We start from the raw sequence: 54546 nt of genomic DNA on the forward strand, positions 1-54546 counted from the left end.
TGGTCCTTGACGCCAGCCAGACCCGCGCCCTGGGGGTGCTTCCGCCGCTCGGGCGCGAGGAACCGGCGTTCGCCTTTACAAGCCGGCGTGCGTTGCTGGCGAAGCTGCACTGCGGCCGCCCGGTGCCGCTGCCGCGGTAGCTCCGTCCAGCCGAAGTCGGGCCTGACGTAGGGCACGCGCGGCCATGTACACGCACGAACTTGCCTACGCGGCCGACCGATACGACAATATGCCCTTCAAGGAACAGTGGCGGGTACGACCATCATCGCCGCACGGCATACAGGTGTGCGCCGGCCGGTGCGGGCAGCGGCATGAGCCAGCGCGGCTGGTGCGCGGTCGCGAGCCGACGTGCCATGGTCGCGGTGCCCGCGCCCATTGCGGACAGATCGCCGTCACAAGCCAGCACGTAGCGGACGTTCCACGCGTCGACGAGCGGACGTCCAGCGTCGCCCGACGGGCCAAGGAAGAAGCGATAGGCGGCGAGATTGCCCGCGTTGTCGCGATGATAGGGAGCCGACACGAGCCGCAGGCGTGTGGCCGCGATCGCCCAGGCGCCCGTGTCGATCGGGGCAAGCAACGTGCCAGGGGGCAGAACCGCGAGCCGGGCGATGACGGCCGGGGCCGAACAGCCGGTGTCGGCCGCTCCGCCCGATGCACGCGTGCCCGCCGCGGCGGCGATCGGGTAGAGCATCCCGGCCGAGGCGAGCCACGTGCCGGCCAGCGCCAGTGCCGATCGCGCCCGCGCGGCGACGATAGCGGCGGCGAGCGCCGGTGCGCCAAGCATCGCGCCCGCATAGGCACCGCGCAGCTGCATCGCCGTCACCAGCAACGTGGCGACCTGCACCGCGAGCAGCGTGGCCCAGGCGCGAGAGGGTGCCGTGCGCACCCGCCAGAGCGTCGCCACGAGCCCGGCGAGCATTACGCCGGCATAGCCGATCGCGGTGGCGATGGGCGCGGCGACCAGCGATTGCGCCTCGCCGACGTGCGACAGCCACAGCCGGACGAGCAGCGGATCGACGGCACCATAGGGCGCGAGGCAGCGCGGCGAGACCGCGACCGCCGCCACAGCCGCGCCGCCGCCGACGAGGATCGTGGCGATCCACCGCAGCCGGAGCGGAACGGGAGGACGCGCGAGCCCAACCGCGCCGAGCACCAACGCGCCCGCCCCGGCCACCGCCGCGGCGCGCCAGGCGTCGAGCGTGAAGCCGTCGCAGGCGGGATAGGCGAAGGCGTCGGGCGCGAACACGACGCGGCCGATCGCCAGCCCGGCGAGCGCGCCGACGGCCCAGCCGACGAGGCGGCGCTCCGCTCCGGTCTCCCCCGACGCCCAGCAGGCCGCCGCGGCGGCGCCCAGCACGCCCAGCAGCGGCGCGGTCTCCAGCCCGACCACCAGGCTCGCCGCCGCGCAGCCGCCCGCGGCGAGGCCGCGCCGCAGCGTCGGCGCGCCGATCGTCGCCAGCAGCGCGCCGAGCAGCAGCGCGAGCTGCAATCCATGGTGGTCGATCCGGCCGGGCAGGAAGATGGTGGTCGCGGGATAGGCGACCGCGGCGACGACGACGGCGGTGCGCGCCGGCCCCGGCCCCGCCACGGTGCGGGCGATGCGTGCGACGAGCGTCAGCGCCAGCGCGAACAGCGCGATCGGCCAGACGATCACCGCGGCAAGCTCGGCGGCGTGACGCCCGGCCAGCGGCATCGCCCCCTCGATCAGCGCGGCGGGGCCGAGGTCGGCAAGGCGCGACCAGTGCATCGGCACGCCTCCGCTTCCCGCTGCGCCAAGCCGATGCTGGGTAAGGTCCGACCAGCGCTGGCCGCCCAACCAGTCGCGCACCTGCTGCAGCCGCATCACGTCGTCGGTGTCGGGCAGGCGGAGCGTGGAGAGCGCCGGCCAATCGCGGATCGTCCAGCCGACGCCCAGCACGGCAGCGAGCGCGACGGCGGCGGCGATGTCGCCCTTGAGGCCGCCAGTCGGTCCGGATGCGCGGGTGCTCACGCGGCCAGGTTATAGCCGCGTGGTTAACGGCGAGTTATGCCCGCCGCCCTATCGCCGTCATCCCAGCGGACGCTGGGATCGCTTCGAGTGGCGGTTCATCCGTCGAACAGACCCCAGCGTCCGCTGGGGTGACGGGTGGGGCGATCGAGGCTCGTCACCGATCCCGCCGCCCCAACAACCGCAGCCGGAGCGCGTTCAGCTTGATGAAGCCGGCCGCGTCGCGCTGGTCGTAGGCGCCCTGGTCGTCCTCGAACGTCACCACCTTCTCCGAATAGAGCGAGTGCGGCGACTTGCGGCCGGTGACGGCGACGTTGCCCTTGTACAGTTTCAGCCGGACGGTACCCGTCACCTTCTCCTGGCTGTGATCGATCGCGGCCTGAAGCATCTCGCGCTCGGGGCTGAACCAGAAACCGTTGTAGATGAGCTCGGCGTAGCGCGGCGCGAGTTCGTCCTTCAGATGCGCGGCGCCGCGGTCGAGCGTCAGCTGCTCGATGCCGCGATGCGCGAGGTGGTAGATGGTGCCACCCGGCGTCTCGTACATGCCACGCGACTTCATGCCGACGAAGCGGTTCTCGACGAGGTCGAGCCGGCCGATGCCATGCTTGCGGCCGAGATCGTTGAGTGCAGCGAGCAGCGTCGCCGGGCTCATCGCCTGTCCGTTCAGCGCCACGCCGTCGCCGCGCTCGAAGTCGATCGTGATCGTCTCAGGGTTGTCGGGCGCGTCCTCCGGGTTCACCGTGCGCGAGAAGACGTAATCCGGCACCTCCTCCCACGGATCCTCGAGCACGCGGCCTTCGGACGAGGTGTGGAGTAGATTGGAGTCGACCGAGAAGGGCGATTCACCGCGCTTGTCCTTCGCGATCGGGATCTGGTGCGCCTCGGCGAACTCGATCAGCTTGGTGCGGCTCGTCAGGTCCCATTCGCGCCACGGCGCGATCACCTTGATGTCGGGAGCGAGCGCGTAATAGCCGAGCTCGAACCGCACCTGGTCGTTGCCCTTGCCGGTCGCGCCGTGGCTGACCGCGTCGGCGCCCACCTGGCGCGCGATCTCGACCTGGCGCTTGGCGATCAACGGCCGCGCGATCGACGTGCCGAGCAGGTACAGCCCTTCATACAGCGCGTTGGCGCGCATCATCGGGAAGACGTAGTCGGCCACGAACTCCTCGCGCAGATCCTCGATGAAGATGTTCTCAGGTCGGATGCCCAGCAGCTCCGCCTTATGGCGCGCGGGCTCCAGCTCCTCGCCCTGGCCGAGGTCGGCGGTAAAGGTGACGACCTCGCAGCCGTAATTCTGCTGCAGCCATTTCAGGATCACGCTGGTGTCGAGCCCGCCTGAATAGGCGAGGACAACCTTGGAGATGCCGCCGGCAGCGGAGAAATAGGGCATGGTCTGGGTATCGGGCATGCGGGCGCGCTTACGGCTCGCCCCCGCCGGACGCAACTCCGGCGCGAGCGTGGAGGCAGAACGGCCTCCAGCGATGTTCAGCGGGCGTGCAGCCTCCCGGCGGTAGCGGCCGGGCATGACGATCCGCATTCCTCCCGCGCTGGCGCTGGCCGGCCTATCTGCGCTCGCGCTGGCCGGCACCGTCCTCGCGCTGCCCGCCGCCGCACAGAACAACCGCGCCGGAGCGCTCGCCCTGGTGCGCAGCGAGTTCGCCGCGACCGACCTCGACCATGACGGGTCGCTCAGCCGGGCCGAGGTCGAGGCGCGGTTCGACCACATGAAGACGGCCAGCGCGACCCATCCGCTGACCCGTCAGCAGGCGCGCCAGCTGACCGACCTGTGGTTCCGCAGCACCGACACCAACCACGACGGCCGCATCTCGCTGGCCGAGTCGGAGGCGATGATGATGCAGACGTTCGATCGCTACGACACCAACCACGACGGCGTCATCAGCCCGGCCGAGCGCGCCGCGGCGGCGAAACACGGACCGACGCCGCCTACGGCGAGGCGGTAGACTGGCCGTCATTCCCGCCTACGTGGAGATGACGGGAGGAGCACCCATCAGCCGCGCCTCGTCCGCCGTCATGTAATCGCGCACGATCGGCAATGCGGTGCGGCTGCGGGAATATTGCAGTTGGTAGTTGCAGAGCGAGCCGTTCTCGAACGCGCAGGCCGCGCCGGCGAGGTACCAGGTCCACATGCGGTAGAAGCGCTCGTCGTACAGCGCGACGATCTGCTCCTTCGCCGCGACGGTGCGACGGTACCATTCGCGCAGCGTGTAGGCGTAATGCAGCCGCAGCACCTCGACGTCGGTCAGGAACAGCCGCGTCGGCTCGCTCGCGCGCACGATCTCCGACAGCGCGGGGTTGTAGCCGCCGGGGAAGATGTACTTGGCGGTATAGTCGTCAGTGACGCCCGGGCCGCCCAGCCGGCCGATCGTGTGCAGCAGCATGACGCCGTCGGGTGTCAGCAGCTTGCGGCACTGGCGGAAGAAGGTGCGGTATTGCGGCGGCCCGACATGCTCGAACATGCCGACCGAGACGATGCGGTCGAACGTGCCCTCCACCTTGCGGTAGTCGATCAGCTCGAACCGCACCTTGTCGGCGACGCCCGCCGCCTCCGCGCGGGCGCGCGCGACCTTCAGTTGCTCCTGCGACAGGGTGATGCCCAGCACCTCGGCGCCCGTATGCCGGTGCAGGTACAGCGCCATGCCGCCCCAGCCGCAGCCGATGTCGAGCACCCGCATGCCCGGCCGGATCGCCAGCTTGGCGGCGATGTGCGCCTTCTTGGCGCTCTGCGCCTCCTCCAGCGTATCGTCGGGGGAGCGGAAATAGGCGCAGCTATATTGCCGGTCCTCGTCGAGGAACAACGAATAGAGCCGGTCGGACAGGTCGTAATGATGCGCGACGTTGCGGTGCGATCGCCGTTCCATGTTGATCCGGCCGAGCCGGTGCCGCACCGCGCCCAGCATCCGCCAGCCGAGCGACGAGCTCAGATTGTCGGTGCCGCCCTCCCATGGGTCGTTGGCGGTCAGCAGGCGGACGAGGTCCATCGCCTCGCCGCCCTCCACGATCATCCGCCCGTTCATGTACAGCTCGCCCGCCGAAAGGCTTGGATTGCGTACGATCGCGCCGGCTACCCCTGTGTCGGCGAAGCGCAGCGTGACGTCGGGGAAGGCCGCGTCGGGGGTGCCGAACGTCACGGTCGCCGCGTTCGGGCGGAGGAGGGTCAGCGTGCCGCGCTTCACTGCGCGGCGCAGGAAAACATCGATCAGCGCCATGCGGGCGTCTGCTACCGTCCGTCGCGCGTTCGCGCTAGTCGAAGCCTCTCGCAATCGGAAAATCAGCATGATCAATTGGCACAGCTACGAGCCGTCGAGCGGCCACCGGCTGGCGCACGACCCGCTGAACGCGATCGTCGCGCCGCGCCCGATCGGCTGGATCAGCACGCTGTCGACAGATGGCGTCGCCAACCTCGCGCCGTACAGTTTCTTCAACCTGTTCAACTATCGCCCGCCGATCATCGGTTTCGCCTCGTCGGGCGGCAAGGACTCGCTCACCAACGCGCAGGCGACGGGTGAGTTCGTGTGGAACCTGGTGACGCGCGAGCTCGCCGAACCGATGAACGACAGTTCGGCAATGCTCGGCCCGGAAGTGGACGAGTTCGCCCTGACCGGGCTCGAACGCCTGCCCTCAACGCTCGTCGCGCCCGCCCGCGTCGCACGCAGCCCGGTGCAGTTCGAGTGCCGGGTGACGCAGGTGGTACAGCTCCACGCCGCCGACGGCCGCGGACTAGACCAGCACATGGTGCTGGGCGAGGCTGTGATGATCCACATCGACCCGGCGATGCTGGAGGACGGCGTGTACCAGACCGCACGCCCGCGCCCGATCACGCGCGGTGGCGGCCCGGCCGACTATTTCGAGGTCACGGCCGAGAGCCTCTTCAAGCTGCGCCGGCCGGGTTGATCGGCATCGGTGAGGCGGCACCGGCCCGCTCCCCCGCCCCGCCTCCCAAGACATTATCCTGACTGGGAGGTGGGGCGGGGGAGCGGGCCGGTGCCGCCTCAAACAGCGCCTCGGCGATCGCGACGGCGGTGGCGTGTGCATCGCCGGCTTCGGCCACGGTCACCGCCGGTTCGTCCGCCCCCGGCCGCTCCAGCGTCGCGAGCTGGCTGTCGAGCAGGCTGACGGGCATGAAATGGCCCGGCCGATGGATCATCCGGTCGCGCAGCGCCGCCTCGGGCACGTCGAGCATGACGAAACGGGTCGCGGGCGCCAGCGCCAGGATGCGGTCGCGATAGACGCGGCGGAGCGCGGAGCAGGTCGCGATCCCTTCCGGGTTGGCCGCCAGCCACGCGCCCACCTTGTCGAGCCACGGCCAGCGATCCTCGTCGGTCAGCGCGATGCCGGCGCTCATCTTGGCGATGTTGGCGGGCGGGTGCAGCGCGTCGCCCTCGCAGAAGGGCCGGTCCAGCAGCTTGGCGAGCGCGGTCGCCACCTGAGTCTTGCCGGCGCCGGACACGCCCATCACCACGATCGATCCCATCGCGCCGCCTTGCCACGGATCGTTCCGCCGAGCCAAGCACTCGGACGAACAGGGAGATATGCATGGCGCTCGCCGAACTCGGCCGCTTCGACCGCATGGCCGCGCACATCGTCGTCGGCCGGCTCGACAGCGAAGGCATCCCGGCGATCGCCTTCGACGGCGAATCGTCGGTGGGCGACGGCAGTTGGCTGCTCGTGCCGGTCAGGGTGATGGTGGACGCGGACGACCTGCCGGCGGCGCGGGCGGTCCTGGCCGCGCCGCCGCCGCCGGACTGGCCCGCGCCGCCCGAGTGAGTGCCCGATCGGCGCGCATGTGCGCCTCGTCTGCCCGAAAATCGGGCGTTCCGCATGCCGGGCGCTGCGATGTTGCCGATCGTGCCGAGACGTACTGCATGGCACGGGCTTTGCTGATACAGATCAGGGCATGAAGGGGATGGCATGAAGCTGGTGATGGCGATCATCAAGCCGTTCAAGCTGGACGAGGTGCGCGAGGCGCTCACCGCGATCGGCGTGGCGGGGATGACGGTGACGGAAGTGAAGGGATTCGGGCGACAGAAGGGGCAGACGGAGATCTACCGCGGCGCCGAATATTCGACCAATATGGTGCCCAAGATCAAGATCGAGGCCGTCTGCGACGCCGCCGTCGCGGAGCGGGTGGTGGAGGCGATCCAGGCGGCCGCGCACACCGGATCGATCGGCGACGGCAAGATCTTCGTCCTCGACGTCCACCAGGCCGTGCGCATCCGCACCGGCGAAACCGACGCGAGCGCGCTGTGAGGGCGGGTCGGATGCTGTCCGCCCGCCTGTTGCCCGTGCTGGGCCTCGGCGCCCTCGCGCTGCTCGCCGCCCATCCCGCGCTCGCGCAGACGCCGGGGGGCGCGGTCGGCGCTCAGATAGGGGGGCAGATCCCCAAGGCCAGCGTCGACAAGGGCGACGTCGCCTGGATGCTGGTGTCCACGCTTCTGGTGCTCATGATGTCGGTTCCCGGCCTCGCGCTGTTCTACGGCGGGCTGGTGCGCACCAAGAACATGCTGAGCGTGCTGACGCAGGTGCTGATGATCGTCTGCCTCGTCGCGGTGATCTGGGTCACCTGGGGCTATTCGGAAAGCTTCACCGCCGGGCCGACCTCGCTATGGGGCGGCTTGTCCAAGGTCTTCCTCAAGGGCGTCGACGCGAACAGCCAGGCGGCGACCTTCTCCAACGGCGTCTACATCCCCGAATACGTCTACATCTGTTTCCAGATGACGTTCGCCTGCATCACGCCGGCGCTGTTCGTGGGCAGCATCGCGGAGCGGGTGCGCTTCTCGCCGCTGATGCTTTTCGTGGCATTGTGGGTGACGTTGGTCTATTTCCCGATCGCGCACATGGTCTGGTATTGGGAAGGGCCTGACGCGGTCGCCAGTGCCGCGCTGAAGGGCGCCGCCGCGCTGGACGCGGCGAATGCGGATGCGGGCTGGCTGTTCCAGAAGGGCGCGCTCGATTTCGCGGGCGGCACGGTGGTCCACGTCAACGCCGGCATCACGGGCCTCGTGCTCGCGATCCTGATGGGCCGCCGGGCGGGCTTCCCGCGCGAGCCGATGCCGCCGCATTCGCTGACCATGACGATGATCGGCGCGTCGCTGCTGTGGGTCGGCTGGTTCGGGTTCAACGCGGGGTCAAACCTCGAGGCGAACGGAGTCACGGCCGTCGCGTTCATCAACACCTTCGTCGCTACCGCCGCGGCGGGACTGTCGTGGCTGCTCGTCGAGCAGGTGGTGCGCGGCAAGCCGTCGCTGCTCGGCGCGGCGTCGGGCGTCGTCGCGGGGCTCGTCGCCATCACGCCGGCGTCGGGCTATGCCGGGCCGATGGGATCGGTGGTGCTGGGGCTGCTCGTCTCGCCGATCTGCTTCTTCTTCGTCTCTACGGTGAAGACGCGGTTCGGCTATGACGACAGCCTGGACGTGTTCGGCGTCCACTGCATCGGCGGCATCACCGGCGCGATCTTGACGGGCGTGCTCGCCGCGCCCAAGCTGGGCGGGCAGGGCATCGCCGACTATGCGAGCAAGCCCGGCACGCTCGTCCCCGGCGCCTATCACATGGGCGCGCAGGTGTGGATCCAGTGCCAGGCCGTCATCGTGACGCTCGCCTGGTCGGCGATCGGCGCGACGATCCTCTATCTCGCCATCGACAAATTGTGGGGGTTCCGGGCGAGCCTGGATACCGAGCACGAGGGCCTCGACATCGCCGAACATGGCGAGCGGGCCTATCATTACTGACTGATCGGCGGGGGCGGCGTCACGCCGCTCGCCGCCCACCGACGTTCCTCCTGCGGAACCCTCTGGCCCGGTGCGGCGACGCACCGGGTCCTTTTTCGCCTGACGGATTCGATTTTGATCCGCTCGCGCGGAAGCGGCACTGGCCCGCTCCCCCGCCCGGCCTCCCACAGCGTATCCTGAATGGGAGGCCGGGCGGGGGAGCGGGCCGGTGCCGTGCTGGTCCGGTTTCGCCGGACCAGCCTAAAGACGCACGACCTCGCTGATGTCGGGTGGCGGCGCGAGGCCCTCCGCGATGGCGATCGCCTCGGGCGAGGCGGCGGGCGCGAGGCGGCGGACGTCGAGCGCGTCGACGCCGACGATCGGCACGCGGCCGCCTTTCCCACCGGTCTCGACGACGATGCCGGCGGGCGTGGCGCGGACCGCGCCCCAGTCGATCTCGCGCGCCACCAGCCGATTGCCGTTCGCCCGGACCAGCGCCAGCCGCGCCCCGTTGCCGCCCCCACCGCCGCCGACCAGCGCCGCCGCGCCGTCGTGGCCGACCACCGCCGCTTGGGGGGCAAAGCCGGGCAGGGCGGCGGCCGCGCCGTCCATCGCCGCCGCCTCGTCGTCCAGCCGCGCACCCCGCCGCCCACGCCGCAGCAGGCCCGCCGCCGCGACGATGGCGCTGAACAACCCCCCGCCGATCGCGAAAAACTCGACCGGGATGCCGGCTACGTCGACCGTCATCCCGCGGCCAGCGCGTCGAGCGTCGGGCGAATGCCGCCGAGGTCGTAGCCCGCCGCCGCGCCCTGTGCGACCAGCCCGGTCGGGTCCGCTCCCGCCTTGGCACGGGCCAGCGCCCATAGGTTGCACGATCGCGTGCCCGAACGGCAGAAGGCGAGCACCGGGCCGTCGGCCTCCGCCAACACCCGCGCCATCGCGTCGAGCTGCGGGTGCGAGAAGCCCGCGTGCGTCACCGGAATTTCGGCGTAGGACAGCCCCGCCGCCTCCGCCGCCGCGCGCACCGCCGCGCCCGACGGCTGGCCCGGCTCCTCGTCGTCCGGCCGGTTGTTGACGATGCCGACGAAGCCCGCCGCCTTCACCGCGGCGATCATCGCGGGCGTCACCTGCGGCGCGACCGAGATGCGGTCGTCGATACGCCTGATGTCGGGGAGCCTGATGTCGGATATGTCAGTCATGCCGCCTCGCGGATCACCTGCAGGAACGCGTCGCCATAGGCGTCGAGCTTGCGCTCGCCCACCCCCGCAATGCGCGCCAGCGTGCCGCGGTCGCCCGGCCGCGCGGTCGCCATCTCGCGCAGCACCGAGTCGTGGAAGATGACATAGGGCGGTACGCCCGCCTCCTGCGCCAACTCGCGCCGCCGGGTGCGCAGCGCCTCGAACAGCGGATCGCCGACCGGATTGTCGGGCGAGGCACCCGCGCCGCGCCGCCGCCGCTCGCGCTTGGGCTGCTCGACAAGCGCCAGGCTGTCCTCCCCCTTCAGGATCGCGCGCGCGCCGGGACCGAACTCCAGCCCGCCATGCTCGTTGGCGCGCAACGCGTCGCGCAGCAGCAGCGCGCGCGCGACCGGCTTGATGAGCGCCGCCTCCGCAGGGCTGCTCGCGATGCCGAACACGCCCAGCGCCTCGTGCCCGTTCATCAGCGACCGCTCGGTCGACTGTCCGGTGAGGATCGCCTCCACATATCCGACGCCAAAGCTCTGCCCCGTGCGAAACACCGCGGAGAGGACCTTCCTCGCCACCTCCGTCGCATCCAGCGACCGCGGCGGGTTGAGGCAGTTGTCGCAATTGCCGCAGGTCGCCGGCGCGTCGTCGCCGAAATGCGCGAGCAGCACGCGGCGCCGGCAGCCGGGCGTCTCGGCCAGCCCGGCCAGCGCGGCCAGCCGCGTCCGCTCGCCCGCCTGCCGCTCGGGCTCGAGCTCCGCCACGCGGCTGCGCGCGCGCGCGAAATCGTCCGCGCCCCAGAACAGGTGCGCCACCGCCGGATCGCCGTCGCGTCCGGCGCGGCCGGTCTCCTGGTAATAGGCCTCGATCGACTTCGGGAGCCCGGCGTGGGCGACGAACCGCACGTCGGGCTTGTCGATCCCCATGCCGAAGGCGACGGTCGCGCACATCACCATGTCCTCCGACGCGACGAACGCGGCCTGGTTGCGCGCGCGGACGGCGGGATCGAGCCCGGCGTGATAGGCCCGCGTCGGCCGGCCGGTGGCGGCGAGCGCAGCAGCCATCTTCTCCGTGCCCGCGCGGCTTTGGACATAGACGATGCCCGCGCCCGGCGTGGCGGCGATCACGTCCGCGATCTGGCGGGTCGTATTGTCCTTTGGGCTGATCCGGTACTGGATGTTGGGCCGATCGAAGCCCGAGACGATCAGGCCGTCCTGCGGAATGCCGAGCTGGTCGAGGATGTCGGCACGGGTATGCGCGTCGGCGGTGGCCGTGAGCGCCAGCCGCGGCACGTCGCCGAAATGGTCGAGCAGCGGGCGCAACAGGCGATAGTCGGGGCGGAAATCATGGCCCCATTCGCTGACGCAATGCGCCTCGTCGATCGCGAACAGGCTGAGCCTCGCCTGCCCCAGCATGTCGCGGAACGAGGCGTTCGACGCGCGTTCGGGCGCGACGTACAGCAGGTCGAGCTCGCCGGCACGAAAGCGCGCGCGCGTCTCGGCCTGGTTCTCGTCGACGCTCGTCAGCGTCGCGGCCCGGATGCCCACCGCCTCGGCGGCGCGCAACTGGTCGTGCATCAGCGCGATCAGCGGCGAGACGACCACGCACGTCCCGTCCAGCATCGTGGCCGGCAACTGGTAGCAGAGCGACTTGCCTGCCCCGGTCGGCATCACCGCCAGCGTGCGGTTCCCGGCGAGGACGCGGTCCACCACCTGCCGCTGGACGCCGCGGAAGTCGGAGAAGCCGAAGACGCGCTGGAGAGTGGGAAGGGGGTCCATCGTTCCCGTACCTAGGGGTTAAGGTCTCGAAGCGGAAGCGAAACGGGACTTGTTCTTCTCTGAATGTTAGCCTATTAGCTAACAGACTAAGGATTTTGCATGGACTCCGTTTTCGACGCCCTGGCGCATCCCACGCGCCGCCGCATCCTGGAGCTGCTGAAGCGCGGCGGCCGGAGCGCGGGCGATCTGGCGGATGCTTTCGCCGTCTCCAAGCCGACGATGTCCGGCCACTTCGCCAAGCTGCGCGCCGCAGGGCTGATCCAGGCCGAGCAGCGCGGCGCGAGCACGATCTACACACTCAACCTCTCCGCGCTGGAGGAGGTGATGATGGGGTTCATGGGCCGGCTGCGGGTCGGCGAGGCGGATCCGGGCGAGGCGATCGAGGGGAGGAAGGCATGAGCTATCGTGGCATGAGGATCGCGTCGGTGGTGGTGGTGGCCGGGATGGCCGCGGTCGCGGCGGCGGCGCTTCAGCGGCTGCCATCGGGTGCGCAACTGCCGGTGCACTGGGACCTTGCCGGGAATGTCGACCGGACGGAGGATGCGGCGTACGCGCTGTTCCTGCCCGTCGGGCTGACGGCGTTGGTCGGCGGGCTGATGGCCGCGCTGCCTGTGCTCGAACCGATGCAGCGGCAGCTCGCGCAGAGCGCGCCGCTATATCGGACCGCCTGGGCCGCGGTGCTGGCTGTTCTCGCGCTGACCGAGGTCGCGATCGCCGCGCCGGCGTTCGGGCTGGCGCGGCCGACGATGCTGCCGCTGGCGGGGGCGGGGCTGGCGCTGGTCGCGATCGGCAACATGCTGCCCAAGTCGCGGCCCGGCTTCTTCGTGGGCATCCGCACGCCGTGGACGCTGACCGATCCGGAGAACTGGATCGCGACTCACCGGTTGGGCGCGCGCACGATGATGGCCGCCGGTGTGCTGACGATGGCCGCGGCGGTCGCGCCGGCGACGATGCGGGCGCCGCTGGTCGTCGGCGCGGTCGCGCTGTGCCTGGCGCCCGTGCCTTATTCGTGGTGGCGATGGCGCCGGTCCGCTCGGGCCTGAGCCAGACCTCCATCAGGTCACGTGCATTTTGCTGGAATGCGCAAGACCGGAAACGGAACAACGGGTGGACGATGGGTCGGGAACCATGGTCAGGATGAAGGCGAGAGGCATCGGGGTCGAGACGCCCGCTTGTCCTTCCGGCCAGATCGACGCAGTCTCGCGCCGATCACGGGGGAAGGCGACATGAGGCGGATGATCGGGCTGGCGGCGCTGCTGCTGGCGGGCCAGTCGACCGCGCAAAGTGCGGCGGCGCCCGGCGCTCCCCTGCGTCCCGGTGAGATCGCGCTGCACATCGTCGCCCGCGGCGAGGTGACGACGCGCGCCGACCGGATCACGCTGTCCGTGTCTGTGAACGGTGGTGGCCGCACGCTACCCGAAGCGCGCGCCTCTGCCGATGCAGGCGTCGCCCGGCTGACGGCAGCGCTGATCTCCGTGGGCGTCGATCGCGCGTCGATCGTCGCGCCGGTCGGGACAAGGCTTAGCTTCGACGATCCGATAGAACGAAGCGCGGCGATGGTGCAGGCTCTCGCGGACGGAAACATCAGCGGCGGTCGCGTGGCTCAACGAACGACGGCGACGACCTTACGCGTGACGGTGCCCGACCGCGCGACGCTCGACCGAGCGATGCAGGTCATGGCCGCTCAGGAGGGCGTAAGCTCGCCAACGCCCAAGCCGATGCTGCGCGACGAGGCGGCGGCGCGCCACGCCGCGGTGGCGGCAGCGATGGCACGCGCGCGGCACGACGCGGACGATTATGCCGAGCCGCTGGGCCTGAAGGTCACGCGGATTACGGCCGTCGCGAACTCGACCGGGCTGGTCGACGGCGGGGAGGTGTTCACCAGGATAGTGAACGAGTTCCAGGACAAAACCGCGGAACCCGACGCGGTGACGACGCGCGCGACCGCGGCGGTCGACTTCGTGCTCGCCCCGCGCTGATCCATCGCGGACCGCCGCGCGAGCCGGCGCGTTCATCCGGCCAGAGGAGACCGGCGATGCGCCCAACTGCCCGAGACGTCCGCGACGATCCCGCCGAGCAGCGCTATGAGCTCGCGGTGGGCAGCGGCGATACCGCCTATGCCGCCTACGACCTGGCGGGCGACACGATCACCTTCACCCACACGGCCGTGCCCGCCGACCGGCAGGGCGAGGGGCTGGGCACGGTGCTGATCCAGGGCGCGCTGGACGACGCGCGCCGGCGCGGGCTGGGGGTGATCCCGCAATGCCCGTTCGTCGCCGCCTATATGAACGGGCACCCCGAGACGCAGGATTTACTGGTGACCGGGGACTGACCCGCTCCCTCCGTCACCCCAGCGAACGCTGGGGTCGCTCCCTAATGAAGCGATGCCAGCCTGCGCTGGCATGACGGATGAGAGGACCCCGGATTATGCCTCCGCCGTCTCCAGCGCCGGATAGTCGATGTAGCCTTCCGGTCCCTGGCTGTACCAGGTCGGCATGTCATCCTTCGCCAACGCTGCCCCGCTGCGCAGGCGTTCCGGCAGGTCGGGGTTGGCGATGAACGGTCGACCGAAGCTGATCGCGTCCGCCACGCCCGAGTCGAGCGCCGCCTGCGCATTGTCGTCGTGATAGTCCGAGTTCAGCACCAGCGGCCCGGTGAACGCCTCGCGGATGCGGGGGCTGAGCTTGGGCACGTCCGTCTTGCCGAAAGTGCCGTTCGGGCCCGGCTCGCGCAGTTCCAGGAAGCCGATGCCGATCGCTTCCAGTGCCTTTACCGCCGGGATGAACACGGCCTCCGGGTCGCTGTCGTCCACGCCTTGCGAGTCGCCGTTGGGGGACAGGCGGATTGACGTGCGGTCCGCGCCCGCGACCTGTGCGACGCGCTCCACCACTTCGCGCATCAGGCGGATGCGGTTCTCCGGGCTGCCGCCGTACTGGTCGATGCGCTTGTTCGCGTTGTCGCGCAGGAACTGGTCGATCAGATAGCCATTGGCGCCATGGACCTGCACGCCATCGAAGCCGGCGGCGATCGCGTTGCGGGTAGCGCGTGCGTAATCGTCGAGGAGGCGCGGGATCTCGGCGGTGTCGAGCGGGCGGGCGGTCTCGAACTCCTGCTTGCCCTCGTAGGTGTGCGCTTGGCCGGCGGTGCGCGTTGCGGAGGATGAGACGGGCTGGCCTCCGATGACGGACGAGTGGACCTGGCGGCCCATGTGCCACAATTGCGCGACGATGCGCCCGCCGGCGCCATGGACCGCCTGGATCACCGGCTTCCACGCCTCGACCTGCTCGTCCATCCAGAGTCCCGGCGCATAGGGCCAGCCGAGCCCTTCCCGACTGATCCCGGTCGCCTCCGAGATGATGAGCCCGGCGCCGGCGCGCTGGCTGTAGTAATCGGCCATGATCGGCGTCGGCACATGCGCGCGGGTCGAGCGCCCGCGGGTGAGCGGCGCCATCAGGATGCGGTTGGGCGCATGGATCGCGCCGAGCTGGATGGGATCGAACAGGCTGGGCATCGCCGAGGGAACTCCAGTGATTGCGGACGCCAGATGGGACCGATCGCGGTCCGGTGCGAGCGTCGCGACGGGCAAGAAAAGCTGTCGCGCGCACAACCTACCGCAAGGCCCAGGGTTGCGCCCGGTGATGACGTGGGCCGGGACAGCGCCCGCCTGGTGGAGTAAGGAACTGCCATGATCGATTTCGCCCCCGCCCCGCTGCCCGCCGACCCGACGTTGGAAGAAGTGCGCGCCGCGCTCGCCCCCGGCATTGCCGCCAACGCGGCGTTCGACGGCTGGGGCGCGGCGGCGCGGGAGATGGCGGCGGATGGCCTTGGCGTCGACCGCGACGTCGCGCGGCTCGCGCTGCCCGACGCGCTGGTGATGATCGAGGCGTGGTTCGGCCACATCGACGTCGGCATGGCGGCGGCGTTGCCGGCCGAGGCGCTGGCCGGCATGAAGATACGCGAGCGGATCACCGCGCAGATCGAGGCCCGCCTCGCAATCGCCGCGCCCGACCGCGAGGCGCTGCGCCGCGCGCTGGCGATCCTGGCGCTGCCGACCAACGTGGCCCGCGCAACGCGGCTCGGCTGGCGCACCGCCGACCTGATGTGGCGCCGCGCGGGCGACACCGCGACCGACCTCAACCACTATACCAAGCGCGCGACCCTGCTGGCGATCTATGCCGCGACGGTGGCGGTGTTCGTGGGCGACGACAGCGAGGGGCAGGCGGACACGCGCGGTTTCCTGGCGCGACGGATCGACGGGCTGATGCGGTTCGAAAAGGCCAAGGCGAGTTTCCGGGCGCGGACGGAGCACCAGCCGAGCCTGTCGCGGTTCGTGGGACGGCTGCGGTATCCGGTGGGGTAGGAGAGTTCTGATCGTAAGACGTAATCAGGGCGAATGGATCGGCCACGTGGGAAGTCGGCTTGCGCTCAGTTGCAGACACATCGGCAGCAAAGCAGTTATCCCGAAAGCAGCCGTTGAGTTTGATAGCGAGGCTGCCATGAATGATTCGTCTGCTTGGGACATCAACTGATGCTAGTTATTGCTGTTCTGGCCCTCGCCGCAACAAAAAGCTGTCGGGTCGAGGACTCGCTCTATGCCCTGCGCCACAAGTCTGCGGTCACTGCAACATTTCGTCGTGTCGACAGCGGCCCGGATTGGCCAGCCGGGGTCGCGCTCGCCATCCGTTTTGGCGATACAGGTAGAACTTATTGGTGGCTGCCTTGGGCAGGGGGAACAGACGATAAACAAAACATCGCATCTACGACCGACGTGACTCAACCAAACTGGCGACCGCCGTCCCCCGGTGGTGGACCTCGCCCGCTGGGAGACATGGAATATGTTGGTACAAACGCAAGTTATGACGTGATCGACAACATTCCGCGACGCGGCGATATCGCTCCTGCACACATGCTGTTCACGTCGTTAGGCGATACCGCATGGCATTGGAGCACGACGCAGCGTGATAGTGCACCTAAGCAGTTCTTTGACCTTGTTGGGTGCAAGTCCGACTCGAAGCGCGGCGGATCGACGTCGGCTAACCGCGTCGTTAGACCATAAGCTGCTGTTCTGCTCGTCACCAAAGCACGGCATCCGTTTGCTCGTGCCTCCCATTGCGACCCGCTCGCAAGAAAGTGCTGGCGTCGGCTTGTCGCGAGTGATAATCGCTCGCAGATGGATATGTCCGCTCGCATCGTCGCCGATATCGTGCTCAGCCCCTCCTCGCTGAGCCTGGAGTCGTTGCCGCGCCACCAGCGTGCGACGGTGGCGGATATCGACTGGGCGCGGCTCGCCGAGCCGGAGGCCAAGCGTCTGCGCGAGTTCGGGTTCGACGCCGGTGTCGCGGTCGAGGTGCTCCACCGTGCGCGGCTGGGTGGCGGGCCGATCGCGTGCCGCATCGGCCGCATGACGGTAGCGCTTCGCCGCGCGGTCGCGGGCGCGATCCACGTCGCCCCGCTGGCCGCCTGACATTGCCCGGCGCATGTACCTCTTTCCGTTCGGGCTGAGCCTGTCGAAGCCCTGCCCTTGTTCAGTCCGCCGGGAAACAGAGGCAGCGCTTCGACAAGCTCAGCGCGAACGGGCTTAGGGTCGCCATGAACCACGCGCCGCTCGTCGCGCTCGTCGGCAATCCCAATGCCGGCAAGAGCGCGCTCTTCAACGCGTTGACCGGCGCGCGGCAGAAGGTGGGCAATTATCCGGGCGTCACCGTTGAGCGCAAGGCGGGCCGCTTCGCGCTGGACGACGGCCGCCCGGTCGAGCTGGTCGACCTGCCCGGCGCCTACAGCCTCGATCCCGCGAGCCCCGACGAGCGGGTGACGCGCAACGTCGTGCTGGGCTCCCAAGCGGGCGAGCGGCGGCCGGACGCGATCGTGTGCGTGGTGGACGCGTCCAACCTCGACAACCACCTGCGCTTCACGCTGCAGCTCATTGCGCTGGGGCTGCCCGTGGTGGTGGCGCTCAACATGATCGACCTCGCCGAGCGCGACGGGCTGGTGCTTTCCCCCGACGTGCTGGCGCGCGAGCTCGGCGTGCCGGTGATCCCGACGGTGGCGGTGCGGCGGCGCGGGCTGGACGCGTTGCGCGAAGCATTGGGGCAGGCGCTGGCCCGCAAGCCGGTGGCGGCGACCACTGCCGCGCCGGACGACATCGCGCTGCTCCAGCGGCAGGCGCGGCGGCTGTCGCAGGCGGCGACCGTGTCGGAGACGCCGGTGCGCCGCTGGGGCCATGCGTTCGACCGTGTGGCGCTTCACCCGGTGTTCGGGCTGATCCTGCTGGCCGTCATCCTGTTCGTCATGTTCCAGTCGGTGTTCACCTGGGCACAGGTGCCGATGGACGCGATCACCGCCGGCTTCGCCGCGCTGACAAGGGGCGTCGACGCGGTGATGCCCGATTCGGTATTGCGCTCGCTGTTGACCGACGGCGTGATCGCGGGCGTCGGCGCGGTGATCGTGTTCCTGCCGCAGATCCTGATCCTGTTCGCGTTCATCCTGCTGCTGGAGGCGTCCGGCTACATGGTGCGCGCGGCGTTCCTGATGGACCGGATCATGGCCGCGGTCGGGCTTTCGGGGCGCGCATTCATCCCGCTGCTGTCGTCCTTCGCCTGCGCGGTGCCGGGCATCATGTCGACCCGCACGATCGAGGACGAGAAGGACCGGCTGACGACGATCCTGATCGCGCCGCTGATGACGTGCTCCGCGCGGCTGCCCGTCTATACGCTGGTGATCGGCGCGTTCATCCCCGCCCGGCAGGTCGCGCCGCTGGTGGGGCTGCAGGGGCTGGTGATGTTCGGCCTGTACGTGCTGGGCATCGTCGGCGCGTTCGTGGTCGCGCTGGTGCTGCGGCGGACGGTGACGAAGGGGCAGTCGTCGGGTTTCATGATGGAGCTGCCCAAATACCAGATGCCGCGCCCGCGCGACGTCGGGCTGGGGCTGTGGAGCCGCGCGGTGATCTTCCTGAAGCGCGCGGGCACGACCATCGCCTTCACGACGATCATCCTGTGGGCGCTGCTGAGCTTTCCCAAGCCTCCGGTCGGCAGCACGGCGTCACCGGTCAGCTACTCGATCGCGGGGCGGATCGCCGACGGGATCGAGCCCGCCTTCCGCCCGATCGGCTTCAACCGCGACATCGTGCTGGCGCTGATCCCGGCGATGGCGGCACGCGAGGTCGCGGTGTCGGCGATCGGCACCGTGTACGCGATCGACAATCCCGAAAGCGAGCAGGGCGGCAAGGCGATGCTGGCCAATCTGCGCGGCCGCTGGAGCCTGCCCACCGCGCTTGCCTTCCTGATGTGGTTCGTCTTCGCGCCGCAATGCATCTCGACGATCGCGGTCACGCGGCGGGAGACGAACGGGTGGAAGTGGCCCGCCTTCATGGTTGGCTATCTGTTCGCACTCGCCTACGTTGCCGCAGGCATCACATACTGGCTCGCGACCGCCGCGGGCCTCTAGGGGTTTGGAATGGCAGGCAGCGTCAACAAGGTGATCCTGGTGGGCAATCTGGGCAAGGACCCGGAAAGCCGCAGCTTCCAGAACGGCGGCAAGGTGGTGGAACTGCGCATCGCCACGTCCGAAAGCTGGAAGGATCGCAGCTCGGGCGAGCGCAAGGAAAAGACCGAGTGGCACACGGTCAAGGTCTTCAACGAGGGCCTGGCCACCGTCGCCGAGAAGTATCTGCGCAAGGGCAGCAAGGTCTATATCGAGGGCGCGCTGACGACGCGCAAATGGCAGGACCAGTCGGGCGCGGACAAATATTCGACCGAAGTGGTGCTCCAGGGCTTCAACAGCGTGCTGACGATGCTCGACGGACCGGGCGGTGCTCAGGGAGGCGGTGGTGGCGGCGGCCGCTCGGGCAGCGACTTCGGCGGCGATGACGACTTCGGCGGCGGTGGCGGCGGCGGCGGCGGTCGTCCTTCCGGTGGTGGCTATGGCGGCGGAAGCCGGAGCGGCGGCGGCGCGGCTGCCGGATCGGGCGGCGGCGGGGGCCAGCGCGGCGGCTTCGCGGACGATCTCGACGACGACGTGCCGTTCTGATCGGAAGGGCGCGTGAGCGTTGAGGGGAGCCAGCCGCACCGGACCGCGGACGCGGAACGCATCGCCGCGGAACTGATCGGCAGGGGACCGGGCACCGATCCGTTCGTCGCCGCCGTGCGCGCGACCCGCATGCCGCTGGTGATCAGCAATCCGAGTCTGCCCGACAACCCGGTGGTGTTCGCGAACGACGCCTTCTGTCAGCTGAGCGGCTATTTGCGCGAAGAGATCGTGGGCCGCAACTGCCGGTTCCTTCAGGGTCCCGACACTGACCCGGCGACCGTCTCGCGCATCCGGACAGCGATCCGGCAAGTCGAGCCGCTCGAGATCGACGTCCACAACTATCGCAAGGACGGCGAGCGTTTCTGGAACCGGCTGTTCATGGCGCCGGTGTTCGATGCCGAGGGCGCGCTCGCCTATTTCTTCGCGAGCCAGGTCGACGTGACGCTTGAGCGCGAGCGGCTGGTCGGGCTGGAGAACGACAACGCGGCGCTGATGGCGGAGCTGACCGGCCGGCTGCGCGACGGCGAGGAGCGCGAGCGCGAGCTGGCGTTCACGTTGAAGGCGGGCGGCTTCGGCACCTGGAGCATGGAAGCCGGAACGCTGACGATGACGGCGTCCGACATGTGCAAGACGATCTTCGGCCGCCCGCTCGACCGGCCTTTCACCCATGAGCAACGGCTGGAGGCGATCCATCCCGAGGATCGCGCGCGCAACCAGGCGGAAGTCGACCGGTGCGTCGCGGAAGGATCGGACTTCTCGATCGAGTACCGCATCCATCGGCCGGGCCCGGACGGGCAGGACGGCGAGATGCGCTGGGTCGCGTCGCATGGCCAGCCCTTCTTCGGCGCCGACGGCCGGCTGCGGCGGATCGCGGGCGTGTCGGTGGACGTCACGGAGCGCCGCCGCGAAGAGGCCTTCGCCGCCGCGCTGATCGCGCTCGGCGATGCCTTGCGCGACGGGACGGAGCCGGCCGCGATGGCCTATGCCGCTGCCGAGGTCATCGGCCGCACGCTACAGGTCGATCGCGTCGGCTATGGCCTGGTCGATCCGATGGCCGAGACGATCACGATCGAGCGCGACTGGAACGCGCCTGGCGTCCGCACGATCGCCGGCCAGCTCCATTTCCGTGATTACGGATCGTACATCGAGGACCTGAAGCGCGGCGACACCGCGATCGTCGAGGATGCGCGGCTCGATCCGCGCACGTCCGCCACCGCGCCCGCGCTGGAGGCGATCGCCGCGCGGGCGTTCATCAACATGCCGGTGACCGAGGAGCGCGGGTTCGTCGCGCTGCTGTACTTGAACCACGGCAGGTGCCGCATCTGGCACCCGGACGAGCTCGCCTTCGTCCGCGAGGCCGCCGAGCGTACCCGAACCGCGACCGAGCGCCGCCGCGCGGAGCACGAGCTCGCCGCGCTCGCCGCGTCGCTGGAGCAGCAGGTTGTGGAGCGGACGGCCTCGCTCCAGACCGCGGAAGAGGCGCTGCGCCAGTCGCAGAAGATGGAGGCGGTGGGCCAGCTGACCGGCGGTGTCGCGCATGATTTCAACAATTTGCTGACCGTGATCCGATCCGCGACCGATCTGTTGAAGCGCCCCGGCCTGTCGGACGAACGCCGCGCGCGCTACATCGACGCGATCTCCGACACCGCCGACCGCGCGGCCAAGCTGACCGGGCAGTTGCTCGCCTTCGCGCGGCGCCAGGCGCTGAAGCCCGAGACGGTGGACGTCGGCCGCGCTCTGGACGCGATCTCCGACATGCTGGGCACGCTCACCGGCTCGCGCATCGCGATCGCGATCGCCGCGCCGGGTGAGCCGTGCTTCACCCATGTCGATCCCAGCCAGTTCGACACCGCGCTGGTCAACATGGTGGTCAATGCGCGCGACGCGATGGACGGGGAGGGCCGGATCGGGATCGCGGTGCGGACCGTCTCCGGCATCCCGGCCCTGCGGGCGCATCCGGCGCAGAAGGGCGATTTCGTCGCGATCTCGATCACCGACTCGGGCGCGGGCATCGCCGCCGACCGGATCGAGCGCATCTTCGAGCCGTTCTACACCACCAAGGGGGTCGGCCAGGGAACGGGCCTGGGGCTGAGCCAGGTGTTCGGCTTCGCCAAACAGTCGGGTGGCGACATCGCCGTCGAGAGCCCGGCCGGAGCGGGCGCGACCTTCACCCTGTTCCTGCCCCGCACCGCCGCTCCGGCGCCGACGTCGGTGGAGGACGCCGCCGACGTCCGGCTCGCCGACGGGCACGGCACCCGCGTGCTGGTGGTGGAGGACAATGCCGACGTCGGCCGGTTCACCACCCAGACGCTGGAGGAGCTGGGCTACGAGACGGTGTGGGCGGCCAATGGCGACGAGGCGCTGGCGGAGCTCGACCGCGCGGCCGGACGCTTCGACGTCGTCTTTTCCGACGTGGTGATGCTGGGGATGAACGGCATCCAGCTCGGCGAGGCGATCCGCGCCGCCTATCCCGGTCTGCCTGTGGTGCTGACGTCGGGGTACAGCAACGTGCTCGCGCAGAACGGCACCCACGGGTTCGAGCTGCTGCACAAGCCCTATTCCGTCGAGCAGCTGTCGCACGTCCTGCGGGAGGCGACCCGCGGCGGATGAGCGCGCCGGTCCGGCGACGCGTCCGACGGGCGGGGAAGCGGCGCGACCCGCTGGTGCCGGCGATGCTCGCGATGCTGGCGGGCGCCGTGCTGGTCCTGGTCGCGGTGCTGCTGGGGAACCTTGGCCGGCGGCCGCGGCCGCCGCGCCATGCGCTGACGATGGACGAGGCCCGCGCGGTCAACGCCGCGATCCCGTTCGATCCGGCTCCGCTGGTCGCGGCGCATCCGTTCGTCTTCCACGGCGGACCGGCGGCGCGCGAGCAGGCGATCGGCTGCCTCGCCACCGCCGCCCGCTACGAGGCGGGCGACGATGTGCGCGGGCAGCGCGCGGTGATGCAGGTGGTGCTCAATCGGGTGGCGGCGCCGGGCTTTCCCAAGACGGTGTGCGGCGTCGTCTATCAGGGCGCGGCGCTTCCCACCGGCTGCCAATTCTCGTTCGCGTGCGATGGATCGCTGACCCGGCGGACCGAGCGGACGGGATGGCATCCGGTCCGGCTGCGCGCCGCGCACGCGCTGGCGGGGACGGTGTTCCGGCCCGTCGGCACGGCGACGCACTACCATGCCGACTGGACGGTGCCGTGGTGGATCGGATCGCTCGACAAGATCGCCGGCGTCGGCCCGCATTTATTCTATCGGCGACCCGGCCATGCGGGCGGCGACCACCCACGATGACACGCCCGCCGGGCTGATCCGGGCCGTGAAGCCACAGCCCGACACGCCGGCGGCTATTGCAGCGGTTCGCTGTCGGGCGCGTCGCCTGTGCGCTGGTCGACGTCGATATGGAGGCGGCTGCCGAGCATGGCGAGCGCGGCGGCATAGCTGCGGCGACGCGTCTCATACGCCGCGAACGCCGCCTGCTCGTCCGGCACCAGCGCGTAGCCCACCCCCGCCAACCGCTCGCGATGACGGCGGAACCGCGCGGGATCGGCGAGGTCGTCGGGCTCGACGCCGCCGACCGCGAATTGCGCCGCCATGTCGCCCAGCATCCGGGCACCGGTGCGCAGCACGAAATGCGCGCCCGCCCGCGCCGTGTCCGGCGGGTCGGCGACACTCGCATCGAGCAGCGCGGCCGCGTCCAGCACCGCGCCCAATGCGGCCAGCCACTCGCACCGCTCGTCGTTCGAGCGGAAGAACAGCAGGATCGGAAAGGCGCGGTGGCTGATCGCGATCTCGGCGGCCCAAAGCTCCCACGCCTCGAAGAACGGCCCCAACCGATCCTTGATCCCTTCGCGCGCATAGGTCTCCAGGATCGCGATGCCGGCGGGCGGCAGAGTGACATGCGACTCGAGGCGCAGCACCAGCGTCTCGCGCCTTCCATAGCCGGACTGGATCGAGATCACGAAGGTCGCCACGACCGTCACGATCGCGAGGCCCGCGACCGAGCAGACCAGCACCGCCATCCGCGTCGGATAGCCATGCACCCGGCCGTTGACACCCAGCGTCGAGAAGGCGGAGCCGGCGGCGTAGATCGCGTCGCCGATCGTCGGGAGCGCCGGCTGGAAACTGCCCCGCTCGGCCCAGAATACCAGGCCGAAGCCCAGGATCAGCAACGCCGTCCACACCATCAGCATCAGGACGAGCATCAGCGGCGCAAGGCTGGCGCGCACCGTCTGGCGCAGCCGGGGGCGGGGGATGCGGTTCGCCACCGCCTGCCAGCCTGCGAACATCAGCGCCGTCAGCACCGGCCCGACGCGCAGCACGCGGGTGTTGGCGCGCGGCACCAGCAGCGAGCGGAAGATGTCCGCCGCCGTCACCAACACGAGTACGCCACCGAGCAGGCCGATCACCCAATCCGTCATGAGGCGGCGATCATCTCGCGGGAATGTCGCTCGCGTCGTGCCGCTCCGCCACCTGCTCGGCCGGATCGCCCACCACGCGGTTGACCATCCGCCCGCGCCGTACCGCCGGCCGCGCCGCCATGGCATCGGCCCAGCGGCGGACGTTGGCATAGTCGCCGGCGGACAGGAACGTCGCCGCCTCGCCGTACAATTGCCCCAACACCAGCCCGCCGTACCAGGGCCAGACCGCGATGTCGGCGATCGTGTATGCGTCGCCCGCCAGATACGCGCTTTCCGCCAGCCGTCGGTCGAGCACGTCGAGCTGGCGCTTGGCCTCCATCGCGAACCGGTCGATCGCGTACTCGATCTTGATCGGCGCATAGGCGTAGAAATGGCCGAACCCGCCGCCCAGGAGCGGTCCCGATCCCATCTGCCAGAACAGCCACGACAGGCACTCGGCGCGGCCGCGCGGATCGGTGGGGATCAGCGCGCCGAACTTCTCGGCCAAATACAGCAGGATCGATCCCGACTCGAACACGCGGATCGGCTCGCCCGGCGCGGCGTGATCGACCAGCGCGGGGATCTTGGAATTGGGGTTGGCGGCCACGAAGCCGCTGCCGAACTGGTCGCCGTCCATGATGCGGATGAGCCACGCGTCATACTCAGCGCCCGCGTGGCCGAGCGCGAGCAGTTCCTCCAGCATCACCGTCACCTTCACGCCGTTGGGCGTGGCGAGCGAATAGAGCTGCAACGGGTGGCGGCCGACGGGCAGCGGCTTGTCGTGCGTCGGCCCGGCGACCGGGCGGTTGATCGCCGCGAAGCGGCCGCCCGCGGCCTGGTTCCAGGTCCAGACGTCGGGCGGGACGTAATCGGTGGGAAAGGCATCGGTCACGCACGGTCTCCGCTGGCTGACATGATGTCGTAACGCGGGCGGGACCGGAAACGTTCGCCGCCGCCAACCGTATTGCGACAAAGCACGGTTGGGCCGAAAGGCGGGCACGCGGACAGGCGAAACGCGAACAGGCTGGGCCAACCGCCGGGCACAAGAGGATCACGTCATGCGCACCATCGATCATCTGATTGCCGGCGAGGCGTCGTCCGGCGGCGGCGGCGCACGATCGGGCGACGTGTTCGATCCCAACACCGGCCAGGTGCAGGCGCGCGTCACGCTGGGCACGCAGGCGGACCTCGACCGGGCGGTCGCGGCGGCTGAGGCGGCGCAGCCCGGCTGGGCGGCGACCAACCCGCAGCGGCGCGCACGCGTGCTGTTCAGGTTCAAGGAGCTGGTCGAGGCGCAGATGGAGCCGCTGGCGCAGCTCCTGTCGTCCGAGCACGGCAAGGTGATCGCCGACAGCAAGGGCGATATCCAGCGCGGGCTCGACGTCGTGGAGTTCGCGTGCGGCGTGCCGCATCTGCTCAAGGGCGACTACACCGCGGGCGCGGGTCCGGGGATCGACGTGTATTCGATGCGCACGCCCGTCGGCATCGGCGCGGGCATCACGCCGTTCAATTTCCCCGCGATGATCCCCCTGTGGATGAGCGCGGTCGCGATCGCATGCGGCAACGCGTTCATCCTGAAACCGTCGGAGCGCGATCCGAGCGTGCCGGTGCGGCTGGCCGAGCTGTTCCGTGAGGCGGGACTGCCGGACGGCATCCTTCAGGTGGTCCATGGCGACAAGCAGATGGTGGACGCGATCCTCGACCATCCCGCGATCGGCGCGGTCAGCTTCGTCGGCTCGTCCGACATCGCGCACTACGTCTATTCGCGCGGCGTCGCGGCCGGCAAGCGCGTGCAGGCGATGGGCGGCGCCAAGAACCACGGCATCGTCATGCCGGACGCCGACCTCGACCAGGTGGTGGAGGACCTAGCGGGTGCCGCGTTCGGATCGGCGGGCGAGCGGTGCATGGCGCTGCCGGTCGTGGTGCCGGTAGGCGACCGGACGGCGGACGCGCTACGCGAGAAGCTGATCCCCGCGATCCATGCACTCCGTGTGGGCGTCTCGACCGACAGGCAAGCGCAATACGGCCCGGTGGTGAACGCGGCGCACAAGGCGCGCGTCGAGGGCTGGATCCAGAAGGGCGTCGACGAGGGCGCCGAGCTGGTGGTCGACGGCCGCGGCTTCAGCCTCCAGGGGCACGAGCAGGGCTTCTTCATCGGCCCCAGCCTGTTCGATCGCGTGACGTCGGCGATGGAAAGCTATCGCGAGGAGATCTTCGGGCCCGTCCTCCAGATCGTCCGCGCACCCGATTTCGAGACCGCGGTGCGGCTGCCGAGCGAGCATCAGTACGGCAACGGCGTCGCGATCTTCACCCGCAACGGCCACGCCGCGCGCGAGTTCGCCGCGCGCGTCAACGTCGGCATGGTCGGCATCAACGTGCCGATCCCGGTGCCGGTGGCGTACCACTCGTTCGGCGGCTGGAAGCGATCGGGCTTCGGCGACCACAACCAGCACGGCATGGACGGCGTCCGCTTCTGGACGCGGGTGAAGACGATCACGCAGCGCTGGCCGGATGGTGACGCCGCCCTGTCGCACGGGAGCGAGGACGGCGCGGCGGCGCGCGTGTCCGACGCGTTCGTCATCCCGACGATGGGATAGCCGCCATGCGCCTGTCCCCCTTCGCCGCCGCCGTCCTGCTCGTTGCGCCGCTCGCCGCCTGCGGCTCCGACACGCCGCCGCCGCTGACCGGCAACCTGACCGACGCGCGCGGCGCGCACGCCGGCAGCTTTCGCGTGCCGGACAATGGTACCGGCGATTATGGTAAGGCGGCGAAGGGCATCGAGCCGAAGACGAGCACCCGAACCCAAGGCACGACGCAATGACCGCCCAGTTTGACCTCACCCCCCAGTTTGACCTTACGGGCGACCAGCGCGAGGTTCAGGAGCTCGCGCGCCGCTTCACCGCCGATCGCATCACGCCGTTCGCCGCCGAGTGGGACGCGAAGCACATCTTCCCCAAGGACACGATCCGCGAGGCCGCCGCGCTGGGCTTCGCGGCGATCTATGTCTCGGAGGAGAGCGGCGGGATCGCGCTCGGCCGGCTGGAGGCGGCGCTCATCATGGAGGCGATGGCGTACGGCTGTCCCTCCACCAGCGCGTTCATCTCGATCCACAACATGGCATCGTGGATGATCGACCGGTTCGGCTCGGCGGCGCTGAAGGCGCAGTACCTTCCGCGCATGGTGACCATGGACGCGATCGCCTCCTATTGCCTGACCGAGCCCGGCTCGGGCTCCGACGCGGCGGCGCTGAAGACCAGCGCGGTGCGCGATGGCGGCGACTACCGGCTGACCGGCACCAAGCAGTTCATCTCGGGCGGCGGCGCCAACGACGTGTACGTCGTCATGGCGCGCACGGGATCGGAAGGATCGAAGGGCATCAGCGCCTTCGTGGTGGAGCACGACATGCCCGGGCTGTCGTTCGGCGTTCCCGAGCGCAAGCTCGGCTGGCATTCGCAGCCGACCGCGCAGGTGATACTGGACGATGTGCGCGTGCCGGCCGGCAATTTGATCGGCGAGGAGGGGCAGGGCTTCCGCATCGCCATGTCGGGCCTCGACGGCGGGCGGCTCAACATCGGCGCCTGTTCGCTGGGCGGCGCGCAACGCTGCCTCGACGAGGCGATCCGCTACACCAAGGATCGCCGCCAGTTCGGCCAGGCGATCGCCGATTTCCAGAACACGCAGTTCATGCTCGCCGACATGGCGACCGATCTGGAGGCGGCACGTGCGCTGCTGTACCTCGCCGCGGGCAAGGTGACCGCCAAGGCGCCCGACGCGACGCGGTTCGCCGCGATGGCCAAGCGGCTGTCGACCGACACCGGCTCCTCGGTGGTGGATCGCGCGCTGCAGCTCCACGGCGGCTATGGCTATCTGATGGATTATCCGATCGAACGCTTCTGGCGCGATCTGCGCGTCCATTCGATCCTGGAGGGCACCAACCAGGTGATGCGGATGATCGTCGGCCGCGACCTGCTGAAGGACTGACACGATGGCCAAAGAGCAAATTGAGTACGAGACGCTCCTGATCGAGCGGCGGGACGCGGTGACATTGGTCACGCTCAACCGCCCGCAGGCGCTCAACGCGCTCAACAGCCGGTTGCTCGCCGAGCTGCTCGACGTATCGCGGGCCTACGACGCCGATCCTGCGCAGCGCTGCATGGTCGTCACCGGATCGCCCAAGGCGTTCGCCGCCGGCGCGGACATCAAGGAGATGCAGGCGCAGGGCTTCGCCGACATGTACGGCCACGACTTCTTCGCCGGCTGGGACGCGTTCGCGCGCACCCGCAAGCCGATCGTCGCGGCGGTGGCGGGCTATGCGCTGGGCGGCGGGTGCGAGCTGGCGATGATGTGCGACTTCATCCTGGCGGCCGATACCGCGAAGTTCGGCCAGCCCGAGATCAAGCTCGGCGTCTCCCCCGGCATGGGCGGATCGCAGCGGCTGGCGCGCGCCGTCGGCAAGGCGAAAGCGATGGAGATGTGCCTTACCGGCCGGATGATGGACGCCGCGGAAGCCGAGCGCGCCGGCCTCGTCAGCCGCGTGATCGCCGCCGACGCGCTGCTGGACGAGGCGCTGTCGGTGGCCGCCGCCATCGCCGGCATGGCCCCGCTCGCGACGCTCGCCAACAAGGAGATGGTCGACGCCGCCTTCGAGACCGGGCTGGCGCAGGGCGTGCGGTTCGAGCGACGGCTGTTCCACGGCCTGTTCGGGACGCAGGACCAAAAAGAAGGCATGGCCGCCTTCGTCGAGAAGCGACCAGGGAACTGGACGGGCCGCTGAGCGTAACCCATATCAAGGTTAACGCTGCGCCGCACCATATCTCCTCATCATCCCGCAAGGTGCGGCGCATCATCCGGTTGGCTCAACGGACGGAGACTAGCGATGCGACCTTGCCCACGTACGACCCCGATCGCGGCCCTTGCGATGCTGAGCACCCTGGCGGGATGCGCCGAGGCAGGCGCTCCGCCCGCCACGGCGTCGGCGCGGGCCCCGGCGCAACCTGCGGTTGCCGCGACGGCACCGGTGATGGTGGCCGAGCAGCGTGACGCCGCCGGCAATCTCGTCCTGCCCGTCAAGACCGCCGTCCCGCTGGTGATCGACGCGGAACTCGCGTCCAACAAGGCGAAGGTCGGCGACACGTTCGCGCTGTCGGTCACGCGCGACGTCATGGAAGGAAGCGTCGTGGTGATCCCGCGCGGCACGCATGCGATCGGCGCGGTGAAGACGCGCAGCGGCAAGGGCACGCTCGGCAAGTCGGGCAAGATGGAGGTCGAGATGCGCTCGCTCGATCTTAACGGCCGGGTCGTGACGCTGACCGGCGGCAGCCGTCAGGCAGGCAAGGGCAACGGGGCCGCGACCCTTGGCACGCTGCTGCTGTTCGGGCCGTTCGCGGCGGCGGTGACGGGCACCAGTGCACGCTTCCGCAAGGGTCATGCGTTCACCGCCTATACGGCCGAGCCGATCGTGGTGACGCCGACCAGTTGAAGGATGGCCGAGGAATGGCGGCGTGAGGCAGGCGAGCGGTGCGCTGCACTTCGATACTCGGCCCGGGCTGATCGAGGTGACCCGCGAGGTGGCGGGCTGGGTATCGGGCCAGGGCATCGTCACCGGGCTGCTGACGGTGTTCTGCCGCCATACGTCGGCCTCGCTGCTGATCCAGGAGAACGCCGCGCCGGCGGTGCGGCGCGATATCGAGGCCTATTTCGCCCGGTTGGCGCCCGAGAGCCGCGACTACGAACATGATGACGAGGGGCCGGACGACATGCCCGCGCACCTGCGCACCGCGCTGACGCAGGTCAGCCTGTCGATCCCGCTGGCGGGCAGGCGGCTGGTGCTGGGGACGTGGCAGGGGCTGTACCTGTTCGAGCACCGGAGGCGACCGCACCGGCGCGAGCTCGCGCTGCATCTGGTGGGGGAGTGAACGCTGCACCGTCACCCACAAACCGTTCATGCTGAGCTCGTCGAAGCACTGTCCTTCTTTGCTAAAAGAAAAGAAGGCAGCCCTTCGACAAGCTCAGGGTGAACGGAAGAAGAGCGGAGTAGGCCCGACTATTTCCCTTCCGCCAGCATCGCCTTGGCCTTGACGCCCGCCCAGTCCAGATCGCCGGTGTAGCGCCACACCTCCTTGCCGTCCGAGCCGTAAAGGATGCTCGTCGGCAGGTTGGCCTGATACGCCAGGCTGAGGCCCATCTTGGGGTCGAGCGCGGGTTTCAGCATCTTGAGCTGTTCCTTCGCCAGGAACGGCGTCACCTTCGCGGCACCGTCCATGTCCTGGCTGACCGGCAGGACGGTCAGCTTCCCCGCCTCGCGCGTGGCGAGTGCGTCGAGCGTCGGCATCTCCTTCACGCACGGCGCGCACCAGGTCGCCCACAGGTTGAGGAGCAGCGGCTTGCCCCTAAAGCCGGCGAGCGTCTGCGGCTTTCCGTCGAGCGTCTGGAAAGCGGCGGCGGGCGCGGGCTGGCCGGCGTGGCTGCGGTCGAGGCCGCCGGCGGGCGCGGTCGCCGGCGCGGCGGGCCCGGTCGCCTCGTCCGGGCTCGTCGCCGTGCTGGCGGCCGCCTGTTCGTTCGCTTGTGCGGGCTCCGGCGATTTCCTATCGCAGCCGGCGGCGAGCGGGAGCGTGCCGAGCAGGAGACAGGCGATCAGCGGGCGCGACGATAGCGGCATGAAGGGCTCCAACAGCATGTGGGGCGGTCGCTTCGCGGAGGGGCCCGCGGCGGTGATGCGCGAGATAAACGCGAGCCTGCCCTTCGACAAGCGGATGTGGCGGCAGGACGTGGCGGGCTCGAAGGCGCATGTCGCGATGCTGGGCGCGGCCGGGATCGTGTCGGGCGCCGATGCGGAAGCGATCTTGGGCGGGCTCGATCAGATCGCGGCGGGCTATGCCGCGGACGGCGTGCCGGACGACCTCGCGCTCGAGGACATCCACATGCTGACCGAGTCGCGGCTCGCTGACGCGATCGGGGCCACGGCCGGCCGCCTCCACACCGCGCGCAGCCGCAACGACCAGGTCGCGACCGACTTCCGCCTGTGGGTGCGCGACGCGATCGATCAGACGGACGCGGCGCTGGCGAGCCTGCAGGACGCGCTGCTGACCCGCGCGGAGGAACATGCCGACAGCGTTATGCCCGGCTTCACCCACCTCCAATCCGCGCAACCCGTCACGCTCGGCCATCATCTGATGGCCTATCACGAGATGACGCGCCGCGACCGCAGCCGCTTCGCCGACGCGCGCGCGCGCATGAACGAGTGCCCGCTCGGCGCCGCCGCGCTTGCCGGCACGGGCTTTCCGATCGACCGCGCGGCGACGGCGCGCGCGCTCGGCTTCGACCGGCCGACGCGCAACTCGCTCGACTCGGTCAGCGATCGCGACTTCGCGCTGGATTACCTTGCCGCCGCCAGCGGCTGCTCGCTGCACCTGTCGCGGCTGGCGGAGGAGTTCGTGCTGTGGGCGTCGCAGCCGTTCGGCTTCGTCGCGTTGTCCGACCAATGGTCGACCGGCAGCTCGATCATGCCGCAGAAGCGCAACCCGGACGCCGCCGAGCTGGTGCGCGGCCATGCCGGGCGGATCGCCGGCTGCCTCGTCAGCCTGACGGTGACGATGAAGGGGCTCCCGTTGGCCTATTCGAAGGACATGCAGGACGACAAGCCGCCGGTCTTCGAGTGCCACGACCTGCTGGCGCTGAGCATCGCGGCGATGACGGGCATGGTCGCGAGCGCGACGTTCCGTACGGCGCGGATGCGGCAGGTAGCGGAGGCGGGCTTCTCCACCGCGACCGATCTCGCCGACTGGCTGGTGCGCGAGGCGGGGCTGCCGTTCCGCGAGGCGCATCACGTGACGGGCCGCGCTGTGAAGGCGGCGGAGGAGCGCGGCGAGGGGCTGCACGAATTGCCGCTCCCCGTGCTGAAGGCTATCGATGCGCGGATCGACGCGCGGGTGTATGACGTGCTCTCGATCGACGCGTCGGTGGCGAGCCGCACGAGCTTCGGCGGCACCGCGCCCGCCAACGTGCGCGCCGCGATCGCGGCGGCGCGGGAAGACATGGGGCGGGGAGCGACGGCATGAGGACGATCCTGACGCTCGGCGCCCTGCTGGTCCTCGCCGGATGCGGGTCGGCGGCGGAGCTGAAGCCTGCGCCGGGCAAGGCGCTGCCCGTCGCCCCGCGCGGCGCGCGCGCGACGCCGACGCTGGCCAAGCTGCTGACCCCCACCACCCAGCAGCGCCCGCAGCGGAGCGACGAATTGCTGACCAATTCCGAGACCCGCCGCACCGACGAGTTCAACCTGCCGCCCGGCAACACGAATTGACAGGCGGTTCAGCCTAGCTGAACCAAGGCGGCACCGGCCCGCTCCCCCACCCGGCCTCCCACAGCGTATCCCGGATGGGTGGCCGGGTGAGGAAGCGGGCCGGTGCCGCCTTCAAGAACAGGATGTTGATGGACCATTTCGACTATCGCGACGGCGCCTTGTGGTGCGAAGACGTGCCGCTGGCGCGGATCGCGGCGGAAGTCGGCACGCCCGCCTACGTCTATTCTGCCGCGACCTTCCGCCGTCATGCGCGCGTGTTCCGCGACGGTATGGCGGGTCTGCCCGACGTCCACCTCGCCTATGCGATCAAGGCGAACCCCAATCTCGCCGTGCTGCGGCTGCTGGCGAACGAGGGCTATGGCGCCGACGTCGTCTCGGGCGGCGAGATGAAGCGTGCGCTGGCGGCGGGGATGCCGGCGAGCAGCATCGTCTTTTCGGGCGTCGGCAAGACGAGGGGCGAGCTGGCGGATGCGCTCGAGGCCGGGGTCGGACAGTTCAACCTGGAGCTGGAGGAGGAAGGCGAGGTGCTCGCCGATCTTGCGCACGCCCGTGGCCTCACCGCGCCGGCGGTGCTGCGCGTCAATCCGGACGTGGACGCGGGCACCCACGCCAAGATCTCGACCGGGCGCAAGCAGAACAAGTTCGGCGTCGCGATCGATCAGGCGGCCGGCATCTTCGACCGGCTGGGGCGGCGGCCGGGGCTGTCGCTGCGCGGGGTCGCCGTCCACATCGGCAGCCAGCTCTCGGACCTCGCACCGCTGGAGGCAGCCTATGTGCGCGTCGGCGAGCTGGTCGCCGAGCTACGCGCCGGCGGCCATATCATAAGCCATGTCGACCTCGGCGGCGGCCTCGGCGTGCCGTATCGCGCGGGCGAGGTGTTCCCGAGCCCCGCCGAGCTTGGCGCGATGGTCGCCCGCGTCACGGCCGGCTGGGACGTGCGGCTGATGTTCGAGCCGGGCCGCGTGATCGCGGGCAATGCGGGCGTGTTGTTGACGCAGGTGATCTGGGTGAAGCCGGGCCCGAAGGACCAGGATGGGGTGCATCCCTATGTGATCGTCGACGCGGCGATGAACGACCTCGCGCGGCCGGCGCTGTACGACGCGTGGCATGATTTCGTGGCGGTGCGCCCGTCGGGCGAGCGGTTCGTCGCCAACATCGCCGGGCCGGTGTGCGAGAGCGGCGACACGTTCGCGATGGGGCGGGACATCGACCGTGTGGCGTCGGGTGACCTGGCGGTGTTCCGCACCGCGGGCGCATACGGCGCGACGATGGCCTCAACCTACAACAGCCGCGCGCTGGTGCCCGAGGTGCTGGTGGACGGCGACCGCTATGCCGTGGTGGCGGACCGGGTGCTGCCCGAAGCGCTGATCGCGGCGGAGCGGGTGCCGGCATGGTTGTGAGTTCCCTCTTGATCCTCCCCGAGCTTGCTCGGGGAGGGGGACCATTTGCCTACTTCGGGCGGATGGTGGAGGGGCGGTGGTCGCAGCCCACCGGCTACGCCGGCCCCTCCACCACCACCTTCGGCGGCGGTCCCCCTCCCCGAGCAAGCTCGGGGAGGATCAAGTGACCTGGCATAGCCTCCCCCTGCTCGTCCGCCTGCGGGATCGCCCCGTGATCCTGCTCGGCGACGGCGAGGCGGCGGACGCCAAGCGGCGGTTGCTGGAGCGTTCGGGCGCGCAGGTGGTAGCGGATCACCCGGACGCGCGGCTGGCGATCGTCGCGCTGGAGGACAAGGGTGAGGAGGTCGCCGCCGTCGCGGCGCTGCGTGCGCGCGGTCTGCTGGTCAACGCGGTCGATCGCCCCGCGCTGTGCGACTTCACCCTGCCCGCGATCGTCGACCGCGATCCGGTGCTGGTCGCGATCGGTACCGGCGGCGTGTCGGCGGGGCTGGCGGCCGCGTTGCGCCAGCGATTGGAGGGACTGTTGCCGGCCGGTCTCGGCGCGTTAGCCGATGACCTGTTCGCGGCGCGGCCGCTCCTGCGGGAAGCGTGGCCCGACGGCGGTGAGCGCCGGCGGGCCTTGAGCGCGGCGCTTCGCCCCGGCGGCGATCTCGATCCGCTTGGCCCCGACCCCGATGTCCGGTCCTGGCTGGCCGCCGGCGATCTTCGACGCCGGACCAATAGCGAGCTGCTGGTGATCCGGCTTGCATCACCCGATCCGGACGACCTCACGCTGCGCCAGGCGCGTCGGCTCGCCAATGCCGATCGCGTCGTCCACATGCCCGACGTGCCGTCGGCGATCCTCGATCGCGCCCGCGCCGATGCGCCCCGTATCGTGATGCCCCAACGGCCCGTCGATCTGGAACCCGGACTGTCCGTCTGGGTGGAGATGGTCCCGTGAGCGGCTTCGGCTACCGGATCAGCGACGGCCAAGGCGAGCGCGTCGACATCAAGGATGCGCTCGGCGAGACGCCGGAGCGCGCCCCCGACGTGACTTGGGTCCACCTCACCACCAACGACGAGCGCGCGCAGACCTGGCTCACCGAGCGGGCGGGGCTCGACCGCTACATCGTCGACGCGCTCACCGCCACCGAGACGCGGCCGCGGTGCGAGCAGTTCGGGCACGGAGCGCTCCTCAACCTGCGCGGCCGGTCGGACGAGGAGCTGGCGACATCGGACTTGCTCGCCTCCGTCCGCATCTGGGCGGAGAAGGGCCACGTCTATTCGGTGACGCGCAAATCCATGATCGCGATCGGCGCGGTGGAGACCGCGGTCGGCAAGGGCGAGGTGCGCGACCCCGGAGACCTGATCGCCGCCTTCGCCGCCGCGATCACCGAGGACCTCGATCCCCAAGTGGCCGATCTCGGCGACCAGCTCGACGTGTGCGAGCAGGCGCTGGACGCGGACCGGGTGTTCGAGCTGCGCCGCACCGTCACCCGCGTGCGCGTCGCCGCGATCGGCTACCGCCGCTTCCTCGCGCCCCAGCGCGCGGCGCTGGAGCGGCTCGCCGCGCTGCCGGGCGACTGGCTGCAGGCCGACGACCGGCTGAAGCTGTCCGCCGCCGCCGATCGCGCCGCGCGGATGGTCGAGGAGCTGGAGAGCATCCGCGAACGCTCCGCGCTGATGCACGAGGCGCTGACCGACCTACGCGCCGAACAGCTCGATTCGCGCAGCCTCATCATCGCGATCGTGGCGATGGTGTTCCTGCCGCTCACCTTCATCACCGGGCTGTACGGGATGAACGTGAAAACGCTGCCCTATGCCGACCAGCCCTGGTCGTTCGACGCGATCATGGCCGCGTGCGTGCTGATCGCGGCGGGGATCACGATCTATTTCGTCCGGCGGCACTGGCTGGGGCGGGGGTGAGGTAACGTCGTATCACAATCACCGTTCATGCTGAGCTTGTCGAAGCACTGCCTTTCTCTGACCGTCGCGCTTGGACGAAGGACAGTGCCCTTCGACGCCGCCTGCGGCGTCGCTCAGGACAGGCTTCGACAAGCTCAGCATGAGCGGGAATGGGACCGGTGGATCGTAGCTCGTCAGCCCGCCCGCGCCGTCCGCCAGGCGGCGGCGATCTCGTCCAGCGTGTCGGCGACCTCGCGGAACGGCGCAGGGTCGCTGCCGATGCTCGCGTCCACCACCTGCCGCCGCGCGCCCGCATAGAGCCGTGCCAGCGTGGCGGACACGTCGCCGCCCTTGTCGTGATCCAGCCCCGCCTCCAGCGCGAACAGGATCGCGGTGGCGCGCGTCACCCGCTCGGACCGGATGGCGTGCCGGCCCTGCTCGGTCGCCCAGGCCGCCGCGCGCAGTGCCGAACCCAGCTCCTCGTACAGCAGCTGCACCAGCGCCGGCCCGTCGGCGTGCGCGGTGCGGCCCGCCACGTCGACCTGGCGGTACATGGCGGCGGGATCGCGGAGGAGTGCGGTGGCGTACATCTCAGCTCGACTTGTTCCAGGCCGCGACCTGATTAGTGAGGAAGGTCTGCGTCGACTTGTAGGCGGCGACCTTGCTGTTCATCGCCGAATAAAGTTGCGTCAGCCGCGTCGTCTCGGTCGATTCAGCGGTGGTCAGCGCGGTCTGCTGATCGGACACGGTCGACTGCGCGGCGGTATAGGTGGCAGTGGAGGCGCCGAGCCCGGTCACCGTGCTGATCGCATTCGTCGACAAGGCGTCGAGCGTCGCGCCGATGCCCGTCGAATTGGCGGATGAGAACATCGCCTCCACCGACGCCGGGAAATTGGCGAGCTGGCGGTTGAGCGTCGTCGTGTTGACGCTCAGCGTGCCGTCCTTGTTGGTGCCGACGCCGAGTTCGGACAGCCGCGTCGGGCCGTTGGTCTCGACGTTGCCGCCGGTCAGCAGCACCTGGGACGTCAACGCCTTGAGTGAGCGCAACAGGCTCGTCGCGGCGGGATCGCGCGCGAGCGCGCCGGTCTTGGGGTCGGTCTGCGCCTGAACGGCGGCCAGCACCTGGTTGTAGGTGTCGACGAAGTCGCTGACGGCCGACGACAGCGCGGACGTCGGCGACGTGCTCGTCAGCGAGACGGGCGTGGCCGACGTGGCGGCGAGCTGCAGCTTCACGCCGGTGACGAGGTCGCTCACCGTGTTGCTCGTGCGCTCCACGGCGACGCCGTCGACCGTCAGCTTGGCGTTCTGCGCGCTGGCGGAGATCGCGGTGCCCGTCGCGCCCGGCCCGACGTCGAACTGGGCGAGGTTGCCGGACGGGTCGCTGGTGGCCCCGAGCGTGAACGCCTGCGCCGCGCCGGTCTGGCCCTTCAGCGACAGATAGGCGGCGCCGCTCGCGTCGGTGACGACGCTGGCGGTGACGCCCGCCCCCTTGGCGTTGATCGCCGCGGCGATGCCGTCGAGGCTGGCGTCCGTCACGTCGATCGTCACCGGCGTGGTGCTGCCCGCGGTGAAGCCGGTCATGCTGCCGCCGTCGGCCGCATAGGTCGCGGTGCCCATGGTGAGGGTGAAGGTGCCCGATCCGATCGTGGCGCTGCGGCTGGCGACCGGCGTCGTGGTCCGCGCCGCCTGCGCGCCCGCGAGCTGGCTGACGGTGATCGAACTCGACAGGTTCGCGAGCTTCGCGCCCGGCAGTGCGGTCGCGGTGAGGACCGACGTGTTTGAACTCGCCGGCTGCGTCACCAGCGTGCCGCCCGACACGAGCCCGTCGAGCGCGGAGGCGAAGCCGGTCACCGTGCTCTTGAGCGTCGCGATGCCGGAAATCTGGGTGGTAAGCGTGGAGGCCTTGCTGGTCAGCGCGTCCGTCTTGGCGGCGAACTCCGCGGAAACGAGGCTGGTGACGAGCGTGGAGGTGTCGACGCCCGATCCGGTGCCGAGCGACGTCAGCAACTGCTGCGTCGCGGTCTGGATCGCGCCGGTCGTGGTCGAGGTGGCCGTCGTGGTCGTCATCGCATTTCCTCGCGCTCGGTTGCGTAAACGGCCGCGAGGACGACGGCTTTAGCCCTGTTTCGCGCCATGTTCGTCGAACCGCGCGCCGGGCGGCACGTCGACGCGCGGCGGGGCGGGCGGGTACCCGCCGCCGCCGCCACCCGCACGCGCGTTGAGGCTGAACACGAACGCCAGCACCGCGGCGATGGCGACATACAGGTCGTCGCGCACCTCCTGCCCCTCGCGGCTGGTGTAATAGACGGCGCGGGCGAGCTGGGGATATTCGAGCACGGGCACGTGCGCTTCACCCGCCACGTCGCGGATCGCGAGCGCCGTCGCGCCGCGTCCGCGCGCGACCACCACCGGCACCTGGTCCGACCCGCGATCATATCGCAGCGCGACCGCGAAATGCGTCGGGTTGGTCAGCACCACATGCGCGCCAGTCACCGCCTTGCGCACGTCGCGCCGCGCCATCTCGCGCTGCTTCTGCCGCAGGTGCTGCTTGGCCTCGGGCGAGCCTTCCGTCTCCTTATGCTCGTCGCGCACCTGCTGCTTGGTCATGCGCAGCTTGGCGATCAGCCGGAACAGCGCGACCGGCACGTCGAGCAGCGCGATCCCGGCCAGCCCCGCCGCCATCGCCATCAGGACGGCGATGAACGTGTCGCCGAGCTGCCCGACCGCGGCGCCGAGGTCGGTGGAGGCGAGCCCCAGCGTCGCGTGGCGCGTTTTCCACAGCATGTACGCGCCGATGCTGCCGAGCAGCGCGACCTTGAGCAGCGCCTTGCCGAGTTCGATCCAGCCGTTGCTGCCGAACACGCGCTTCAACCCGGCGCCGGGATTGATCCGCGAGGCCTTGGGCGCGAGCAGCGAGCCGTTGAACGACAGCGAGCCCAGGCCCGCGCGCCCTACGATGGCGGCCAGCACCGTGACCGCGAATAGCATGAACAGCGACGGCAGCAGGTGCCAGCCGGCCTGCTGCAGCGGGCGCCAGGGCGAGAAATCCTCGACGTCCGCGTGGCCGAAGCTGAAGCTCGCTGCCATCAGCGCCTTGCATCCCGCGACCAGCGACCCGCCGAACATCACCATCCAGCCGGCCCCCGCCAGGATCACCAGCGCGGTCGCGAACTCGCGGCTCTGCAGGACATCGCCCTGCTCGGCGGCCTCGCGCCTGCGTTTGGGGGTTGCGGCTTCGGTGCGATCGCCGCCGGATTCGCTGTTCATGCGCCGAGCACCAGCTTCTGGGTGGCGGTGAGGCCTTCGCGCACGATCACCAGCATGAAGTCGCCCATGACCGGGAAGGCCAAGGCCAGCGCGACGACGCCCATCGCGAGGCTGGCGGGCAGGCCGACCGCGAACAGGTTGAGCGCAGGCGCGGCGCGCGCCATCATCCCCATCACCATGTTGAGGCAGAACAGCAGGAAACCGACCGGCAGCGCCAGCAGCAGCCCGCCCAGGAACGCATAGCCGCCGAACAGCGCGATGCCCTTCAACTGCCCCGCCGTCATCCACGCCGCGCCCGGCGGCAGCGCGGTGTAGCTCCGCACGATCATGTCGACGAGCACCAGATGGCCGTCGACCGACAGGAACAGCAATGTCAGCAGCACCGAGAAGAACTGCCCGAGCGCCGGCGTCGACACGCCGTGCTGCGGATCGATCGACGAGGCGAAGCCGAGCCCCATCGACGTCGAGATCACCTCGGCCGCCACCATCGGCGCGGCGAACGCGATCTGGAGCACGAAGCCGATCGCCAGCCCGACCAGCGCCTCGGCCGCGACCGACAGTACCGTCGAGACGGCGAAGATGTCATGCGGCGGCACCACCGGATGCGCGGCGAGCACCAGCACCCCGATCGCGCCCGCCAGGCTGACGCGCACCGGCAGCGGGATGCCCACCGCCCCGAACACCGGCGCTGTGATGAACGCCGCGCCGACGCGCACCATCACGAACAGCAGCGCCCAGAGCTGCGGCTCGATGGAAAGGCCGAAGCCCAACACGTCATCCCTCTCCCGGTGGGAGAGGGAGGGAGGCGCGAAGCGCCGGAAGGGTGAGGGCGACGATATGTTGGGCGATCGTCGCCCTCACCCTTCCCACTGCCTTCGGCAGCGGGCCCCTTCCCTCTCCCATCGGGAGAGGGAGAAGGTAGCGCCTCATTTGACGAGGTCCGGAATACGGTTGAAGATGTCGATCGTGAAGTCGCTCAGCAGGCCCAGGATCAGCCCGCCAAAGATCATGATCGACACCGCGACGACGATCAGCTTGGGCACGAACGACAGGCTCGCCTCGTTGATCGAGGTCGCGGCCTGCACCATGCCCAGGATCAGCCCGGACAGCAGCGCCGGGATCAGGATCGGCGCCGCCGCGAGCGCGAGCACCCACATCGTCTGGTCGGCCACGGTGAGGAAGTAATCGGAGTCCATTTTCGACCTTCGGTATGCGGTGCCGGCCCGCTCCCCCTCCCGACCGCCCATCAGGATACCGTGTGGGCGGTCGGGAGGGGGAGCGGGCCGGCACCGCCTACGAGCGCTCAGCTCGCAAAAGAATTAGCCAGGCTGCCCATCGTCAGCGCCCAGCCGTCCACCAGCACGAACAGCAGCAGCTTGAACGGCATCGAGATGATCGTCGGGCTCATCATCATCATGCCCAGACTGGTGAGGACGGTGGCGACCACCAGGTCGATGACGATGAAGGGCAGGAAGATCAGGAAGCCGATCTGGAACGCGGTCTTGAGCTCGCTGGTGACGAAGGCGGGGAGGAGGACGGCGAAAGGCACGTCGACCTGGCTGCGGTACGGCCCCGACTTGGCGAGGCCGGCGAACAGGCTCAGGTCCTTCACCCGCGTCTGCTTGGCCATGAAGGCGTGCAGCGGCTCGCCCGCCGTCTCGATCATCTGCGTGCCGGCGAGCTTGCCGGCGGCATAGGGCTGGATCGCGGTCGTGTTGATCTGGTTGATCGTCGGCGCCATCACGAAGAAGCTGAGGAACAGCGCCAGGCCGATCAGCACCTGGTTTGGCGGCGTCTGCTGCAGCCCCATCGCCTGGCGCAGCACCGACAGCACGATGATGATCCGCGTGAAGCTGGTCATCATCAGCAGGATGCCCGGCAGGATCGTCAGCAGCCCCATGATGATGAGGACCTGCAACGACAGCGACAACGGGGCGGCCTGGCCGGTCGCGCCCGATTGCGCACCGCCGAGCTGGCCGAGCGCCTTGTCGACGGCATCCCCAACACCGGGAGCAGCCGCGGCCGTCGGGGTTGCCTGTGCCATCGCCGGCAGCGCGATCGCCAGCATCAGCACCAGTGCGGCGACAGCCAGCGCGATCCGAGCCCAGGGAAGCGTGCGGACCGGCGCCCGCTCGACGAACAGGGCAGGACCCGCGCCCTGCGGCCGCCGCGTGACGGTGAAATGCTCCTGCGGGAAGCTCACTTGAGGGCCCCGTCGCGTAGGCGGCCGTCCAGCGCCCGATCAAACGAGGATCGATCAAGCGCCGGGCGCTCCGCCACCGCCGCCACGGTCGGCGACCGGTCGACAAGCGCGACGCCGCCGCGACCGACCGACACCAGCAGGCGCCGTCCCTCGAACTCCAGCACCGCGAGCCGCAGGCCGGGCGAGATCATCATCGTCTCGGTGACCTTCAGCAGCCGCGTGGCGGGCTTGCCCGGCATCCGCGCCTCCAGCCGGCGCCACAGGTACAGGCACCCAACCATCAGCCCGCAGACCAGCGGCAGCAGCACGGCGAGCTTCAGGATATAGGACCACATCATGGCTGTCGGTCCTCAGGCGCGCGCAAGCACGGCTTTGTCGGGGGAGACGAGCTCGGTCATCCTGACGCCGAACCGCTCGCCGACCGTCACCACCTCGCCGCGGCCGATCAGCGTGCCGTTGACGAACACGTCGAGCAGCTCGTTGGCCTGGCGGTCGAGCTCGATCACGCTCGCCTCGCCGAGCGCGAGCAGCTCGCGCAGCGACAGCGAGGTGGAGCCGATCTCGACGGTCAGCTTGACGTCGACGTCCTGCAGCAGCCGGAAATTGGCGGCGAGTGCGGCGTCCACTGGAAAGCCCCCGGTCATGTCGTTCATGCGTAATCCTCCGGAGAGCGGGCAAGGCTGGTGAGTTTGACGGCGGCGCGGCCGTTGGACGTGCCGACGGTGCCGGCGCCGAACCGGTCGCCGCCGACCATCACCGGCACTTCGGGTCCGAAGCTGATCGGGATGACGTCGCCCGCCTTCAGCTCCATCAGCCGCGCGAGCGACACGACGGGCTCGGCGAGCACCGAGCGGACCGGGAAGCGTACCGTCATCGCGGCGCGGGTGAGGCCGGAGCGCCAGGCGGGATCGGGCGCGGCGGCGGCGCGCGCCACCTTGCCGGTGAGCGAGGGCGCGAAGGGCTTCAGCGCCGCGACCGGATAGACGATGTCGAGCGTGGTCGCGCGGCCGTCGACGGGGGCGATGCCGAAGCGGGTGACGACCGCCGCGTCCTCGCCATCGAAGCCGGCGACCAGCGCCGGGTTGGGCTCGATCCGGCCGGGCGCGAACGACACGCGGCCCACCGGGTCCCACGCCGCCGCGAGCGGGGCCGCGAGCATCATGCCGACCCGGGCCACCAGCGCTTCGGCGGCCGGCGACAGCTCGGCGGGCAGCTCGTGCGGCGCGGCGCCGTTACCACCGAAGAACAGGTCGAGCAGCTCGAGCAGGAACCGTCCGTCGAGCACGACCATCGCCTGGCCCGACGGATCGCTCCCGATTGGCGTCATCGTCATCGGCAGCCAGGCGGTCAGCCCGTCCGGCCGCTCGGCGCGATAATCGGCGAACCGGCCCATGCTCAGCGGCTCGGCCCAGATCCGCACTTCCCGGCGCAGCAACGGCTCGAACACGCCGCGCAAGCTGCGGGCGAGCCGGGCCGACAGATGCTGGAGCGTGTGGAGATCGCCGAGCGGATTGCGGTTCGCGCTCAGCGCGGCGGCGTGTGCTGCGCCGCCATCCGCGCCCTTGCCCGACCGCGACGCACCCGCGGAGCGTTGCCGCTGGCGACGCTCGGGATCGGGGGCGGCGGCGGAGCCGGGAGGGGAGGCGTTAACCATGCCTCACTGAACAACAAAATTGGTAAAGTAGACGTTACCGACGCCGCCGAATCCCTCCTTTTGCGACAGGGTGTCGTTGATCGCCTTCGTCAGCCGCGCCTGGAGCTGGCGCTTGCCCTGGCTGGTGAACACCTGATCCTCGGTGGTGTCGCCCAGCGCCATGAGCACGGCGGAGCGGATCGCGATCTCGTTGGTCTTGATCCGCGCGATCTCCTTCTCGTCATAGGGCGTCGAGATGGCGAGGCCGACCTGGATGAAGTGCGCGGAGTCCTGCAGGTTGGCGGTGAAATCCTTGTCGAGCGGGTAATAGTTGGAGGCGAACCGGTCGCCGCCCTCGCCCTCGGGCGTCTCCTTGCCGCCGGTCACCTTCGCCTCGCCTTCAGACGAGCCGCCGCCTTCCGCGGCTGCCGGCGCCTTCTGCTGGCTCTTGGGAACAAGCTGGGGGCCGTCGTCGACCTTCTTCTTGTGGCCGCCGCCGATCAGGCCGCTCGACGCCGCGTACAGCCCCGCGCCGACTCCGCCGCCCACCAGGACGAGCAGGCCGACGACCATCACGAGCATCTTCACGAGCCCGCCCTTCTTCTTGGCGGGCGGTGCTGCGTCGTCGTCCTTCTTGTCTGCCATGATCTAGGTTCCTTCAGGCGATGCGGGTGTCGGTGGCCGCGTCATCGGACGCGGCGGAGAGTGGGGGAGCGGAGCGGGCCGATGCGGGCGTGGACCGGCGCGCGGGCTGGTCCTGACCGGGCGCACCCTGACCGCCAGCGTTCTGGCCCCCCGCGTTCTGGCCCCCCGCGTTCTGGCCCCAAGCGTTCTGGCCAGCGCCGTTCTGGCCGGCGCTGGAGCTCCAGTCTGCCGCACCGCCACCGACGCTCGCCTGGCCGAGCTTCAGCCCGCGGTCGGCGGCGGCGGCGGCAAGCTGCGGCTGCGCGTCGGCGATCAGCGTGCGCGTTTCCGGGTTGGCCGCGCTGAAATGGACGTGCACCTGGTCGCCGTCGCGCCGCACCTGCAGATCGACGGGGCCGAGCGCATCGGGGATGACGCGGATGCTCGTGCTGGTCGCATCCGCCGCGTCGCGCAGCGCCTCGATCTGCTCGGCCATGCGCGTCGGCCAGCCGGATTGGCTCATGTCGAAGCCCGCGCCCTGCGCGGCTGCCACCGGCACCGCCTGCGCCACGGCCGAGCCGGCGAGCATCGCGGCGACCATCGGGTCGTGGTCTTCCCCGGCGCCCTGCGCAGAGGCAGCCGCGGGCCCGGCGGCGGCATGCAGCGCGGCGGCGAACACCCGCCCGGCCGCGCCGCTCGCCAGCATCGGCTGCGGGAGGAACTGGACGGCAGGCGTCACGGGCGGCGGCGCGGCGGCGGCTCTGACCGACGCGCTGGCCGGTCCGCCCGCCGGCGCAGCGGCGACCGGCACCATCGGTGCGGGCGCGACCGGGACGGCAGCACTGACGGCGATCACCGGCGTCGGCGCTGCGCCCTGTGGCGTCGCGGCGATCGGATCGGCGATCGGCATGGTGCCTGAAGGGGGTATGATCGGATTACCGGGCCGCGACGCGATGGTGGCGCCCGGCGCTGTCGGACCCGGCAGCCCAGCGGCCGCCGTGGTCGTGGCGGTCGCCGCGATCGGGTCGGCCGGAGCGAGGGGCGCCAAAGCCAGCGGTACCGGTGCGGCAGCGCGGGGCGTGTCCACCGATGATGCGGCGATGGACGGCGCCACGCCGGTCGTAGCTGCGCCGGTCGCAGGTGGGCCGATCGCCGCCGTCGCGGTCTGAGCATACCCCGATCGACTGAGGGCCGCCGGCTGATCCCCTGCCGATGTGTCCGTGAGCGCCGGGATCGGGGTCGGCGTTGACGGTACCGACATCGCCGGGACGAGCGCCGCGGCGTCAAGCGCCGCGTCGACTGGCGTCGCGCGCGCCTCCGTCGAAGCATCATCGTCGCTGGCGATCGTCGGCGCGGCGGTGCCCGGCCGGCTGGCGGGCCCGGCCGGCGCAGGTGCCCAGGGGTTCGGCGAACGGGCGAGGAGGATCGTGCCGGTGTCCGTCGCCGCCGTCACCATGGGCATCGGCGACCCCGCCTCCCGTGCCGGAACGACCCGCGGCGGGACCGGAACCGCTGCCGGTGGCACGGTCGAAAGGTCGGGGACACTCGCGCTGCTGTCGTCGACCGGAGCGGCGGTGCTGCCCATCTGGTCGGCAAGCGCGACGGCGCTGATCGAGGCGGGGAGGGGGGTCTTGCCGGCTGGGATCGGTCGTGCGGGTGCCGCTGTGGCGGCAGGTGGGACCGCGTCGGTGGAGGTCGGGGCCGAGGGCGCAATCGCCGGGGTGACGGCGTCGTCCCGGTGACCGGCGGTCGTACGTGGCGGGACGAAGGCCAGGGTGTCCGTGGTCGGCACCGGATCGCTCGACGTCGCGCCGACAGACGTAGACGCTGCAGCGGGTGGTGCCGACGCAGGCGAGGCGGTGCGGGTCGGGGACACCGCGGCCGCACCCGGCGGAACCGCGCTCGCTACCCCGGCGCTTGCGGGAGCAGGCTCGGAACGTTGAGGTGGGGCAGAACCGAGGGCAACCGGGGCGACCGGGCCTGATGTTCCGGGATCCAAGCCGGTCGGAGCTTGATGCGACGAGGGCAGCACTTGCGTCATCGCCGGCAGGGTCGTGTCCGCGCCCGGGGTTGCGATCGAGGCCACGGCCGGTGCGTCCAATCCGGCGCTCAGGAGTCCGCTCTGCGTCGGGGACCGGTCGGCGGCAACGGCGTCGGTCGGCGAAGCGGTGATGTCGGAGGAAGGCGCCCTTCTGGCCGGCACGGTCAATCCCACCACGGTGGTCGGCGGTGTCGGCGCCGCCACGATCGAGGCGTCCTGCGGCAGCGGCGGCGACGCGGCGATGGTAGCGGCGCCCGGCGAGGTTGGGGCTGAGGCTGAGGCTGAGGCTGGGGCTGGGGCTGGAGCTGGGGCTTCAAGCGTAGTCGCGACCGCAACAGGAGCATCGGCCGTAACATCGTCGGACGTGGCGACGGTCGCAGGGGTCGGCTCGGCGCTGATGGCGGGCGCCGGCTGGTGCGGTTCCGGACCGGCCGACGGCATCGTCGTGGGCGCGGTCGCTGCACCGGCAGTGTAGCGAGGCGGAGTGGTCGCGATCGGCTGGGCGTCCGCGGGCGACGGTACCGGCTCCGCCACGCTCGAGGCGGCCGGGGCGACAGGGGCGGCGGGCCCAGCAAGGGCGGCTGCCGTGACGGCGACCGCGGCGCCCGGCTGTGCTACGAGCGAGCCTCCCGGCGTGGGTACGCCAGACGCGGCCGGAGCGGCGAAACGGGCGGCCTCCGCAGGCGACGCGGCAACCGGCGCGGTCGTGACCAGCATCGCCGCCGGCAAGTCGATGCCGCTCCCGGCAGCCGCCTGCCGACCGGCACCGACGACGAGTCCCGGGCTCTGCGCGGGCAGCAGGTCGGCGAACAGCGTTCCGGCCGTCGCCCCGGCGCCCACGCCCTTCGTCCCGGCCGCGCGGACAGACCCGGCGGACGGCGTCGCGGCGGTGGACAGCAGGGTGGACAGCGACGGCATGGAGGACGGGTCTCGCGGGGCAGGAATATCAGGCTGTGACTAGCAAGGCTCGTGCCGGTTGCGCCGGCCGCCGGGCGGCGCGTCCTCATGCTTGCGGGCTTCCTTGGCCGCCTCCTCCGCGCGGGCGCGTTCGAGCAGCTTCTCGGTCGCGGTTCGGTCGCGCAGCGCGGCGCGGGTAGCGAGGCGGCTGCGCTCGAGCTGCAGCTCCGCGGTTTGAACGCGGACGGCGGCGTTCGCGGCCGAGGCCTGGAGGCGTTCGCGGAACACCGCCGCCGCGCCGAGCGATGCCGCAGTCGCGAGCGGAACCGGCTGCGGCGCCACCGCCGCGGCGAGGCCGGCGATGCGATCGTGCAGGTCCGCCTCCGACGCGGCCTTGTCGCGGGCGCGGACCTCGTCCGCCTGCGCGAGCCGGGCCTGAACCTCGCGCACGCGGTGGATTCGCGCGAGGCGATCCGCGTCAGCCACCGGAGTCAGCCATCGGGGTCAGGCATCGCCGAACACGCCGACGAGCTCGGCCACCGACGTTGCCAGGTCCACCGTCTCGTCGGCGTCCTGGCGGATGTACTGGAGGATCGCGCCGTGGCAGGCGAGCGCGCGGTCGACGGCCGGGTCCGCGCCCGAGCGATAGGCGCCCATCAGCACCAGGTCGCGGTTCTCCTCGTACGTCGACAGGTGCCGTCGCAGCACGCGCGCGGCGGCGAGGTGGGGCCGGTCCGCAATGTCGGTCATCACCCGGCTGACCGAGGGACCGAGGTCGATCGCCGGATAGACGCCGCGCTCCGCGAGCTTGCGCGACAGCACGATATGCCCGTCGAGGATCGAGCGCGCCGCGTCCACCACCGGGTCGTTGCCGTCGTCGCCGTCCGCCAGCACGGTGTAGATGGCGGTGATCGACCCGCCGCTCGCGACGCAGGTGCCCGCGCGCTCGATCAGATTGGGCAGCATTGCGATCGCGGACGGGGGATAGCCGCGCGCGGAGGCGGGCTCGCCCAGTGCCAGCCCGATCTCGCGCCCCGCATGCGCGACGCGGGTGAGCGAATCGATGATGAGCAGGACCTTCCTGCCCTCGGCGCGGAAGGCTTCGGCGATGGCGGTGGCGCGCAGCGCGCCGCGGATCCGCAGCACCGGCGAGTGGTTGGCGGGCACCGCCACCACCACCGCGCGCTCGCGCGCCGCGCCGGCGACCTTGGTCTCGAGGAAGTCGGCGACCTCGCGGCTGCGCTCGCCGATCAGGCCGACGACGACCACATCGGCCTCCGCCGCGCGCACCATCATGCCCAGCAGCACCGACTTGCCGACGCCCGAGCCCGCCATGATTCCCACGCGCTGCCCCTGGCCGATCGTGAGCAGCCCGTTGATCGCGCGCACGCCCACGTCCATCGGTTTCAGCACGCGCCCGCGGTCGAGCGGCGACTGCAGCTTGCCGGCGAGCGGCCAGGCGGTCGCGCCACGGATCGGGCCGAGCCCGTCGATCGGCCGCCCGGAGCCGTCGATCACGCGGCCGAGCAGCACCGCGCCGACCTGCGCCTCGCCAGGGGACCCAAGCGGTCGTACCGGCGCCTGCGGCAGCAGCGGCGCCGGGCCGCCCAGGTTCATCATCAGCGTTCGGCCGTTCCGGAAGCCGATCACCTCGGCTTCCACACTGCCTGCTCCCCCATTCTCGTCGGCACCGATCGAGCACACCGTGCCGACCGGCAGCGACAGCCCGACCGCCTCCATCAGCAGCCCGTCGCAGGACGACAGGCGGCCGGAGATCGCGGCCTTGGGCGCGAACGCCGCCTCCGCCATCCCGCCGAGATAATCGGCCGCGAACCGGTTCAGCATGGCGCCTGCGAACGATGCGAAGGCACCGCGACCCGGTCCACCGCCTGCGCGAGCTGGTCGAGCCATAGCCCCGGCCCATCCTCGACGATCGTGGAGGCGGTCTCCAGCACGAAGCTGCCGCGCGCGACCGCCGGGTCGCCGGCGGCGAACACCGTGTCGGGCAGGCGACCCGACAGCAGCGCCACGTCGTCGGGGTGGACACGCAGCAGCGCCGATTCGGCCTTGTCCGACAGATGATCCACCGCCGCGGCGATGCGTCCGGCGAGCAGATCGGGCGACACGCCCGCCTCGCCCACCACCTTGCCGACCAGCAGCAGCACCGTCTGGCGCAGTTGCGCGGCGAGCGCGTCGCGGTCGATCGCGCCGCCGGTCGCCAGCTGGTCGACGAGCCCGGCGAGCAGCGCCCGGTCGCGCTCCCCCGCTTGCGTCACCGCGGCGGCCATCGTCTCCTGCGCGACGGCCAGCCCCTCGGCATAGCCGGCGGCGCGCGCCTGGGCGACGTGATCCACGCTCGGCCCGGACCCTGCGAGCGACGGATCGGGCAGCGTCGGGTCGAGCGGGTCCCAGCCTTCCGTCGGGTTCTGCGAGCGATCGGCGGGAGCGTAATGGCGGGGGCCGGGCTTGCCGGGCGCCTGCGGGGAAAAGGAGGTCGGCGTCGCGGGGCGCGGAGCCGGCGCCGTGATCCGATCGCGGACGTCCACCGCCGCGAACCCGTCGCCGGTCGTGAACGCGCGCGCGAGGACGGGCGCCGACACCTCGTGCCGCGCGGAGAAGCCCGCGACGAACCCTGACGCCGGTGCGGGAAACTCAGACATAATCGTCGTCGCCGCCGCCCATCTGGAGCGTGCCGTCCTTGGCGAGCTGGCGCGCGACGCCGATGATGACCTTCTGCGCATCGAGCACTTCCGACAGCTTCATCGGCCCGCGTGCTTCCATCTCGTCGCGGATACCGTCGGCGGCGCGCGCGGACATGCAGCCGAGGAACCGGCCTCGCGCACTCTCGTCCACGCCCTTCAGCGCGCGGGTCAGGGCGTCGGTGTCGACGTTGCGGATCAGGATGCCGAGGTTCTTGTCGTCCATCTCCAGCAGGTTGTCGAAGACGAACAACGCCTCCTCGATCTGCCGGGCGACGTCCTTGTCGATCTTGAACAGCTTGGGCATCACGCGCTGCTCGGTCGCCTTGCGCGCGCCCGACAGGATACGCGCAGCCTCGCGCGTGCCGCCCAGGGTGACGCCCCCGCCCATCCTGCCCCCCTGCGACCCGCCGCCCGCGCGCGCGGCCAGCATCGAGCGCAGCGTCTCCACCGCCTCCGGCGTGATCGGTCCCAGCCGTGCGATGCGATGGAGGATGTCGGGCTGGATCGCGTCGGGCAGCAGTTCGAGCACCTGGCTCGCGACCGATCCGTCGAGGTTGGCGATCAGCACCGCGGCGATCTGCGGATGCTCCTTGTCGAGCACCGCGGCGATGTCGTGCGCGTCCATCCAGTCGAGCAGGTCGATCTGGCACGCCGCCTCGGGCGGCGTGATGCGCGCGAGCACGCTGTCCGCCTTCGCCGAGCCGAGCGCGCGCGTCATCGCCGCCTCGATCTGCGGGCGGGGGTTGAAGGTGATGCCGGTCCGCTCGCGCGCGCGGCCGACGAAATCGTCCAACACGTCCTCCACCTCGCGTTCGGAGACGTCGGCGACCTTGAACATAGCGCTTCCGAGCTGGCGCACCTCCTCGGGATCGAGCTTCTGAAGGATGGCGGCGGCCTCGTCCTCGCCGACCAGCATCATCAGCACGGCGGCGCGCTCGACGCCGGTGTAGTTGCGCGCGGCCTCGACGCTCATTTGGCCTCCGCGCGGATCATGTCGCGGACGGCCAGCGCCGCGCGCGCGGGGTTGTCGCGGGTGAAGCCACGCACCGCGCCGACCCGCTCGTCGAAGCTGCTCGACGTCTCGATCTGCTCGAGCGTCACCGGCGGCAGGATCGCAGCGCCGACCTCGTCACTGCCAGTGCCGTCGGCCGCGCCGATCGGTTTGCCGGCCGGGCCATCCAAGGCGCCCGCTGCCTGTTTCTTGCCGATCGTCTTGAGCAGCGGGCGCACGCCCAGCATCAGCACCATCAGCGCGATCGCGATCGCGGTCACGTTGCGCGCCAGCATCGGCAGCCAGCTGTTGTCGTACCATGGCCGCTTGATGTCGGTCACGTCCGTGCCCGCGAACTTGCGGCTGACGACGATGACGTTGTCGTTGCGCGCCTGGTCGAAACCGACCGCGCTCTTCACCAGCTCGGTGATCTGCGTGACTTCGGCGGGCGTGCGCTTGCCCTTCTCGGGATCGCGCAGCAGCACGGCGACCGACAGGCGCTTGACGCCGCCCGGCGCGGCGCGGGTGACGGACACCTCGCGCCCCAGGTCATAGGCGCGCTGATAGCTGTCCGATTGCTTCGCCGGATCGGGCGCGGCGCCGCCGGCGACAGGAGTGCCCGAGGGCGCACCGGCGGCGGGCGTGCCGGGGGCGGGCACCGCGGTCGGCTGCTGCACGCTGCTCGCGGCGGGCGGCGTGTTGGACAGCGCGCCGGGGATGCCGCCGGGCGCGGTCGCATCCTTCTGGTTGCCGATCCAATTGCCCGTCTCGGCGCGCAGCGCGCCTGTCTTGTCGTAGCTTTCGCGCGTGGCCTGCGTCTCGTCCAGGTTGACGTCGGCCTGCACCTGCGCGGTAAAGTTGCCCGCGCCGACGAGCGGGGTGAGAAGCTGCACCACCTGCTCGCGCACCTTGTCCTCGGTGCGGCGCTGGACGTTCAGCCGCTCCTCGCCCGCATTGTCGCCCGCGCCGCCCGTCTTGGTCAGAAGCGTGCCCATCTGATCGACGACCGCCACCGCATCGGGCTTCATGCCGGGCACGGACGAGGCGACGAGGTTGACGATCGAGCGCACCTGCGCGTCGTCCAGGCTGCGCCCGGCGTTGAGCTTCACCATCACCGACGCCGACGGGCTGGCGCTGTCGCGGACGAACACGCTCGTCTCCGGCATCGCGAGGTGCACGCGCGCGTCGGCGACCGAGTCGATCTCCTCGATCGAGCGGGCAAGCTCGGTCTCGCGCGCCTGGCGGAGGCGCTCGCCCTCGACGGCGCGGCTGACGCCCATCGGCAGCTGATCGAGGATCGCGTAGCCGCCGGGCGCCGCCTTGGGCAGGCCCTGGCCCGCCAGCAGCATGCGCGCGCGGCTGAAATCGTCCTCGCCCACCGTCAGCGCGCCGGTGCCCTCGTCCAGGTGGTTCTTGATGTTCGCCTGGTCGAGCGCGGCGACGACGGCGGATTTGTCCGCATCGGGCAGCCCGGTGAACAGCGTCTTCTGCGTCGGTGTCGACAAGGTCATCCAGGCGAGCGCGGCGGCGCCGATCAGGCCGATCAGCAGCGCCATCGGCAGCGAGCGGCGGATCGCGGGCTGCGCGAGCACGCCCTGGATCTGGCGCAACGGGTTGGCGAACCGCTCGGGCACGAGCGTGCTGCCGGGGAGGGGCGAGGGGAGCCCGTTGGAGGGGATGAGCGCGCTCATGTCAGACCGGCATGCTCATGATGTCCTTGTACGCGGACAGGAGCTTGTTCCTGACCTGCAGCGTCGCCTCGAAGCCGACCGACGCCTGCTGGCGGGCGAGCATCACCTTGGCGATGTCGACCGTTTCGCCGCGCTCGTACGATTCCGACACCTTGTCCGCCTGCACCTCGCCGGCGTTCACTTGGGCGAGCGCCTGGCTCATCGTGTCGGTGAAGCTGGCGGCGGGCGCGGCGGTGGTCGTGGTGAGGGCTGTGGCCGGTGCCGCGACGCCGACGGCATTGGCGCGGCCGAGTGCCTGGTTCTGCTCCAGGATCTGCGCACGCAGCGCCATCACCCGGTCGATCCCGCCCGCACTGCCGATGCTTGAGACGCTCATGCCGCACCCGCCTGGCTGAACCGGGCGAAGTCCTCACCCCCAGCGCGGACACGCGCGAAATCCTCACCCCCAGCGCGGACACGCGCGAAATCCTCACCCTGTTCGCGCGCCTTGGCAAGGCGGTAGCGGAGCGTCCGTTCGGAGATGCCGAGCCGCCGCGCGGTCTCGATCCGGCTGCCGCCGCATGCACGCAACGTCTCGCGGATCGCGGCGAACTCGCTGATCTGGACGACCTTGCCCAGCGTCCCGTCGTGCTCCGGCGACGGGAATTGTAGCACGGAGGAGGCCGGCGTCGGCGCGGTCGCCATCGGCCGGTCGAACACGATGTGGCTCGCCTCGATCGTGTCGCTCGCGCAGAACAGCAGCGCGCGCTGGATCACGTTCTCGAGCTCGCGCACGTTGCCGGGCCAATCGTGCGCTATCAGTGCGTCCACCGCGTCGCGCGTCGGCCAGGGGACGGACTTGCGGGTGCCGGCGTGGCGCAGCAGCATCGTCGCGGCGAGCGCGGGGATGTCCTGCGGCCGCTCGGCGAGCGGGCGCGTCATCAGCGGGAAGACGGACAGGCGGTAATAGAGATCGGCGCGGAACCGGCCGGCGGCGACTTCGCCTTGAAGATCGCGGTTGGCACAGGCGACGACGCGCACGTCGATGGCCTGGGGCGTGGTCGCGCCGATCGGCACCACCTCGCGCTCCTGCAGCACGCGCAGCAGCTTGGCCTGAAGGTTGAGCGGCATCTCGGCGATCTCGTCGAGCAGGATCGTGCCGCCGTGCGCCGCGCGGAAGAAGCCTTCGCCGCCCGACGAGGCGCCAGTGAACGCGCCCTTCTGATGACCGAACAGCATCGCCTCCAGCATCGATTCGGGCAGCGCGGCGCAGTTGATCGCGATGAACGGGCCGTCGCGGCGCGGCGAGTTGTTGTGGATCGCGCGGGCGATCACTTCCTTGCCGGTGCCCGTGGGTCCGTTGACGAGCACGGTGATGTCCGCCTGCGCCACCCGCTCGGCGAGCGCCAGCAGCGCCAGGCTCTCGGGGTCGGCGGCGGTCGGCGCGTCGGGGCCGGCGACCGCGGCGCGGACGAAGCCGTTGCCGATCGCGGCGTCGGCATGGGCGAAGGCGATCCGCGCGGGGTTGCCGTTGGTGCCGGGCACCATGCGCGGGGCCTCGCCCGCGTTCGCGTCGACGTCGCCCACCACCACGCTGCGCGCAGGCGCCGTGACCGGCTCGCCATCCGTCAGCAGGTGCATGTCGGCACGTTCACCCTCGCCGGCGATCGCGAAGCCCTGCGCGCGCAGCGACGACACCAGCGCGTAGCGGCGTGCCAGAACGGTCTTGGACGGAAGGATCGAACGCATGCGGGTCCCCTTGGATGCGAGGGGAATGCGGCCCGAGTGGTTAAACGATCGCTAAGGGGCCAAAATGGGCGGCAGAATATTTCCGCCCGCGCCGCCCGCTCTCGCGACGCGCCTGCGCGTCGTACGCGCGCGAGGAGCGTCGGACCGGACGGGCGTCGTCGATTTTCCGCTTAAGCCCGCCGCGACACGGCCGTTACCCCATCCGGCGGCTCGGCCTTCCGCTCTGGGGGCGGCGGGGAAACCGCAGAACAAACGGAGATATTCCATGACCGTGATCGCGACCAACATCTCGGCGCTGCGCGCCGCCAATGCATCCACTTCGGCCAACAACATGCTGTCGACGTCGATGCAGCGCCTGTCGACCGGCAGCCGCATCAACTCGGCGAAGGACGACGCGGCGGGCCTCGCCATCTCGTCCTCGATGACCGCGCAGATCCGCGGCATGACGCAGGGCATCCGCAACTCGAACGACGGCATCTCGATGGCGCAGACCGCCGACGGCGCGCTCGACGAGGTGACCAACATGGTCCAGCGCATCCGCGAGCTGGCGGTCCAGTCCGCGTCGGGAACCTATGGCGCCGACGACCGCGCCGACATGCAGACCGAAGTCACCGCACTCCAGACGCAGATCACCAGCACGCTGGCCGACACGAAGTTCAACGGCGTGGCGTTGTTCGACGGATCGGCAGGCTCGGTGACGATCCAGACCGGCGCGACCGCGTCCGACACGGTGGCGCTCAATCTGTCCGCCCTGACGCTGACCGGCGCGACGAGCGTCGATGTCTCGACCCAGAGCGGCGCGTCCTCGGCGCTGGCGACCCTTGACACGGCGTTGACGACAGTGAACACGAAGCGGGCCGGCCTGGGCGCCGCGGAAAGCCAGCTGACCTCGGTCGTCAACAACATGACGAGCGACGTCACCAACCTGACGGCCGCCAAGAGCCAGATCAGCGACACCGACTTCTCCGCCGAGACGGCGAACCTCGCCAAGGCGCAGATCCTGTCGCAGGCATCCACCGCCATGCTCGCGCAGGCGAACCAGAGCCAGCAGGGCGTGCTGAAGCTTCTCCAGTAATCGGGCATCGGTCCCGGCGCCGCCC

At 70.5% G+C, this 54546-nt stretch carries 60 protein-coding genes (1 of these 60 running past the window's edge); 31 read left to right on the plus strand and 29 right to left on the minus strand.

All coding sequences use genetic code 11. The features are described 5' to 3' along the window. Window positions 1–140: the 3' portion of a hypothetical protein gene (locus tag ACFE65_RS02145; protein ID WP_375380686.1), read on the plus strand. The gene continues 1531 nt to the left of window position 1, outside the view; only the last 140 of its 1671 coding nucleotides appear in the window; the start codon falls outside the window, past its left edge; the stop codon is at window positions 138–140. A gap of 122 nt (window positions 141–262) precedes the next feature. On the opposite strand, the gene ACFE65_RS02150 is transcribed toward ACFE65_RS02145, so the two are convergent. Then, window positions 263–1990, minus strand: coding sequence for a hypothetical protein (locus ACFE65_RS02150; RefSeq protein ID WP_375380687.1), 1728 nt, complete (start codon window positions 1988–1990; stop codon window positions 263–265). A gap of 154 nt (window positions 1991–2144) precedes the next feature. Beyond that, complete coding sequence (locus ACFE65_RS02155) at window positions 2145–3377, minus strand: argininosuccinate synthase (protein WP_375380767.1); 1233 nt, start codon at window positions 3375–3377, stop codon at window positions 2145–2147. A gap of 133 nt (window positions 3378–3510) precedes the next feature. On the opposite strand from ACFE65_RS02155, the gene ACFE65_RS02160 reads away from it, so the two are divergent. Further along, on the plus strand, window positions 3511–3948 hold the full coding sequence (locus tag ACFE65_RS02160) for an EF-hand domain-containing protein (RefSeq protein ID WP_375380688.1): 438 nt from the start codon (window positions 3511–3513) through the stop codon (window positions 3946–3948). A gap of 18 nt (window positions 3949–3966) precedes the next feature. Here ACFE65_RS02160 and ACFE65_RS02165 read toward each other — a convergent pair whose 3' ends face one another. After that, on the minus strand, window positions 3967–5214 hold the full coding sequence (locus tag ACFE65_RS02165) for a class I SAM-dependent methyltransferase (protein ID WP_375380689.1): 1248 nt from the start codon (window positions 5212–5214) through the stop codon (window positions 3967–3969). Window positions 5215–5281: 67 nt separating this feature from the next. Between ACFE65_RS02165 and ACFE65_RS02170 the strand changes: the two genes are divergently transcribed. After that, window positions 5282–5899 carry a flavin reductase family protein gene (locus tag ACFE65_RS02170; protein WP_375380690.1) on the plus strand — a complete coding sequence of 206 codons (618 nt, stop codon included), beginning with the start codon at window positions 5282–5284 and terminating at the stop codon, window positions 5897–5899. On the opposite strand, the gene ACFE65_RS02175 is transcribed toward ACFE65_RS02170, so the two are convergent. After that, complete coding sequence (locus tag ACFE65_RS02175) at window positions 5877–6479, minus strand: gluconokinase (protein WP_375380691.1); 603 nt, start codon at window positions 6477–6479, stop codon at window positions 5877–5879. The two genes, ACFE65_RS02170 and ACFE65_RS02175, sit on opposite strands and share 23 nt — an antisense overlap. Before the next feature lie 62 nt (window positions 6480–6541). Between ACFE65_RS02175 and ACFE65_RS02180 the strand changes: the two genes are divergently transcribed. The 3 genes from ACFE65_RS02180 to ACFE65_RS02190 all read left to right on the plus strand — a co-directional run bounded on the left by ACFE65_RS02180 (window position 6542) and on the right by ACFE65_RS02190 (window position 8733). Then, entirely contained in the window at window positions 6542–6772 is a 231-nt protein-coding gene (locus ACFE65_RS02180) for a DUF2007 domain-containing protein (RefSeq protein ID WP_375380692.1), read from the plus strand. Between the two features lie 144 nt (window positions 6773–6916). Further along, window positions 6917–7255: a P-II family nitrogen regulator gene (locus ACFE65_RS02185; RefSeq protein ID WP_375380693.1), complete on the plus strand. Its 339-nt coding sequence runs from the start codon at window positions 6917–6919 to the stop codon at window positions 7253–7255. A gap of 11 nt (window positions 7256–7266) precedes the next feature. Continuing rightward, window positions 7267–8733 carry an ammonium transporter gene (locus tag ACFE65_RS02190; RefSeq protein ID WP_375380694.1) on the plus strand — a complete coding sequence of 489 codons (1467 nt, stop codon included), beginning with the start codon at window positions 7267–7269 and terminating at the stop codon, window positions 8731–8733. A 240-nt stretch (window positions 8734–8973) separates the two neighbouring features. Here ACFE65_RS02190 and ACFE65_RS02195 read toward each other — a convergent pair whose 3' ends face one another. From ACFE65_RS02195 to recQ, 3 genes are read right to left on the minus strand one after another with little or no spacing between them, the layout of a single operon-like run. Further along, window positions 8974–9459 carry a hypothetical protein gene (locus tag ACFE65_RS02195; RefSeq protein WP_375380695.1) on the minus strand — a complete coding sequence of 162 codons (486 nt, stop codon included), beginning with the start codon at window positions 9457–9459 and terminating at the stop codon, window positions 8974–8976. After that, complete coding sequence (locus ACFE65_RS02200; protein ID WP_375380696.1) at window positions 9456–9911, minus strand: TIGR01244 family sulfur transferase; 456 nt, start codon at window positions 9909–9911, stop codon at window positions 9456–9458. Before ACFE65_RS02200 ends, ACFE65_RS02195 begins: the two co-directional genes overlap by 4 nt. Further along, window positions 9908–11674, minus strand: coding sequence for a DNA helicase RecQ (gene recQ / locus ACFE65_RS02205; RefSeq protein WP_375380697.1), 1767 nt, complete (start codon window positions 11672–11674; stop codon window positions 9908–9910). The genes ACFE65_RS02200 and recQ overlap by 4 nt, the downstream gene beginning before the upstream one ends. Window positions 11675–11773: 99 nt before the next feature. Here recQ and ACFE65_RS02210 point away from each other — a divergent pair, with 99 nt between their 5' ends. From ACFE65_RS02210 to ACFE65_RS02225, 4 genes are all read left to right on the plus strand, one after another. Next, window positions 11774–12073 carry an ArsR/SmtB family transcription factor gene (locus ACFE65_RS02210; RefSeq protein WP_375380698.1) on the plus strand — a complete coding sequence of 100 codons (300 nt, stop codon included), beginning with the start codon at window positions 11774–11776 and terminating at the stop codon, window positions 12071–12073. Next, complete coding sequence (locus ACFE65_RS02215) at window positions 12070–12717, plus strand: SdpI family protein (RefSeq protein WP_375380699.1); 648 nt, start codon at window positions 12070–12072, stop codon at window positions 12715–12717. The genes ACFE65_RS02210 and ACFE65_RS02215 overlap by 4 nt, the downstream gene beginning before the upstream one ends. A 183-nt stretch (window positions 12718–12900) precedes the next feature. Beyond that, on the plus strand, window positions 12901–13653 hold the full coding sequence (locus tag ACFE65_RS02220; protein WP_375380700.1) for an SIMPL domain-containing protein: 753 nt from the start codon (window positions 12901–12903) through the stop codon (window positions 13651–13653). A 56-nt stretch (window positions 13654–13709) separates the two neighbouring features. Then, window positions 13710–14006 carry a GNAT family N-acetyltransferase gene (locus tag ACFE65_RS02225; protein WP_375380701.1) on the plus strand — a complete coding sequence of 99 codons (297 nt, stop codon included), beginning with the start codon at window positions 13710–13712 and terminating at the stop codon, window positions 14004–14006. Window positions 14007–14099: 93 nt separating this feature from the next. Here the strand turns inward: ACFE65_RS02225 and ACFE65_RS02230 are convergent, their stop codons facing one another. Then, window positions 14100–15185 (minus strand): alkene reductase, encoded by a 1086-nt coding sequence (locus ACFE65_RS02230; protein WP_375380702.1) that lies wholly within the window; start codon window positions 15183–15185, stop codon window positions 14100–14102. A 174-nt stretch (window positions 15186–15359) separates the two neighbouring features. On the opposite strand from ACFE65_RS02230, the gene ACFE65_RS02235 reads away from it, so the two are divergent. The 6 genes from ACFE65_RS02235 (at window position 15360) to ACFE65_RS02260 (ending at window position 22980) form a co-directional block, all read left to right on the plus strand. Continuing rightward, on the plus strand, window positions 15360–16034 hold the full coding sequence (locus tag ACFE65_RS02235) for a COQ9 family protein (RefSeq protein WP_375380703.1): 675 nt from the start codon (window positions 15360–15362) through the stop codon (window positions 16032–16034). An 810-nt stretch (window positions 16035–16844) separates the two neighbouring features. Beyond that, window positions 16845–17138: a ferrous iron transport protein A gene (locus ACFE65_RS02240; RefSeq protein WP_375380704.1), complete on the plus strand. Its 294-nt coding sequence runs from the start codon at window positions 16845–16847 to the stop codon at window positions 17136–17138. Window positions 17139–17263: 125 nt separating this feature from the next. Continuing rightward, complete coding sequence (locus tag ACFE65_RS02245; RefSeq protein WP_375380705.1) at window positions 17264–19117, plus strand: ferrous iron transporter B; 1854 nt, start codon at window positions 17264–17266, stop codon at window positions 19115–19117. A gap of 9 nt (window positions 19118–19126) precedes the next feature. Next, a complete protein-coding gene (gene ssb / locus ACFE65_RS02250; RefSeq protein ID WP_375380706.1) occupies window positions 19127–19699 on the plus strand; it encodes a single-stranded DNA-binding protein in 573 nt (190 codons plus the stop codon). Between the two features lie 12 nt (window positions 19700–19711). Beyond that, window positions 19712–22309: a PAS domain-containing protein gene (locus tag ACFE65_RS02255; protein ID WP_375380707.1), complete on the plus strand. Its 2598-nt coding sequence runs from the start codon at window positions 19712–19714 to the stop codon at window positions 22307–22309. Next, a complete protein-coding gene (locus ACFE65_RS02260; protein ID WP_375380708.1) occupies window positions 22306–22980 on the plus strand; it encodes a cell wall hydrolase in 675 nt (224 codons plus the stop codon). The genes ACFE65_RS02255 and ACFE65_RS02260 overlap by 4 nt, the downstream gene beginning before the upstream one ends. Before the next feature lie 53 nt (window positions 22981–23033). On the opposite strand, the gene ACFE65_RS02265 is transcribed toward ACFE65_RS02260, so the two are convergent. Both ACFE65_RS02265 and yghU read right to left on the minus strand, forming a co-directional pair. After that, window positions 23034–24107: a hypothetical protein gene (locus ACFE65_RS02265; protein WP_375380709.1), complete on the minus strand. Its 1074-nt coding sequence runs from the start codon at window positions 24105–24107 to the stop codon at window positions 23034–23036. A gap of 10 nt (window positions 24108–24117) precedes the next feature. Further along, entirely contained in the window at window positions 24118–24978 is an 861-nt protein-coding gene (yghU, locus tag ACFE65_RS02270; RefSeq protein WP_375380710.1) for a glutathione-dependent disulfide-bond oxidoreductase, read from the minus strand. Between the two features lie 166 nt (window positions 24979–25144). On the opposite strand from yghU, the gene ACFE65_RS02275 reads away from it, so the two are divergent. From ACFE65_RS02275 to ACFE65_RS02300, 6 genes are all read left to right on the plus strand, one after another. Further along, window positions 25145–26683: a CoA-acylating methylmalonate-semialdehyde dehydrogenase gene (locus ACFE65_RS02275; protein ID WP_375380711.1), complete on the plus strand. Its 1539-nt coding sequence runs from the start codon at window positions 25145–25147 to the stop codon at window positions 26681–26683. A 5-nt stretch (window positions 26684–26688) separates the two neighbouring features. Beyond that, entirely contained in the window at window positions 26689–26907 is a 219-nt protein-coding gene (locus ACFE65_RS02280) for a hypothetical protein (protein WP_375380712.1), read from the plus strand. Next, window positions 26904–28067, plus strand: coding sequence for an acyl-CoA dehydrogenase family protein (locus ACFE65_RS02285; protein ID WP_375380713.1), 1164 nt, complete (start codon window positions 26904–26906; stop codon window positions 28065–28067). Before ACFE65_RS02280 ends, ACFE65_RS02285 begins: the two co-directional genes overlap by 4 nt. A 19-nt stretch (window positions 28068–28086) precedes the next feature. Next, complete coding sequence (locus ACFE65_RS02290) at window positions 28087–28860, plus strand: enoyl-CoA hydratase (protein ID WP_375380768.1); 774 nt, start codon at window positions 28087–28089, stop codon at window positions 28858–28860. A gap of 144 nt (window positions 28861–29004) precedes the next feature. Further along, window positions 29005–29565, plus strand: a complete 561-nt coding sequence (locus tag ACFE65_RS02295) for a hypothetical protein (protein ID WP_375380714.1) — start codon at window positions 29005–29007, stop codon at window positions 29563–29565. 22 nt (window positions 29566–29587) lie between these two features. Next, window positions 29588–30001 carry a secondary thiamine-phosphate synthase enzyme YjbQ gene (locus ACFE65_RS02300; protein WP_375380715.1) on the plus strand — a complete coding sequence of 138 codons (414 nt, stop codon included), beginning with the start codon at window positions 29588–29590 and terminating at the stop codon, window positions 29999–30001. A gap of 128 nt (window positions 30002–30129) precedes the next feature. Here ACFE65_RS02300 and ACFE65_RS02305 read toward each other — a convergent pair whose 3' ends face one another. Then, window positions 30130–30762, minus strand: a complete 633-nt coding sequence (locus tag ACFE65_RS02305) for a TlpA family protein disulfide reductase (RefSeq protein ID WP_375380716.1) — start codon at window positions 30760–30762, stop codon at window positions 30130–30132. Here ACFE65_RS02305 and argH point away from each other — a divergent pair. The 5 genes from argH (at window position 30761) to ACFE65_RS02330 (ending at window position 35690) form a co-directional block, all read left to right on the plus strand. Continuing rightward, window positions 30761–32143, plus strand: coding sequence for an argininosuccinate lyase (argH, locus tag ACFE65_RS02310; RefSeq protein WP_375380769.1), 1383 nt, complete (start codon window positions 30761–30763; stop codon window positions 32141–32143). The genes ACFE65_RS02305 and argH overlap by 2 nt on opposite strands. Continuing rightward, window positions 32140–32385: a hypothetical protein gene (locus tag ACFE65_RS02315; RefSeq protein WP_375380717.1), complete on the plus strand. Its 246-nt coding sequence runs from the start codon at window positions 32140–32142 to the stop codon at window positions 32383–32385. Before argH ends, ACFE65_RS02315 begins: the two co-directional genes overlap by 4 nt. 128 nt (window positions 32386–32513) lie before the next feature. Then, window positions 32514–33785, plus strand: coding sequence for a diaminopimelate decarboxylase (gene lysA / locus ACFE65_RS02320; protein ID WP_375380770.1), 1272 nt, complete (start codon window positions 32514–32516; stop codon window positions 33783–33785). A 163-nt stretch (window positions 33786–33948) separates the two neighbouring features. Next, the gene (locus ACFE65_RS02325) at window positions 33949–34725 is read left to right on the plus strand and encodes an NAD(P)-dependent oxidoreductase (RefSeq protein WP_375380718.1); all 777 of its coding nucleotides are present in this window, start codon (window positions 33949–33951) and stop codon (window positions 34723–34725) included. Beyond that, entirely contained in the window at window positions 34722–35690 is a 969-nt protein-coding gene (locus ACFE65_RS02330) for a zinc transporter ZntB (RefSeq protein ID WP_375380719.1), read from the plus strand. Before ACFE65_RS02325 ends, ACFE65_RS02330 begins: the two co-directional genes overlap by 4 nt. 173 nt (window positions 35691–35863) lie before the next feature. On the opposite strand, the gene ACFE65_RS02335 is transcribed toward ACFE65_RS02330, so the two are convergent. The 11 genes from ACFE65_RS02335 to ACFE65_RS02385 form a co-directional block, all read right to left on the minus strand. After that, complete coding sequence (locus ACFE65_RS02335; protein WP_375380720.1) at window positions 35864–36259, minus strand: flagellar protein FliS; 396 nt, start codon at window positions 36257–36259, stop codon at window positions 35864–35866. Window position 36260: 1 nt separating this feature from the next. Next, window positions 36261–37736: a flagellar filament capping protein FliD gene (gene fliD, locus ACFE65_RS02340; RefSeq protein ID WP_375380721.1), complete on the minus strand. Its 1476-nt coding sequence runs from the start codon at window positions 37734–37736 to the stop codon at window positions 36261–36263. Between the two features lie 48 nt (window positions 37737–37784). Continuing rightward, the gene (gene flhB / locus ACFE65_RS02345; RefSeq protein ID WP_375380722.1) at window positions 37785–38936 is read right to left on the minus strand and encodes a flagellar type III secretion system protein FlhB; all 1152 of its coding nucleotides are present in this window, start codon (window positions 38934–38936) and stop codon (window positions 37785–37787) included. Further along, window positions 38933–39709 carry a flagellar biosynthetic protein FliR gene (gene fliR, locus ACFE65_RS02350; protein WP_375380723.1) on the minus strand — a complete coding sequence of 259 codons (777 nt, stop codon included), beginning with the start codon at window positions 39707–39709 and terminating at the stop codon, window positions 38933–38935. The genes flhB and fliR overlap by 4 nt, the downstream gene beginning before the upstream one ends. A gap of 153 nt (window positions 39710–39862) precedes the next feature. Next, complete coding sequence (locus ACFE65_RS02355) at window positions 39863–40132, minus strand: flagellar biosynthetic protein FliQ (protein WP_375380724.1); 270 nt, start codon at window positions 40130–40132, stop codon at window positions 39863–39865. Between the two features lie 107 nt (window positions 40133–40239). Continuing rightward, on the minus strand, window positions 40240–41079 hold the full coding sequence (fliP, locus tag ACFE65_RS02360) for a flagellar type III secretion system pore protein FliP (protein ID WP_375380771.1): 840 nt from the start codon (window positions 41077–41079) through the stop codon (window positions 40240–40242). A 56-nt stretch (window positions 41080–41135) separates the two neighbouring features. Beyond that, on the minus strand, window positions 41136–41477 hold the full coding sequence (locus tag ACFE65_RS02365) for a flagellar biosynthetic protein FliO (protein ID WP_375380725.1): 342 nt from the start codon (window positions 41475–41477) through the stop codon (window positions 41136–41138). A gap of 12 nt (window positions 41478–41489) precedes the next feature. Next, window positions 41490–41792 carry a flagellar motor switch protein FliN gene (gene fliN / locus ACFE65_RS02370; RefSeq protein ID WP_375380726.1) on the minus strand — a complete coding sequence of 101 codons (303 nt, stop codon included), beginning with the start codon at window positions 41790–41792 and terminating at the stop codon, window positions 41490–41492. Beyond that, window positions 41789–42793, minus strand: coding sequence for a FliM/FliN family flagellar motor switch protein (locus tag ACFE65_RS02375; protein ID WP_375380727.1), 1005 nt, complete (start codon window positions 42791–42793; stop codon window positions 41789–41791). Before ACFE65_RS02375 ends, fliN begins: the two co-directional genes overlap by 4 nt. Before the next feature lie 3 nt (window positions 42794–42796). Then, window positions 42797–43417: a flagellar basal body-associated protein FliL gene (gene fliL, locus ACFE65_RS02380; protein ID WP_375380728.1), complete on the minus strand. Its 621-nt coding sequence runs from the start codon at window positions 43415–43417 to the stop codon at window positions 42797–42799. 13 nt (window positions 43418–43430) lie between these two features. Beyond that, a complete protein-coding gene (locus ACFE65_RS02385; protein WP_375380729.1) occupies window positions 43431–44306 on the minus strand; it encodes a flagellar hook-length control protein FliK in 876 nt (291 codons plus the stop codon). A 16-nt stretch (window positions 44307–44322) separates the two neighbouring features. Here ACFE65_RS02385 and ACFE65_RS02390 point away from each other — a divergent pair, with 16 nt between their 5' ends. The 3 genes from ACFE65_RS02390 to ACFE65_RS02400 all read left to right on the plus strand — a co-directional run bounded on the left by ACFE65_RS02390 (window position 44323) and on the right by ACFE65_RS02400 (window position 45912). Next, window positions 44323–44565, plus strand: coding sequence for a hypothetical protein (locus ACFE65_RS02390; RefSeq protein WP_375380730.1), 243 nt, complete (start codon window positions 44323–44325; stop codon window positions 44563–44565). Between the two features lie 51 nt (window positions 44566–44616). Next, entirely contained in the window at window positions 44617–45138 is a 522-nt protein-coding gene (locus ACFE65_RS02395; RefSeq protein WP_375380731.1) for a hypothetical protein, read from the plus strand. Between the two features lie 312 nt (window positions 45139–45450). Then, the gene (locus ACFE65_RS02400) at window positions 45451–45912 is read left to right on the plus strand and encodes a hypothetical protein (protein ID WP_375380732.1); all 462 of its coding nucleotides are present in this window, start codon (window positions 45451–45453) and stop codon (window positions 45910–45912) included. Window positions 45913–46394: 482 nt separating this feature from the next. On the opposite strand, the gene ACFE65_RS02405 is transcribed toward ACFE65_RS02400, so the two are convergent. Genes ACFE65_RS02405 through ACFE65_RS02435 form a run of 7 tightly spaced genes read right to left on the minus strand, consistent with a single transcriptional unit; the run spans window position 46395 to window position 53446 of the window. Further along, window positions 46395–46820, minus strand: a complete 426-nt coding sequence (locus ACFE65_RS02405) for a hypothetical protein (protein WP_375380733.1) — start codon at window positions 46818–46820, stop codon at window positions 46395–46397. An 18-nt stretch (window positions 46821–46838) separates the two neighbouring features. Continuing rightward, window positions 46839–48179: a FliI/YscN family ATPase gene (locus tag ACFE65_RS02410; protein ID WP_375380734.1), complete on the minus strand. Its 1341-nt coding sequence runs from the start codon at window positions 48177–48179 to the stop codon at window positions 46839–46841. After that, a complete protein-coding gene (locus ACFE65_RS02415; RefSeq protein ID WP_375380735.1) occupies window positions 48173–48994 on the minus strand; it encodes a FliH/SctL family protein in 822 nt (273 codons plus the stop codon). The genes ACFE65_RS02410 and ACFE65_RS02415 overlap by 7 nt, the downstream gene beginning before the upstream one ends. Further along, window positions 48987–50009 (minus strand): flagellar motor switch protein FliG, encoded by a 1023-nt coding sequence (fliG, locus tag ACFE65_RS02420; RefSeq protein ID WP_375380736.1) that lies wholly within the window; start codon window positions 50007–50009, stop codon window positions 48987–48989. The genes ACFE65_RS02415 and fliG overlap by 8 nt, the downstream gene beginning before the upstream one ends. Further along, window positions 50006–51718: a flagellar basal-body MS-ring/collar protein FliF gene (gene fliF / locus ACFE65_RS02425; protein WP_375380737.1), complete on the minus strand. Its 1713-nt coding sequence runs from the start codon at window positions 51716–51718 to the stop codon at window positions 50006–50008. The genes fliG and fliF overlap by 4 nt, the downstream gene beginning before the upstream one ends. Before the next feature lies 1 nt (window position 51719). Further along, window positions 51720–52094 carry a flagellar hook-basal body complex protein FliE gene (gene fliE / locus ACFE65_RS02430; RefSeq protein ID WP_375380738.1) on the minus strand — a complete coding sequence of 125 codons (375 nt, stop codon included), beginning with the start codon at window positions 52092–52094 and terminating at the stop codon, window positions 51720–51722. Next, the gene (locus tag ACFE65_RS02435; RefSeq protein ID WP_375380739.1) at window positions 52091–53446 is read right to left on the minus strand and encodes a sigma-54 interaction domain-containing protein; all 1356 of its coding nucleotides are present in this window, start codon (window positions 53444–53446) and stop codon (window positions 52091–52093) included. The genes fliE and ACFE65_RS02435 overlap by 4 nt, the downstream gene beginning before the upstream one ends. Before the next feature lie 265 nt (window positions 53447–53711). Between ACFE65_RS02435 and ACFE65_RS02440 the strand changes: the two genes are divergently transcribed. Next, the gene (locus ACFE65_RS02440) at window positions 53712–54521 is read left to right on the plus strand and encodes a flagellin (RefSeq protein WP_375380740.1); all 810 of its coding nucleotides are present in this window, start codon (window positions 53712–53714) and stop codon (window positions 54519–54521) included. Window positions 54522–54546: the final 25 nt, after the last annotated feature.

This window comes from uncultured Sphingomonas sp. (assembly GCF_964237335.1).
GTDB lineage: Bacteria > Pseudomonadota > Alphaproteobacteria > Sphingomonadales > Sphingomonadaceae > Sphingomonas.

Coding starts and splice junctions, on each gene's coding strand:
- ACFE65_RS02170 (WP_375380690.1), top strand. CDS start 5,282: ATGATCAATTGGCACAGCTACGAGCCGTCGAGCGGCCACCGGCTGGCG.
- ACFE65_RS02155 (WP_375380767.1), bottom strand. CDS start 3,377: ATGCCCTATTTCTCCGCTGCCGGCGGCATCTCCAAGGTTGTCCTCGCC.
- ssb (WP_375380706.1), top strand. CDS start 19,127: ATGGCAGGCAGCGTCAACAAGGTGATCCTGGTGGGCAATCTGGGCAAG.
- ACFE65_RS02220 (WP_375380700.1), top strand. CDS start 12,901: ATGAGGCGGATGATCGGGCTGGCGGCGCTGCTGCTGGCGGGCCAGTCG.
- fliE (WP_375380738.1), bottom strand. CDS start 52,094: ATGAGCGTCTCAAGCATCGGCAGTGCGGGCGGGATCGACCGGGTGATG.
- ACFE65_RS02285 (WP_375380713.1), top strand. CDS start 26,904: ATGACCGCCCAGTTTGACCTCACCCCCCAGTTTGACCTTACGGGCGAC.
- ACFE65_RS02410 (WP_375380734.1), bottom strand. CDS start 48,179: ATGCTGAACCGGTTCGCGGCCGATTATCTCGGCGGGATGGCGGAGGCG.
- ACFE65_RS02210 (WP_375380698.1), top strand. CDS start 11,774: ATGGACTCCGTTTTCGACGCCCTGGCGCATCCCACGCGCCGCCGCATC.
- ACFE65_RS02355 (WP_375380724.1), bottom strand. CDS start 40,132: ATGGACTCCGATTACTTCCTCACCGTGGCCGACCAGACGATGTGGGTG.
- ACFE65_RS02295 (WP_375380714.1), top strand. CDS start 29,005: ATGCTGAGCACCCTGGCGGGATGCGCCGAGGCAGGCGCTCCGCCCGCC.
- ACFE65_RS02440 (WP_375380740.1), top strand. CDS start 53,712: ATGACCGTGATCGCGACCAACATCTCGGCGCTGCGCGCCGCCAATGCA.
- ACFE65_RS02245 (WP_375380705.1), top strand. CDS start 17,264: ATGAACCACGCGCCGCTCGTCGCGCTCGTCGGCAATCCCAATGCCGGC.
- ACFE65_RS02275 (WP_375380711.1), top strand. CDS start 25,145: ATGCGCACCATCGATCATCTGATTGCCGGCGAGGCGTCGTCCGGCGGC.
- ACFE65_RS02280 (WP_375380712.1), top strand. CDS start 26,689: ATGCGCCTGTCCCCCTTCGCCGCCGCCGTCCTGCTCGTTGCGCCGCTC.
- ACFE65_RS02365 (WP_375380725.1), bottom strand. CDS start 41,477: ATGATGTGGTCCTATATCCTGAAGCTCGCCGTGCTGCTGCCGCTGGTC.
- ACFE65_RS02305 (WP_375380716.1), bottom strand. CDS start 30,762: ATGCTGTTGGAGCCCTTCATGCCGCTATCGTCGCGCCCGCTGATCGCC.
- argH (WP_375380769.1), top strand. CDS start 30,761: ATGTGGGGCGGTCGCTTCGCGGAGGGGCCCGCGGCGGTGATGCGCGAG.
- ACFE65_RS02265 (WP_375380709.1), bottom strand. CDS start 24,107: ATGACGGATTGGGTGATCGGCCTGCTCGGTGGCGTACTCGTGTTGGTG.
- fliL (WP_375380728.1), bottom strand. CDS start 43,417: ATGGCAGACAAGAAGGACGACGACGCAGCACCGCCCGCCAAGAAGAAG.
- ACFE65_RS02185 (WP_375380693.1), top strand. CDS start 6,917: ATGAAGCTGGTGATGGCGATCATCAAGCCGTTCAAGCTGGACGAGGTG.
- ACFE65_RS02390 (WP_375380730.1), top strand. CDS start 44,323: ATGATCGGATTACCGGGCCGCGACGCGATGGTGGCGCCCGGCGCTGTC.
- ACFE65_RS02215 (WP_375380699.1), top strand. CDS start 12,070: ATGAGCTATCGTGGCATGAGGATCGCGTCGGTGGTGGTGGTGGCCGGG.
- ACFE65_RS02415 (WP_375380735.1), bottom strand. CDS start 48,994: ATGTCTGAGTTTCCCGCACCGGCGTCAGGGTTCGTCGCGGGCTTCTCC.
- fliF (WP_375380737.1), bottom strand. CDS start 51,718: ATGAGCGCGCTCATCCCCTCCAACGGGCTCCCCTCGCCCCTCCCCGGC.
- flhB (WP_375380722.1), bottom strand. CDS start 38,936: ATGAACAGCGAATCCGGCGGCGATCGCACCGAAGCCGCAACCCCCAAA.
- ACFE65_RS02230 (WP_375380702.1), bottom strand. CDS start 15,185: ATGCCCAGCCTGTTCGATCCCATCCAGCTCGGCGCGATCCATGCGCCC.
- ACFE65_RS02200 (WP_375380696.1), bottom strand. CDS start 9,911: ATGACTGACATATCCGACATCAGGCTCCCCGACATCAGGCGTATCGAC.
- ACFE65_RS02315 (WP_375380717.1), top strand. CDS start 32,140: ATGAGGACGATCCTGACGCTCGGCGCCCTGCTGGTCCTCGCCGGATGC.
- ACFE65_RS02235 (WP_375380703.1), top strand. CDS start 15,360: ATGATCGATTTCGCCCCCGCCCCGCTGCCCGCCGACCCGACGTTGGAA.
- ACFE65_RS02335 (WP_375380720.1), bottom strand. CDS start 36,259: ATGTACGCCACCGCACTCCTCCGCGATCCCGCCGCCATGTACCGCCAG.
- ACFE65_RS02435 (WP_375380739.1), bottom strand. CDS start 53,446: ATGCGTTCGATCCTTCCGTCCAAGACCGTTCTGGCACGCCGCTACGCG.
- ACFE65_RS02225 (WP_375380701.1), top strand. CDS start 13,710: ATGCGCCCAACTGCCCGAGACGTCCGCGACGATCCCGCCGAGCAGCGC.
- recQ (WP_375380697.1), bottom strand. CDS start 11,674: ATGGACCCCCTTCCCACTCTCCAGCGCGTCTTCGGCTTCTCCGACTTC.
- ACFE65_RS02190 (WP_375380694.1), top strand. CDS start 7,267: ATGCTGTCCGCCCGCCTGTTGCCCGTGCTGGGCCTCGGCGCCCTCGCG.
- ACFE65_RS02385 (WP_375380729.1), bottom strand. CDS start 44,306: ATGCCGATCGCCGATCCGATCGCCGCGACGCCACAGGGCGCAGCGCCG.
- ACFE65_RS02160 (WP_375380688.1), top strand. CDS start 3,511: ATGACGATCCGCATTCCTCCCGCGCTGGCGCTGGCCGGCCTATCTGCG.
- ACFE65_RS02165 (WP_375380689.1), bottom strand. CDS start 5,214: ATGGCGCTGATCGATGTTTTCCTGCGCCGCGCAGTGAAGCGCGGCACG.
- ACFE65_RS02375 (WP_375380727.1), bottom strand. CDS start 42,793: ATGGTTAACGCCTCCCCTCCCGGCTCCGCCGCCGCCCCCGATCCCGAG.
- ACFE65_RS02240 (WP_375380704.1), top strand. CDS start 16,845: ATGGATATGTCCGCTCGCATCGTCGCCGATATCGTGCTCAGCCCCTCC.
- ACFE65_RS02195 (WP_375380695.1), bottom strand. CDS start 9,459: ATGACGGTCGACGTAGCCGGCATCCCGGTCGAGTTTTTCGCGATCGGC.
- lysA (WP_375380770.1), top strand. CDS start 32,514: ATGGACCATTTCGACTATCGCGACGGCGCCTTGTGGTGCGAAGACGTG.
- fliG (WP_375380736.1), bottom strand. CDS start 50,009: ATGAGCGTCGAGGCCGCGCGCAACTACACCGGCGTCGAGCGCGCCGCC.
- fliN (WP_375380726.1), bottom strand. CDS start 41,792: ATGAACGACATGACCGGGGGCTTTCCAGTGGACGCCGCACTCGCCGCC.
- fliD (WP_375380721.1), bottom strand. CDS start 37,736: ATGACGACCACGACGGCCACCTCGACCACGACCGGCGCGATCCAGACC.
- ACFE65_RS02175 (WP_375380691.1), bottom strand. CDS start 6,479: ATGGGATCGATCGTGGTGATGGGCGTGTCCGGCGCCGGCAAGACTCAG.
- ACFE65_RS02260 (WP_375380708.1), top strand. CDS start 22,306: ATGAGCGCGCCGGTCCGGCGACGCGTCCGACGGGCGGGGAAGCGGCGC.
- ACFE65_RS02180 (WP_375380692.1), top strand. CDS start 6,542: ATGGCGCTCGCCGAACTCGGCCGCTTCGACCGCATGGCCGCGCACATC.